Here is a 57671-nt window from a genome sequence, read left to right on the forward strand (position 1 = left end):
GCTTTTTGCTCGGATGTTCAAGTTATGAGGTCGAAATTTCGAGTTCAGAAGGGGAAGTTTCAAGCTTTTTGCTCGGATGTTCAAGTTATGAGGTCGAAGTTTCGAGTTCAGAAGGGGAAGTTTCGAGTTCTGAGGCTGAAACTTGAGGATTTTAGGTTGAATGATGGAAATTAGAACATGATCGCTCTCAAAATCTCAACTTTCAACCTCTGAACTCGGAACTTACACCTTTTTGCTCGACCATTGAGCCTCTGAACTCGGAAGCCCGACCTTTTTACTCGAACGTTGAGCCTCTGAACTCGGAAGTCCGACCTTTTTACTCGAACGTTGAGCCTCTGAACTAAAAAAATGAAGCTCAGAACTCGAAATGTCGTGCTTTTAACTCCAACATTTAAATTATGAGCTTCAATTTTGCACCTTTTAAGTGCAAGCACTGAGCTATTTTCTACAATGCTGCTTTTTGAGACTTGGATTTCCCAGATTTACGAGCAAATCGCTGTCCCATTTCCACAACCACTGCATCTAAACCCGCGCCTTGTCCACTGGCTTTAGCGTAGTTATACACCTGCAACGCGGCTGCATAAGCTTCACTACCGACTGCAAGAGATGTATCATCTACCAACTCTTGTAACTGCGTCAACGACAACAACACCGGATACAACGCCTCAAATAATTGCACATCCTTCCGCATTTCTTCCAAGTCGAACGATCGCGGTAAAAACTCTGGATTCTGCGCCGCCACCTCTAATGCTTTGCTTACAAACGCCCGACTCTTATCTCCCATCTTGGGTAAAGACTTGCGATCGTCGGAACTCAAATCAACTAAAAATGGTAGCTTTTCTTTAATGGTGCTAATGGCTTGCAACACAGCTTCTCTGTCTGTTTGTGCCAATGTTGCACTAATTGGGGTCGTAGACATAGAAATCACTCTCCAGGAAGTTTATTAAATCTAGAGTTCCCACATATACAACTCAAATTTCCATTCGCAGAGCATAGCTGGTCATCGTCAAATAATTTTGGATTTTGAATTTTGGATTTTAGATTCAGGGACGCGATAACAATCCAAAATCCAAAATCCAAAATCGGCGATCGCTCCTAACTATGTAATGCCAAGTGATTGCTTCAGGATGTCGATCCAAAATGAACACTACATCATCTCGGACTAAAATAGGTAAGTCTGTGTGGGGCTCGTTGACTGGCATACCTACATAACGAGCGATCGCCTCATCAGCCTTTGCATCTCTCCCAAGGGATGCTGACCAAGCTTGTGCAGCCGTCAACAGCTTTTCACCTGATTTACCTTGGGCAAATTGCTCTGGTGTATTGCCCCACCCTTGAATCCGGTGAGGAATAGCTGATGCGGGCGGTGTTGGGGTTGATTTACTTGTGACTCAATCAAACTGTCGAGAATCGGCAGTGCGAAATTGGGATGCTCCCGAAATAATTTAAAGTTCTGAACGCTGGCTTTCAGCGCTCAGACTTTTGTGCATCTTACAAGAATTATTCTTTTAATTAATTCCGAGCGATACCTTCTTGACGCGCTGCTTGTTGTACAGCAGCAGCAACAGCAGTAACGACGCGCTCATCAAAGACGGAAGGGATAATATGTTCCCGATCTAAGTCTGAAGGCTTAACTAAAGAAGCGATCGCATTTGCGGCTTCTAGGTACATTTTGATGGTAATTGTATGGGCCCGACAATCTAAAGCACCACGGAATACCCCAGGAAAAGCTAAAACGTTATTGATTTGATTCGGGTAATCACTGCGACCGGTAGCGATCACAGCTACATCTTTACTGATTAATTCTGGCTGAATCTCTGGAATCGGATTTGCCATTGCAAACACAATTGGATCTTTCGCCATCGATTGCACCATTTCTGGTGTCAAAACTCCTGGTGCGCTGACTCCAATAAACACATCTGCCCCTTGCATTGCACCCGCTAATGTACCCTGCGCTTTCACGGCAAATTCAAGTTTTTCTTCTGTTAAATCGCTGCGACTGGTAGAGATAATCCCTTTAGAGTCGCACATCCAGATTTTTTCTGCCCCAGCTTTACGGAGTAACCGAGCGATCGCTACTCCCGCCGCCCCAGCACCGTTAATCACAATCTTGATTTCTGCTAAGGATTTATGTACCAGTTTTAGGGAATTAAACAATGCTGCCAAGGTGACAATTGCTGTACCATGCTGGTCATCGTGAAAAACGGGGATATCTAACTCTTCGCGCAATCTTCTTTCAATTTCAAAGCAGCGAGGTGCAGCGATATCCTCTAAATTCACACCCCCAAAAACTGGCGCGATATTCTTGACTGTTTGGATAATTTCTTCTGTATCTTGGGTGGCCAGACAAATCGGAAAAGCATCAAGCCCCGCAAATTCCTTAAACAGCATTGCTTTACCTTCCATGACTGGTAAGGCTGCTGCTGGTCCGAGATTTCCCAACCCCAAAACGGCACTACCATCGGTAACAATGGCGACAGTGTTTTGTTTGATGGTTAATTTGTAAACTTCTTCTGGATCTTGAGCGATCGCTGTACAAATTCGACCGACTCCGGGTGTGTAAGCCATTGCTAAATCAGACACACTTCTTAAGGGAATTCTGCTGGTAATGCTGATTTTGCCACCACGATGCAAATTAAAGGTGCGATCGTAGACGCTGAGTAATTTGATGTCTGGCAATGCTTTGACTGCTTGCACAATGGTTTCAGCGTGTTCGGTACTAGCAGCATCCACAGTCAGATCGCGGGTAGATTCTTTGCGGGTTTGCTCGATTAAATCAATTTGACCGAGATTACCGCCACAGGTTGCGATCGCTTGGGTTACCGATGCTAACATTCCTACACGATTGGGAATTTGTAAACGCAGTGTCAAACTAAAACTAGAATTAGGAGTTAGGTCTGCCATGTTGATTTTGGATTTTAAGTTTTAGATTTTATATTGAATTGAGACAAAAACTAAAATCTCAGATTTGTAGTCAATGGAAACACAATGAATATAAACTCTTGGGATAACCGTCAGTAGTTAGTTTACTCACTGCTCACAATTTTAATAATTATTTTTATTTATACCAGTGCATTTAGTAATATAAATGAGTAACAATTTAGTAATTGTACCCAAATACACCACATATTTTTTTAATATATTTGTATTTTTAAGAGCTATTTGTATTAATTCTTACTCATATAAGCGTTCAATAAACTCCGTGTGTTTTTTGGAATTTAACCCTTGTTGCAGCACTGCTAAAACTGTCGTCATGTCCCCTGTAAGGAGTGAGGTTACAGCTAACCACAAACCTGGAAATATATTACTTTTTATCACACCATCTGCATCTGCCACAAGTGGTAAATATTCACCATCTTGCAAACAGAACCAGTCAAGTTTATTCTCTAAAGTCTGCCAGACAATGTATTCCTGCACTCCGTTGCGGCGGTAGGCGCATTTTTTGTCGTACAAATCAATCGATGCACTACTGGCTGCTACTTCTGCTACTAATTCCGGTGCGCCTTCTACGTAATCATCTTCGCTGATTTGCGCTTGTCCTCTGGCTGGTTTATCTATCAACAGCAAAACATCAGGCTGTGGTTCATTGTCTAAATCTAAGCGCACGGTAGCATTGTCAGCTAGCGCTAAACCTGGAGTGCAAACTTGATAAACTCCTAACCAGGTAATTAACTGTCCATGAGCTTGACCATGACTTCTAAAACGCAGTGGTGATGCCACGTAAACGACTCCTTCGATTAATTCGGCTTTTTTATTGGGCATTGCTGTATATCGACGCTCGAATTCGTGGCGGGTTAAGCGATCGCCACTTTCTAAAGGAGGAATAAAAGCGCTATTATTTAAGCCATGTTCCACAGAAGCAGCCATTACCTGATTTCTCATCCGTAGGAGTTGTAGCTTGAATCTAACAAAAAAAGCGCCCCCCATTTCTGGAGGGCGCTTTTTATTTAGTTAAATCTTCAGAATTAACCGTTGATAGCAGGAGCGCTCATTGCGACAGGAGTAACTTCACCAGCAGCTAAATCTAGGGGGAAGTTGTGAGCGTTACGCTCGTGCATTACTTCCATACCCAAGTTAGCGCGGTTGATTACGTCTGCCCAGGTGCTGATGACGCGACCTTGAGAATCAATTACTGATTGGTTGAAGTTGAAACCGTTCAGGTTGAATGCCATCGTGCTGATACCCAAAGCGGTGAACCAGATACCGACGACAGGCCAAGCTGCTAAGAAGAAGTGCAGTGAACGGCTGTTGTTGAAAGAAGCGTATTGGAAGATTAAACGACCGAAGTAGCCGTGGGCTGCAACGATGTTGTAGGTTTCTTCTTCTTGACCGAATTTGTAACCGTAGTTAAGGGACTCAGTTTCGGTGGTTTCACGCACCAAAGAAGAAGTTACTAGAGAACCGTGCATTGCAGAGAACAAGCTTCCGCCGAATACACCAGCCACACCTAACATGTGGAAGGGGTGCATCAAGATGTTATGTTCTGCTTGGAACACAATCATGAAGTTGAAGGTTCCGCTTATTCCCAAAGGCATACCATCAGAGAATGAACCTTGACCGATTGGGTAGATCAAGAATACTGCGGTAGCAGAAGCCAAAGGTGCGCTGTAAGCTACGCAAATCCAAGGACGCATACCTAAGCGGTAAGAAAGTTCCCACTGACGACCCAGGTAGCAAGCGCAACCGATCAAGAAGTGGAAAACTACCAATTGGTAAGGACCGCCGTTGTACAACCACTCATCTAAGGAAGCAGCTTCCCATATTGGGTAGAAGTGCAAGCCGATAGCGTTGGAAGAAGGAACAACTGCACCAGAGATGATGTTGTTTCCGTAAATCAAGGAACCTGCAACGGGTTCGCGGATACCGTCGATGTCTACTGGAGGTGCTGCGATGAAGGCGATTACGAAGCAAACAGTAGCTGCTAGCAGGGTTGGGATCATGAGTACACCAAACCAACCGATATATATACGGTTGTCGGTACTGGTGATCCACTCGCAAAAGCGATCCCATACGTTAGCGTCAGAGCGCCGTTGTAAGGTTGTGGTCATGGTTTTATGATTGCTATGAGTTGTTAAATATAGAACAAGCAAATTTTGTTTTCGCCTGTTGAAATATACTCTACATGAATTTACTTTGACGCGATCCCTGACTTAATATTCTGTAACAAAATACTTTAAAAAGCTCATCGAACTGTAAAGTTTTCCTACTATGAAATAATAATCATAAAAGTCATGATTTCAGGTTTTATTGATGAAAAAAATGACTTTGATAGCTCTCTTAACCACGATTCAGTCGGCTTTGGACTGGAATCAATTATCAACTCCAGCCCGAATGGGGGTTCTAGGTAGTGTTAAGGATCAGCCTGCTTTTTCAGCAAGTTGATGCTTGGCACTAGTAGCAGATTTTTTCTTTAGCAGCCAGATGCCGCCCAGAAGAACCACGCTCAAACCACCCACAGTAGAAGGTTCGGGTACAGGCTGAACATCAAATTTAGTCAATAATCTGTAATTAACTGGAGCACCATTCGGATCGTCAGTTTCTGCATACATCCCTGCATCCTGATAATAAAAGACGTTTTCAGGTTTAGCACCAACTAAGTAAGAAAAACCATTGAAGGTAAGGAATGGTTGTGTTGAGGAGAAGAGATTATCGTTAGGCACTCCGAACGGCGGAACATCATTTGGAAAACTACCAGGAGGTAGTAGTGCCGTAATTGTCGCACCATTTCGCTGTCCTGTGATACCCGTGATTGTTAAGTACCCATTTGCATCCCTGCTGTCAGTGGTTGTTAAGACTCCACTAGCTTCAACTCCGTTACCAGAGTAAGAATAGTTAAACTCGGCAGCCTGAACAGGGTTAGTGGAACCATCAACAGTTAGTCCGGTCGTTAAGACTACTCCAGTTACCGTAGCTAAAAGCTTAAGGGTACTTTTCTTGATGTTGCTTTTCATGTTGATAAAAAATATCCTTTGTGAGTAAAAGGTTAGACAGGGAAAGCTACTTTTAGAATTAGAACACGGAAAACTTGGCTTCAATTATAAATAAGTACTAACATTAAGAGGCTATTTATAAAGTAAATGTAAAGACGAGCAATCAGGTTGTATACCTAAAGATAGGATAATTCTGTTATCTGTAGGACTTACGCATCAAGTACGAAATGTAGGGGCAATTCATGAATTGCCCCTACGAGAAATCAAGGCTTTCAGTGCCTTGAAAGCGTAAGTCCTAATCTGGTTGAATTGATCACACTAATTATTTGCCTTTACATTCCTTTACAAATAGCCGATTGCAAAAGTTTTAAGTTTTGTTGATTTGTAAAGAAATAATAAGTTGTAAGTTGTCTTATGTTTTTAGGACTTACGCAAAATGACAAAAAAACGAACCGCAGAGGACGCAGAGAACACAGAGGAATAAGAGTTTGAGAGAGTTTTTGCGTAAGTCCTAGTTTTATCAAAAATCAAAGTAGATGTAGGGCAAACTGCCTTCAGGAGCTAATAACCAAACAGCGTAAAAACATAGGGGAACGAAGACAAGCTTAAGTGGCCAGTTCAACTCTAACTTCAGTATTCGGTTGAAGGTATAGACTACAGCCATAAGGGCAGCTATAGCTACAAGTACCCAAGCAAGTTGGTATTGACTGATATTTAAGGCTTCTACATAGACTTTTTGGGCAAACTGGGCATCAGCCGGATAACCCCAAAGATGACGAATTACTAAAGAAGAGTCTTGGAGGTTAGGTAAGCGAAACCAAATCCAAGAGGTAAAAACCATCAGTTGAGTTAATAACCAAGCGACAAAGATACCCAGAGGATTTTGCCAGAATTGTTCTAGTTTTTCAAAGCGATCGCTCATCACATGTGTAAGTCGATGAACCACCAAGGCTAACCCGTGGTATATCCCCCAAACGACATAACCCAAGGCAGCACCGTGCCAGATACCAGCAATTAGCATCACAATAAATAAATTCCCGCAGGTACGGACTAAACCCCGACGGGAACCGCCTAAAGGAAAGTAGATATAGTTACGTAGCCAATCTCCTAGAGTGATATGCCAGCGCCGCCAAAATTCGGCAATACTGGTGCTGAAGTAGGGAAAATCGAAATTCTCAGGTAGAACCAAGCCGAAAAGCATAGCACTACCACGGGCAATATCTACGTAACCGTTGAAATCTAGATATAATTGCAAACCGTAGGCAAATGTAGCCAACCAGAGATCGGTACTACCCGCCCGTTGTAGATTACCAAAACATAAATCGACGAAAATACCAAGGTGGTCTGCAAAAATACCTTTTTTGACTGCGCCTCTAGCAATCAACCACAGCGCCTGGGCGACTCTATCGCTATTGGGTAATTCTAGTGTATTGAATTGATTTGCTAAGTTGTGGTAGCGCGTAATCGGCCCTGAAATCAGTTTGACGAAGAATAATTTGTAGGTAGCAAAATTGAGAAACTGCTCAGTAGCAGGGGCACCACGATAGACATCTATTAAATAGGCAATACATTCAAAGGTAAAAAAGGAAATTCCCAAGGGTGCAATTAATTTAAAAGAACTATCTGGTGAGTTTGTTTGTACATGAAAAACAAATTTGAATAAAGGGGTAAAATACTTATAACCTAATAACAGTAAAACATTTAAAACTATCCCTATCCACAAAACTTTTAAACGACGACGATTCCAGTCACCTTGGGCAAATTGCCACTCTTCATTAGAAATTTGCCAGTCAAGAGAATGTTTTCCTGGCGAGGTATTTTTCCCAATCTCTAGCCCCACACGGAAATTAATATACGTCAATGCTAATAGTAATGGTATGTACTGCATCTGCAAAGATGCGTAGAAAACCAAGCTAGCAATTAGCAGCGTCCACAATCGCAATTTCTGTTGTGCTAAAGACCAATAAATTCCTAGCACACTCAACAAGAACAGCCCATAAAAAATTGATATAAAATTCATTTTTTAGTCATTTGTCATTTGTCATTGGTCATTGGGCATTAATCAATAATTCTTCCCCTGCTTCCCCACTCCCCACTCCCCATTCCCCTACTTCACTGGCCAGGGAATCATCGGATCGTTAGCCAGCTTTTTGGAAACTTCGTATGCTCCAAAGCGGTTGAGGTGGCTAGGATCAGAAAAGTAGTCATTTGATTTTGGCCACTGTTGACTCAAATCTCGATAAATAAAGTTGGGATTAGTAGCTAGATGCAGCATATATTGCTGAAATTGTTGCTCATGTTGTTTACGCACTGGATCTAAATAATCTTCTGTCAGAGGCATGTTGACAAACACTAAGGAAATTTTATGAGACTGGGTAAACTGAAGCACTTCTTGAATAGCAGCATCTTGCTCTCCTTCTATTTGGAAAGATTTATAGTCGTTGTCGTAATTCCCCGGAACTCTAGAATGTTTTTGATAGTATCTAGCAGGATTGAAGCGAATTGACAAAGGTAGAAAGCCATCAAAATCAACTGCTTGCTGGGAAGTACTTTCATCTGAAGTACCATCTGTTAGCTGTTTTTGCGATGCAACTGTCTGATTGTTACCAAGTATAAGCAGTTGTTTTTGCAGTAAACTTTTAATTTGGTCGCGGTTTGGATAGGTACTAGAAAGAGATGCTAGAACCTGATTTAATGACTGATTGACAGCTTGATAGGCGCTAACTTCCGGTTTTTCTTCTTTGATCTTTTCTTCTGGCGAATTTACCTTATTTTCAGGCAAATCGCTGCTATTGGCAGTTGTTGCGACTTTTTGGAATGCTTGTTTATAACCAGCCGATGCAGCGATGGATTTAAAAGTAATATCCTCACGTCCACCGTTGAAAGCACGGGCCCCATCTGCCCAGATAATTATTTTAGGCAGTTCTGATGGTTCTAGTACCTGGCGAATCACAAAGTCTACAACTTGTGCGGTGGCACCGTTGATTCCAAAGTTAAATACATCAAGATTTGGATAGCCTTGATTCGCTAAAGCTTTAGAAAGTGCTGCTGGATCTATTCCCCTGAGGGCGCGGGAGGAGCCAATAATCAACACATCTGGCGGATTACCAGTTCTAGCCAAACGCTGTTTATAGAGTGCTAGTTGCTCGTCTAATTGTCTGACATTGAAACTTGGCATTTGCGATCGCGCTGCTAAAAGAATAGCGGTAGCGGTTGCTTTTTCTTTCAGTGGTGCGGCTGCCAAATTATTTGTCGGGGTATTATCACTTTGGGTAAATTCCGAAGCATTAAATACAGAACTCTGATTTGGAGAAGATTTTGTTTGGGTAGTGCTGGTAAAAAATGTTGTTTTCTCACTCTGAGTTTTCCCAGATATCAAAGATGCTTTTTGATCAGAAGATGATGAAGGCAAGACACTGGCTAATTTTGGTGTTGACGTAGTACTTGCAATAATTCGACCCAACACCCAATCAGTTTGAAGGGTAAGTAATAATCCCAGTGTCCCCCACACTAAAGCAACCTTAAGTCCTTGAACATTAGGGCTTTGTTCTGCTGACTGATTGCTTTCGATAAATAGCTGGCTTTGTAACAGGAATTTTTTCGCGGTTGCACTTGCCGTTGTCAGCCAATTTCGCGCAACTTCTGTGACAAAAGTTTGAACTTCTTCTGTGGTTAAGTCGGGGCGCAAAATTGGCTCACTAGTCTCAGAAGTTACTAGATCGTTAACATATTTAGAAGTAGCAGCAAATTCTGGAGTTGCTTCTGGTACTAAACGTTGGCGATGCTCAAGATCAACGCCATAATTCCAAAAAGGTTCTTTATTCCCAGCGCGGCGACCGTAGACACGTACCCCCATAATACCGGGAATTTTTAACTGGCGGATAAACTGGGTAACTTTAGTTGCTACTTGTTGACGCCCTGGACAAACAGGTGCATCACACATGATGTGCAATAAATCATTTTTGTTCAGCAGAAGGACGCGAACTCCGCCTGTCAATAAACGCCAATCTAGGTCATGATTGAGTAAACGTTCCAGTAAAAATATGATCGCTGGTTCATCGCCAGTATTCGCCAAATCTAGGGGTGATGTGGCAAAGGCGGGATATTTTGTTGCAGGTAAAGCTACCCAATCAATCCAAGTTGGTTCATTGTCGCCTGCTTTTTGTCCGTATATGGTGGCGGCGAGAATGCCTTGAGGTGCGATCGCTTCTAGCTGCGGTAAAATCGCCTCTAAGCACACTTCCTTGGCGGGGATTGGCGCACTTCCTAAAGGATCAAAAGCTGGGCTACAAAAGATATGTAGCGTTGATTCTTTCAGAAAAGCTTGGACAGCAACTTTTAAGCCTGACAATACCTCAGTTAATAATCGCGCGATCGCTTGTATATCCCCCCAACGCGCCCACTCCTTCAGCATTACCTCTGGTGGAGTCAAATCCACCCGTAGCAGCCAATCAGGGGCAGTTTCGCCGCTCACCTGGGAAACAATTATTGCATCTTGGTAGCCGGTGAGCTTGAGATAACGCAACTTTTGTGCTATTGGTTCAGCAAGCAATGATGCATCGGGGCTATAGCTCGACTGGCAAAATATCCACAGGCGATCTTCTTCTGGCTGAGAGTTCTTTGGCTTATATGGCTTAATCTTTGCCTGTACTGATACACCTAACGTACTCAGAGTTTCGCTCAGATATCGAGCGATCGCTTCTGGGTTCCCTTGGCGTGCCAAACTTTCGTTAGAGACAATCAGCGCTCCAGGCGATTGTTTTGATTTTTCCGAATCCTCTAGCAGCGCTTGTACCTGCTCCAGATGCTTATCTATTTGATTTAAGTAAACCCGATGGCACCATTTGGGGCGCTGTTCCCCTTTTCTTCGGCCATAGACAAATACTTGATATATTGAGGGTTGTTCGTCGCTGGTGAGAATATCCAAGTCTGTCTGATGTAGTGCTTGCAGCAAGTCAGACAAAGTGCGCCAACGCTCTGGACATTCTGTACCTTCACAAAGAATATGAAGGTTATTTCCTCGTAACCGGACTTTCACCCCGAAAGTGTTGATCCCTGTTGCTTGGCTTACCCACTGCACTAAGGATTGCTGGCGATCTGGTAATACTGTTTTCATGCTCAGTTAACTTTACAGGAAGCGATTGTTGGGGGATAGTGCCTGCACTTGTAAACTAGAAGCATAGGTCTACCACACTCTGACGTTTTTTTTTAACAATTTTGTTACCTTCGTAGCTCATAAAATCGGCCAAGATAGTCTTGTATAGGTTGCAAGTCAGACTAATGTTGAGTTTTGCGTTTATTTTACTAATAGGGAGTCAGAATTAAGAAGTTAGGAGTTAAGAGTTAGTTAGGAGTTAGTTAGGAGTTAGGAGTTAGGAGTTAGGAGTTAGGAGTTAGGAGTCAGAATAATTCTATATGACTGGCTGATGACTTGTCCTTTAAAGCTAAACTTGCGTCCCACTGCCCTAACGCCCCTAATGGGCTAAACAAACAACAAGCTTATCTCATTTAAACTCCGTCTCTTGATGATCTTTGGAGTAATCATAACTCCTAACTCCTACCTCCTAACTCCTAACTAACTCCTAACTCCTAACTCCTAACTCCTAACTAACTCCTACCTCCTTTCAACTCATATTCCCATAACCAAGGATTAGCAATGCCTCCTGCCAATCAACAACCCTCAACTAACCCCGCATCCAATCTGGATTTCTTTAGCATTCCCCAATCTTTGCTTTTACAAATAGGTACAGCGTCTATATTACTGCTGCTCATTACCGGAAAAACTACAGTAAAAGCACTAGAAGCCATAGGGGAAGCCAGTGAAGAATTGTTGCGAGGCGATCGCTTACCCAATCTCGACTTCCCAGAGGATAGCGAAATTAATCAAACTTAGAAAATATACACCAAATAATTATTTGCTCAGGAACAACCTGGTGAGCATTAATTGCACAACCTAGCAGCGTAAACAGTAATTAGCTTTACAACAATAGAGAATATGGGTTCCCTTTTATACTCTTCGTCTCAAACTGCGGATATATACCCGGTGTCGGAATTATTTTTGCGTCATCGTCTCCAGGTAGTGGAAGAATTGTGGGAGTCAGTTCTCCGGCAAGAATGCGGTCAAAACATGGTAGACTTGCTGCGGGAGTTGCGCGATTTATGTTCACCAGAAGGACAAGCAACAAATGACCAAGCATCTTCTGCCGTCAAATTAATTGAACAACTAAATATTAACGAAGCAATTCGTGCGGCTCGTGCTTTCGCTCTGTATTTTCAGTTGATTAATATCATAGAGCAGGAATACGAACAACGGCAGCAATTGAGTCGCTATGAAGCAGAAACAGAGTTTACAGATGCACAAACACTAGCCAATGTCAACTATTCGTCGAATCAAAGAGAAGATGACGCGCCTGTTAGCAAGGGAATCGCAGCAGAGTTTTTGAGAAAGAATTATCAAGAAAAAGCGCCAGTCAAACCAAAAGGTACTTTCGCTGCCTTGTTTCCCTATTTATTCAAACTGAATGTACCACCTCAGCAAATTCAACGTCTAATTAATCATCTGGATGTACGCTTAGTTTTCACAGCGCACCCGACGGAAATTGTTCGTCATACCATCCGGGATAAGCAGCGACAGGTGGTACAACTTTTACAAAAACTGGATGCTTTGGAAAATCATACCGGGACTACACCGGGAGCATATCCTTGGGAAGCAGCAGATGTGCGCGAACAATTGCTTGAAGAAATTCGCCTGTGGTGGCGCACCGACGAACTTCACCAGTTCAAACCCACAGTGCTAGATGAAGTAGATTATGCCCTACACTATTTTCAAGAAGTTTTATTTGATGGCATTCCTCAACTTTATAAACGTTTCAAGCACACCCTATCTAGTACCTTTCCTTGGCTAGAACCACCGAGTAAAAACTTTTGCTCTTTCGGTTCCTGGGTAGGTTCAGACAGGGATGGGAACCCATCAGTCACACCCGAAATTACCTGGCAGACAGCTTGCTATCAGCGCAAAATGGTGCTAGGAAGATATATTCAGTCAGTGAAAAATCTGATTGAATTGTTGAGTGTGTCGATGCACTGGAGTGATGTTTTACCAGATTTACTGGAATCTCTAGAGTTGGATCAGTCCCAGTTGAGTGAGGTATATGACGCACTGGCGCTGCGTTATCGACAAGAACCATATCGGCTCAAACTGGCTTATGTGCTGAAACGTCTAGAAAATACTCGCGATCGCAATCTAGCTTTGTACAATCGGGAAACGCCAAAAAATCAAGATAGCCCCCTGTATCTTTCAGGAGACGATTTTTTAGCAGAACTGCGGATGATTCAGCGCAACTTGACAGAAACAGGTTTAAGCTGTCGAGAATTAGAAAATCTGATCTGTCAGGTAGAAATTTTTGGTTTTAACTTGACACAGCTAGATATTCGCCAAGAATCATCTCGCCATGCCGATGCGCTCAATGAGATCCTAGAATACCTGCAAATATTACCTCAACCTTACAACGAACTATCTGAGGAGCAAAGAGTCGCTTGGTTAACAGGAGAACTGCAAACCCGGAGGCCGTTAATTCCGGCAGAATTGCCATTTTCGGAAAAAACCAACGATGTAATTGAAACCTTTCGCATCGTGCGATCGCTGCAACAAGAATTTGGTCTAAATATCTGCCAAACTTACATTATCAGCATGTGCCGCGACGTAAGCGATGTGCTAGAAGTATTGCTTTTAGCCAAAGAAGCCAGACTTTTTGACCCCGCGATCGCTGTCGGAACAATTCAAGTTGTCCCCCTATTTGAGACAGTAGAGGACTTACAACGTTCTAGAAGCGTCATGCGGAACCTGTTTGAACTCCCGTTATATCGGGCTTTATTAGCCGGCGGCTACGAACAAACAAAAACAGAAACTGTTGTGGATGAAAATTCATCCCCCCCTGCCTCCCCTGCCCCTGCTGCCCCCCTCTCGCCGAACTTACAAGAAGTAATGCTGGGGTATTCTGATAGCAACAAAGACTCTGGTTTTTTAAGTAGCAACTGGGAAATTCATAAAGCCCAAAAATCACTGCAACAAATAGCAGAAAACTATGATATAAATTTGCGGATTTTCCACGGACGCGGCGGTTCTGTAGGACGGGGTGGTGGCCCTGCTTACGAGGCGATTTTGGCTCAACCGGGTCATAGTATCAATGGGCGAATCAAGATTACCGAACAAGGAGAAGTTTTGGCTTCTAAATACTCCTTGTTGGACTTGGCATTATACCACATGGAAACCATCACCACTGCTGTAATTCAAGCTAGCTTATTGAGGACAGGGTTTGATGATATTGAACCCTGGAATGAGATTATGGAAGAATTAGCAGCGCGATCGCGTCAACATTATCGGGCTTTAATCTACGAACAGCCTGATTTTGTTGACTTCTTCCACGAAGTAACCCCAATTGAAGAAATTAGCCAGCTACAAATTAGTTCCCGTCCAGCCCGCCGTCCATCTGGAAAGAAAGATTTAAGTAGTCTGCGAGCTATTCCTTGGGTATTTAGCTGGACACAAACCCGCTTTTTACTTCCTTCCTGGTATGGCGTTGGCACAGCTTTACAAGAATTCTTGAACGAAGAACCAGAAGAACATTTGAAATTGCTGCGTTACTTTTACGTTAAGTGGCCGTTCTTCAAGATGGTGATTTCTAAAGCTGAGATGACCTTGGCAAAAGTAGATATGCAAATGGCACATCACTATGTCCAGGAATTATCAAAACCAGAAGATAAAGTTCGTTTTGCCAAGGTTTTTGACCAAATTGCTAGCGAGTTCTATCTCACAAGGGATTTGGTATTAAAAATCACCGATCACAATCGATTGTTAGATGGCGATCCTGTCTTACAACGATCTGTACAATTACGCAATGGCACAATTGTACCCTTGGGATTTATCCAAGTTTCACTCCTCAAGCGCTTACGCCAGTCGCTAAATACTACTGCTACTTCTGGAGTCATTCATTCTCGTTACAGCAAAGGCGAGTTACTGCGAGGAGCATTGTTAACTATTAATGGAATTGCAGCTGGGATGAGAAATACAGGTTGATTGGGAATGGGAGACGAGGGAGTGAGGCAGTAAGTTTTTCCCCTCTACCCCAATAACAAATGACAAATATCGATTCAGTCATCGGGCGGCGAGCGTCCGTCCCGTTTTACTTGTTCAACCGTCCCGTCAGCCGACCGGTTCCGTAGAACGCGATGACGGGAACCAGGAAAGCAAGACCGGTGAACAAGGTGCTCCATGTCAGGCTCAACGCGTGGGCTAAGGCATCGCCGCCAGCAGTGCCAGCCGTGCGAATGAGTGCCACCGTGATCCAGTAGAGCGAAGGCGTGAGAATTTGCCCCCGTCGGCCTATTGTGAGCGTCATTGCCACCAGCGCCCCTACCACCACTGCGGCCCCTGGCGGCGTGAGATGCAACCGAAAGGAGGCGAAGTCGCCCGCGAGGGTACCAAGGACACCAGCCAACATCATACAGACCCAGTAGCTCGGTGTTACGCGGACTGTATCGCCCAAGGTAGTCACCGCATCAAAAAACCGGCGGTAGACCCAGACCGCGCAAACAAAGAGCGCAAGAACCACCGGTATTGAGACCGCGAAATCGATGTGCCAATCATGGAACATATCCCCGACGTTGGTAGCTGCCGTGCGAACTGTGATGATGGCAAACCAGAACCACAGTGGTGTGGGTCGGCGGACAATTCGATCGAGTAGGAGGATTAGAGCGAATAGCCCAGCCAGCCAGGGTAGTCCTGAGAGGTGTCCGAAGTGTAGTTCGTCCCCAACGAAGTCACCGGTGTTGGTGCCGAAAACGCTAGCGGCACAAAGGCAAAACCAGTATCTCGAATCGATACGGGGTAAAGAGCGCATACAGTTTTAGAAATTTTACATAATAAATTTTACATAAATATTTCTATTGGCTATGAGTGACAAAAGTAACTATTTAAACATGACTTTGTATACAACTGGTCGGGTGCAACGCCTTGTTGCCAACAGAAAGGAGAAGCGCGGCAAGGGGTGCGGTTATGCTCTTCATATTTCAAAGTCTGTCCCGACGAAACTATTGAATAGTTTCATCTTCCCCTATGTAGGTCAAGAAACCGCTTAGATACGTCTGGAAAACATAGGGACTAGCAGGATAATTTCTTTGAAGCTTGCAAAGAGAGCGAATTTCTTCAGAATAAAGAGGATGAGTAGACGAATGACAAATGACTAAAAATAGAATTTTAGTTTGCACTTTTTTAGCGCTATCAGCAGGTTTTTTTGGGGCTTACACCAGTGGGCAAATTACCATAATGCTGCATAGCCAAAAGTGTCAAAACCAACCTTGGGGTTTCAAGGAAATGTGCAACGCTTGGATGACACCAGGAGCAATATGGCAAGGTAGCACAACAGGACTCTGGACAGGCACTATCTTAGGGGCGTTTGTTGGTGGTTTAGTTACCCGACAAGCTCGTGATTAGTCTAGCGTGAGTTTGATGAACCTCTCCCTGCCTTGAACTAAAGTTCAAGTCTGCCCCTCTCCGACTCAGAGAAGGACGGTTTTGCCTAGTAAAACCTTCTTAGAGGTTTTTTGATTGCGATCATTAGACTTAGGGACTTCCAAATTTAAAAATCTCCAAAAATCTCATATAACAATCCTCTTTCCTCTTCCTATCTCTGTGTCCTCTGCGCCTCTGTGGTTCGTTTTATTGGATAATTTATTTCTTGAAAATCCCTTAATCAAGATAGATTTCTCGCGCAAAGAATTGCAAAAAAGCCAATAGCCAGGTTTGGTATCAGCAAGACTGGTAAAATCTACCCATAACGAAGAAGAGTAAATCACCATGCCTACCGAAACTAACCCAGGAAATCAAACTACCACAGGTGCTGATGCTATTGATGAAGCGATCGCACAGGGAATTGATTTTGATGGATCTCCGATTCCTCCTGCCAAGCTAGAACTTTATGGTAAAGTTATGGCGCTAGAAGGCAATAGACAGCGCAGTGGCGTATCTAATACTATGCGATCGCGCATTGTGCGAATTGGTGCAAAACACATTCCCCAACCAGAACTAGACCAATTACTCGCAGATGCTGGTTTCGCACCCTTAAAAGAAAAAGAAATTGCTTTTTTCTATAGTGGTAAATAATTGTTGATATTTTACAACAGTTTTCAATTATTTGAACCAAATATGTTGTAGGGTACAGCAATGCTGCGCCCTCAATTGTTTATCTCACACATCCCAAATTTGCATCGGTATTTTGGCTTCTTCAGTAATTTTCTGATTGGGTTGAAAAGTGTATCTTCAGCAAGATATTCTCAACTCTGCCTTGTGTTTGAATTAGCAGATGGCTATATGTACTTAAGTAATAGCTGATAGACTTGGAGAACACATGTCAGGAACAACATCAAATTCAGAAATGCAATACCGAGTCCTCGGCAGTACAGGAGAGAAAGTTTCCGCGATTGGATTAGGTGGTTGGCATATCGCCTTAAAGCATGTTGATGAGGAACTGGGTATCCGAATTGTTAGAACAGCCATCGATGGTGGCATCAGCTTTATGGATAACAGTTGGGATTACAACGGTGGAGTCAGCGAGATTCGCATGGGAAAAGCCCTACGCGATGGCTATCGAGATAAAGTGTTCCTGATGACGAAAATCGATGGTCGCTCTAAAAAAGCAGCAGCAAAACAGCTAGACGAATCGCTCCAACGCCTACAAGTTGATTGCATCGATCTCGTTCAGCACCACGAAATCCTTCGGCACGAAGACCCACATCGAGTTTTTGACGAAGAAGGAGCGAATGCTGCCTTTATTGAGGCGAAACAAGCTGGCAAACTTCGATATATCGGCTTCACTGGTCACAAAGACCCCTATGTTCATTTGCACATGCTGGAAGTTGCAGCCACTAACGGGTTTAAATTTGATACAGCGCAGATGCCGCTCAATGTGATGGATGCCCACTACCGGAGCTTTGAAAAGCTGGTTGTGCCAGAACTGGTTAAACAAAACATCGGCGTTCTGGGAATGAAAAGCTTGGCAAACGGTATTATTTTACGGTCAAAGACTGTAACGCCAATTGAATGTTTACACTATGCTTTGAATTTGCCCACATCGGTTGTGATTACCGGAATTGACAGCATGGAGATTTTAGAGCAAGCTTTTGAAGCAGTGCGGACATTCCAGCCAATGAATGACCAGCAAGTGCGATCGCTTTTAGCAAAAACCGCTTTATCGGCATCACGCGGCGAGTTTGAGCCTTTCAAAACCTCATCAATTTTCGATAGCACTGCCCAAAATCCAGATTGGCTAGGAGAGGAGCCACAGCGCATCCAGCAATTGATGTCAGCATGATGGTTTTTTAGTGTTGTGTCTAAAATAAGTTGACACTATGATACAACACTAAAAAATTTTGCAGTTAATTAACTCAACAGCGATCGCTCATGCTCAAAATTTGTGAATTGTTTAATTCGATCCTTAAATTAGCAACAAAAAAATTTTACTCAAAATTAAATCTATCAAAATAGTGAATTCCATAACTAATGACGCAAAAAATTCTATCTAGGGATCGATATGGCTGATCAGCTAAATGAAGTAGAAATAGTATACTAAGTTACATGAGATTGTATTCTATGAAATTGAATTATGTTACAAAACAGGTTTCTCCGGTAAAACGCTGGATTGCTACAACACTGTTTTGTATGTTAGCGATCGCTTTCGTTTGGCAAGGGGCATTTTTCTCGAACACTACAGCAATGGCTGCTCCTACTGTAACCTTGATCGCATCATCAGACGCAGGCGATAAAGTTCAAGAAAAAACCAGTAAAGATGCTGGACGAGCCAAAAATTTCATCGACGATACGGCAGATAAAGTTAAAGAAGCTGCAAAGAGCAATGCCAGTAAAGTCGATGAAGCAACAGACAATGGTAGTTTTGTTGAGCGCAAAGCAAAGAAAGATGCGGCTACAATTCAAAAAAGAGCAAACGAAGATTCGGCTCGGACTAAAGAAGCAGTAGACAACACAAAGAATGTTGTTGAACGGACTGTTGAGAATATCAAGGATGCTTTTGGTAAATAGTAATCCTATTTGATTTGGTTTAAATCGAAAGACTTAGATTCCCGACTTTTCTAAGAAGTCGGGAATCTTGCTGTTTACAAATAATTTAAGAAAGTCTAAATTTATCGCACAAATTAATTTATAAACTTTGTGCTGTGATTCTAATCTGCATGTTAAACCTTACTAAGGGACTGACAAATAAAAAAATACCCAAAAAACTGGCGAAAAAACTCTTTCCTCTTTATTCCTCTGTGTTCTCTGTGTCTCTGTGGTTCGTTTATTTGAGTAATTTATTTCTTGGAAGTCCCTAAGTTGAGAACCGTAGTTTTCGCCCTCTCCCTAAATCCCTCTCGCAAATGCTTGAGAGGGAGTTTGAAATTCTGGCTCCCCGAATCCCAAATCTGGGATTCGGGGTTGAGGGATGAGGGCAAATCCTTTTGATCATCAAAGAACTATAGGTTTCAAGATAGACGTGGTTTAGCTAAAGCGAGCGATCTAGTTAATAAATTTCCGCCAACTACTGCCCAATACTTCTTTTTATACGAATAATAGATTGTTTTTAAGTATCATCACTTATTGACAAAGGTGCTATGAGTTTAACTGATTTTAACCTTATTTGGACGAATTGTTAATAGATAACAAATTTTTCACTATTATCAATTACGAAGTTATACTTTCCGCTACAACTTAGTAACAATAATAAGAGTCTGATTATGTGAACAACCCGACCGTGGGAAAATCAAAATACCGAAACTCGAAGTTAGAGAGGAAAACCTTATAATATGCATTTGAGCGAAATCACCCATCCTAATCAGTTGCACGGTTTATCTGTTCGCCAACTGCAACAGATTGCCCGTCAGATTCGAGATAAGCATCTCCAAACCGTAGCAGTTAATGGTGGACACTTAGGCCCAGGGTTGGGTGTTGTAGAATTAACATTAGGACTTTACCAGACACTAGACTTAGATCGGGATAAAGTTATTTGGGACGTAGGACATCAAGCTTATCCCCACAAACTGCTTACAGGACGCTACGATCGCTTCCACACCCTCAGACAAAAAAACGGAATTGCAGGTTATCTCAAACTCTGTGAAAACAAGTTTGATCACTTTGGGGCTGGACATGCTTCTACAAGTATTTCAGCAGCATTGGGCATGGCTTTAGCACGAGATTTAAAAGGAGAAAAATTTAAAGCCGTTGCTGTGATTGGGGATGGGGCGCTGACTGGGGGTATGGCTTTAGAAGCCATCAACCATGCTGGACACATGCCGAAAACTAACCTGCTGGTTGTTCTAAACGACAACGACATGTCTATATCTCGCAACGTCGGCGCAATTCCCCGCTATCTGAACAAAATGCGCCTCAGCCAACCGGTGCAATTTATTAAAGATAATTTTGAAGAACAATTTAAGCAAATTCCCTTCGTGGGTGAATCCCTGTCTCCCGAACTCGGACGCATCAAAGAAAGTATGAAGCGCTTGGCTGTTCCCAAGGTGGGTGCAGTTTTTGAAGAACTCGGCTTTACCTACATTGGGCCAGTCGATGGGCATAATCTGGAAGAATTGATTGCGACTTTCCAACAAGCACATCAGATACCAGGCCCAGTTTTGGTACATGTAGCAACAGTCAAAGGCAAAGGTTATGAAATTGCCGAACTAGATCAAGTTGGCTACCACGCCCAAAGCCCCTTCAACGTCGCAACTGGCAAAGCCATTCCTTCCAGCAAACCTAAACCCCCGGCGTATGCCAAAGTCTTTTCTCACACTCTGGTGAAACTTGCCGAACAAAACCCCAAAATCGTTGGCATTACTGCGGCGATGGCAACGGGGACAGGCTTAGATAAACTTCAAGCCAAACTGCCGAATCAATATATTGATGTCGGTATTGCAGAACAACACGCTATCACCCTAGCAGCAGGACTTGCAACTCAAGGGATGCGCCCCGTAGCCGCCATTTATTCTACCTTTTTGCAACGCGCTTATGACCAGATAATTCACGATGTCTGCATCCAAAACTTGCCAGTATTCTTCTGTTTGGATAGGGCAGGAATTGTCGGATCTGATGGCCCCACCCACCAGGGTATGTATGACATCGCTTATCTGCGTTGCATTCCCAACATAGCAATAATGGCACCCAAAGACGAGGCAGAATTGCAAAGGATGGTAGTAACTGGTGTTAACCATACCAGTGGCCCGATCGCTATGCGCTATCCTCGTGGTAATGGCTACGGTGTCCCCCTGATGGAAGAAGGTTGGGAACCTTTGGAAATCGGCAAAGGCGAAATTCTGCGTACAGGCGATGACGTGTTAATTGTCGGTTATGGCACAATGGTTTATCCAGGAATGCAAGCTGCGGAAATTCTCAGCGAACATGGCATTGAAGCAACTGTAATTAATGCCCGTTTTGTTAAGCCTTTGGATACCGAGTTGATTTTACCTTTAGCGAAAAAAATCGGCCGCGTCATCACCTTAGAAGAAGGCTGTGTCATGGGTGGCTTTGGTAGTGCGATCGCTGAAGCTTTACTAGATGCAGATATTCTCGTTCCTGTCAAGCGATTTGGTGTGCCAGATGTATTAGTAGATCATGCTGAACCCAATGAATCTAAGACAGAACTAGGTTTAACCAGCCATCAAATAGCAGAGAGAGTGTTACAAGCTTTCTTTAAGCAGCAAGTATCTGCTGTGGTTTAGTTAATTTTGTTTAACTACATCCTCTACTTCCTAGAATAATATTATGAAAATAACCTCTAAAACAGGGGTTATTTTTTTGAGTATCAATTTCTCTAGCAACTAATGAAAATTAGCTATGAAAATACCAATAACATACCAAATTAAGACTGATCGCTGTATCCTGAGATGTGTCTCTTCCCAAGATATAGCATACGTGTTTTCGGCTACGCAGTTTCCAGGTTTTAACGACGGTATGCCTTGGGAACCTCCAGAACTCATCGAAGAACTTCACGAACACCTTAAACAAAGTTTGCAATCTTGGGAATCTGATTCAGCCTATACTTTCACAATTCAATGCGCTAGTACTAGTAGATTTATCGGGAGAATTTCTATTAGAAAAAATCATGAATTAGCTCGGATTTGGAATCTCGGTTTTTGGACACATCCAGAAGACCAAAGTCAAGGTTATATGACAGAAGCAGCTCAAGCTATTATCAAGTTTGGTTTCACGGTTTTGGCAGCAGATCGTATTGAAGCGTACCATGCTTTATGGAATAGGAGTAGTGAAAAAGTATTAAAAAAAATTGGGATGCAATTTCTTCGCTATATTCCAGAGGGTTTTCAGAAGCGTGACCAGTGGGTGGAGGTAAATTTCTTGGCAATTGAAAGAAAAGATTGGCAGACTTCATCCTTTAGCTGACACCAATGTAGCGTGTTAAACTACCAAAGTGCTAACAAGCACTCATTAGCGATTTGATGCTTATTAACTGACTCTCTCTATGACACCTTCTACAAACCAGGTTTATCCCGTTATTTGGCACAATGACTCAGTGTCACTAATTGACCAAACTCGCTTACCAAACGAATATACATTTGTAGAAATTCACCGCAGTGAAGATATGGCGCGGGCGATTAAAACTATGATTGTGCGAGGTGCGCCAGCAATTGGTGTTGCTGCGGCTTATGGAATGTATCTTGGCGCAAGGGAAATTAAGACAAGCGATCGCACCGAATTTTTGCAACACTTAGATAAAGTAGCCCAATTGTTGCGTTCTACTCGTCCAACAGCGGTAAATTTATTTTGGGCAATTAGCCGGATGCTCAAAGTCGCCTACGAAACGCTGGGAACGGTGGAAGAGATTAAGCAAACCCTTTTGCAAACAGCCCAAGCAATTAACGCTGAAGATTTGCAAACCTGTCAGGCGATCGGTGACAATGGTTTGACAGTTTTACCTACTACCCCAAAAAAACTAACATTGCTTACTCACTGTAATGCTGGGGCGCTAGCTACTGCTGGTTATGGTACAGCTTTGGGTGTTGTGCGTTCGGCTTGGAGGGAAGGACGTTTAGAACGTTTATTTGCCGACGAAACCCGTCCCCGCTTACAAGGCGCAAAACTCACCACTTGGGAATGTGTGCAAGAAGGTATTCCAGTGACATTAATTACTGATAATATGGCAGCCCATTGCATGAAACAGGGTTTAATTCATGCTGTAGTTGTGGGTGCCGATCGCATTGCTGCTAATGGTGACACTGCTAATAAAATTGGTACTTATGGTGTTGCGATCGCTGCTATTGCTCATAATATCCCCTTCTTTGTCGCTGCACCTTTTTCTACCATTGATTTTGAATTAGCCGATGGTAGTAAAATTCCGATTGAGGAACGCGAACCAACTGAAATTTATCAAGTTGGTGATACGATTCTCACACCTGCGGGTGTAGATTTTTATAACCCAGCTTTTGATGTGACTCCGGCTGAGTTGATTACAGCAATTATTACAGAAAATGGACCGATCGCACCCGGAGAATTGGTTAAATACCAGCCACAGTTAGTAGCTTAACATTAATCTGAAGATGCACATAACAAGATACCCTCTGTAGTCCCATTCCACTTACTAAGCTGATGCGCGTCTAAATTGTACATTTTGGTGTTAAGACTGTCCAAAGTCATTGGTCATCTGTCCTTTTAAATACAAATGACTAATGACAACCTTCTCCGGAAGGAGACGCTGCGCGTAGCAAGATCCTCAGAGGGGTACATAGGTAAATATATAACTTAAATGCGTAACAGATGACAACTCTGTTGACCAAAGCATCGCATGGGTATAGGTGCGATCGTTTTCCTTATGAATAAAGAAGTAGACCCACTGGAGTATGAGTATGATTTCCTGGCTAATTTTCTCACACTAGCACAATTCGATAACGAGCTTTATTTGCGGCAACTTTATCCATCGCTGCATTAATATCAGACAATGGCATTATTTCAATCATAGGTTTGATTTGATTTATTGCTGCAAAATCAAGCATTTCCCGCATAAATTTTCGTCCTCCTACTATACTACCGGTAATAACTTTTTGACCAAAAATTAAGGGAAGAAGGGGGATATTAAGGGTGGATACAGGAATACCTACTAAACAAAAAACTCCATTATTAACTAGTAAATTGAAAACTTTGTCCCAATCAATTGCTGATGAAGTAGTACTAATGACTAAATCCTGTGTTCCACTAGCTTGTTTTAAATCTTCAGGAGTATTCCAGTGTTGGAAGTGATGCGCTCCAAATTCTTTTGCTTGATCTTCTTTGTCAATAGAGGTAGAAAAAGCTGTGACTTCTGCTCCCATTGCTCTGGCAAACTTGATGGCTAGATGTCCTAGTCCACCAATACCAATAACTCCAACTTTCATGCCAGGATGTTTGAGATAAGTCCTCAGAGGAGTATAAACCGTAATTCCAGCACATAATAGGGGAGCAGCACTGGCAGAATCTAAAGCATCGGGAATTTTATAGGCAAAATCAGCTGGAGCGCGTAACTTATTGGCAAATCCTCCATGATGACCAACAATTAGTCCTGTATAACCTTGCCGACAAACGTTTTCTTCTCCTCGTAAACAAGCTTCACAAGTTCTACAGGAGTTACGAATCCAGCTAAAACCAACGCGATCGCCAATCTGAAATGAAGTAACATTTTCTCCTATCTGAGTTATTTTACCCACTACCTCATGACCTGCAACCAGGGGGAAACTACTCAAGTTCCAGTCATTATCCCGCATATGAATATCGGTATGACACAAACCATTATGAGTTACTTGGATTTCAATATCTTGGCGGCGTAATGTTGCAGGTTCATAGTCCCATTTCTGTAGTTTTTCTCCTGCTTCTAAAGCTGCATAGCCTTGGAATGTCTGAGTTTGTGACATAAAAAAATTGCTCCTAAATACAGCGTTGCTGATTAAAATATGAATGGGTTTTGCGCATACGGCTAAAATAGAACTCGCAGAGTAGGCGCAAAGAATCAAAGTTTTAGATAATTTAATTTCTGGAAGCCACTTAATCTTATCACGAATGACCTCTCCCTATTTTGAACTCAAGTTCAATTCTGTCCCTCTCCAATTCGGAGAGGGATAGGTCTTTTTATTCGACTAATTAGCTCTAATGCAATACGCTTGGGTTAAGCATTTTTTCCTTCTCTTTGCGTCCTACCCTGCGGGAAGCCACTTCGTGTCTATGCGTCCTTCTCTACGAGACGCTACGCGTTGGTGTCAGCCTCTGGTAGAGTTGGCGGTAGCCTGCGGCCAAGCCGTTCGCGTAGCGTCTCGTAGAGAAGCGTCTACGTTAAAAAAATTGACTTTAACAAAGAGTTTTAGCCTTAACCCAAGGTATTGAGCTCTAATGGACTTAACCAAAATGCTGAATAATTGCCTCAGCAAATTCAGAACATTTTAAGGGTTCAACTGGCGGTTCTAGCAACCTAGCTAAATCGTAGGTGACTTGACTACTCGCGATCGCCTCACTTAAACCTTTCTTAACTAAGTCTGCGGCTTCTTGCCAACCCATAAATTCCAGCATCATCACCCCAGACAAAATCACTGAACCCGGATTAATCCGATCTAAACCAGCGTGTTTGGGTGCTGTGCCGTGGGTAGCCTCAAATATAGCGCTAGCATCGCCAATATTTGCCCCTGGCCCCATTCCTAATCCCCCAACGATCGCAGCAGCGGCATCAGACAAGTAATCGCCGTTCAAGTTCATTGTCGCCAAAATCGAATATTCATCCGGTCTGGTTTGGATTTGTTGAAAAATACTGTCAGCAATCCGGTCATTCACCAAAATCTTATCTTTCCATTTACCCTCGCCGTGGGTTGCCCAAATTGTGTTAAGAACAGTTTCAACTTCCTTGACAACTTGCGCTTTCTTGTCTGGAGTCAGATTATCAAAGCCAGGCTCAATTTGACGGGCGTTTTCTTCCAAGGAAAGATTCGGATTTTTTTCCTTGTTACTTAAAATCCAAGATTCCTGTTCAGTAACAGTCTCTTGGCGAAATTCGCTGGTTGCTAGTTCATAACCCCAGTCGCGGAAAGCGCCTTCGGTGTACTTCATAATGTTACCCTTATGCACCAAAGTCACTTGTTGCTTGTCTTTGGGCAATAGCAAAGCGTGTTTGATCGCACGTCTAACTAGGCGCTGGGAACCAGTTTTGCTGATCGGTTTGATACCAATACCAGAATCAAGAGGGATGCGTTTTTTGCCATGTTCTGGGGTAGCGGGGATCAGTTCTTCATTGATAATTTTAATTAAGCGATCGCCAATTTCGCTGCCTTGTCGCCACTCAATCCCTAAATAAATATCTTCCGTATTCTCCCGATAAACGATTACATCCAGCTTTTCAGGATTTTTGTGGGGTGAGGGCGTACCCGCATAGTAACGGCAAGGACGCACACAGGCATACAAATCAAAAATTTGCCGTAGCGCCACATTTAAAGAACGAATTCCCCCCCCAATGGGAGTAGTCAAAGGCCCTTTAATTGCGACACCATATTCTTCAATTGCCGTGAGAGTGTCTTGAGGTAAATATTGATAAGTACCGTATAAATCACAGGCTTCATCGCCAGCGTAAACCTTAAACCAACTAATTTGACGCTGACCCTTATACGCTTTAGCTACCGCAGCATCTAGCACCTTTTGGGTAGCAGGCCAGATATCGATACCTGTACCATCGCCCCGAATAAAGGGGATAATTGGATTGTCTGGTACGATTGGTTCACCATTTTTGAAGGTGATTTTTGCTCCGGTTGCGGGGGGGGTAATCTTTTCGTACATCGTTCACACACTCCTAATCGATACGCTGCTATTGAAAAAAACCTTATGTGTCCAGGCTTGTATATTTTGCTGTGTTTTTTCTTTACCAAGCCATAAGGCGCAGATTTTCCCCCTATTTCCCTTGTACATTATTTGGGGATTAAGTGTGGGATTTCAGTGAAGCGATCGCAATTTTGTACGATCAAAAATAGTAAACTACTTTTCGCTATCAGTGCTTCACCTTGGAGGAGCCAGATAGCTTACCACTCTTTCACTGACCGCTAATACAAGAATGGCATGACAGACCCAATGATTTTATCAAGCCCTGCTAATGACATCGACTCCCTCCGACGACCGTTAATCGCTGGCTCTGAAAAAGTCCAACAGCAGATAATCCCACAGTTAGCTGAGTTGGGTAATGAGGGATTAGACGTGTTGATGGAATTTTTACTGAAACGACGTGAAAACCCAGCGACTTGGGTTGATGGCAAAGCTTACCAAGTCCTTTATAACTCTGATGCACCCCAAGCTCAAGAATTTCTGCGCTCTTGTTTTCCTGAGGGAATTGTACCTCTAAAATCAGAGTGTGGGATTAAGTACAATTCTTTGCAACAGTTACTATCTCTTCAAGACTTCCAAGCAGCCGATCGCGTCACCATAGAAAAAATGTGTGAACTATCAGGGACAACGGCTGTACAACGAAAATGGTTGTATTTTAGTGAGGTAGAAAATGTCTCGGCTATTGACTTGCAAACCATTAACAACCTCTGGTTAGTCCACTCAGAAGGTAAGTTTGGCTTTTCAGTCCAGCGAGAAATCTGGTTAAGCTTGGGTAAAAATTGGGAGAATTTCTGGCCGAAAATTGGCTGGAAGGCAGGTAATAGCTGGACGCGATACCCCCACGAGTTTACCTGGGATTTGAGTGCGCCTAGAGGTCACTTACCCCTCTCTAATCAACTTCGGGGGGTACGAGTCTTTGCTTCTTTACTCTCTCACCCTGCTTGGTCGAAGAATTCAGAACAATGATTTTGAGTGTAGGGACAAATAGATTATGATCAATCCCACCAATCGAGGATTCTACGTCATTATTGAACGAGATGAAGATGGCTACTATGTGGGAGAAGTCCCTCAGTTAAAAGCCTGTTACAGTCAGGGAGAAACAATTGATGAGTTGATGGCTAATATCAAAGAAGTAATTGAACTTTGTTTAGAAGCAAAAACTGAAGAAGAAATACCAGAATTTATAGGTATTCAAAAGGTAGTAATTTAATAATTCCATGAAGTTTGAGTGGGACGAAAACAAAGCGGCAAGAAATCTTTTAAAACATCAGGTTTCCTTTGAAGAAGCCAAAACTGTTTTCGATGATCCGCTCTATGTTGAGTTCTATGATCCAGACCACTCTGATGATGAGGAGCGTTACCTTATTATTGGAGAGTCAAGTCAGGGACGCTTACTAATCATGTCGTATACGGAGAGAGTAAATTCGACTCGTCTTATTAGTGCAAGAGAAGTAACGCGATCCGAGCGAAAAATATATGAAGAAGGGTAAGCCAGAAATGGAAGACGATTTGCGATCAGAATATGACTTAAAGAGTCTAAGGGTCAGAAAATTCGGCCCTGAGCGAAAGAGCTTTGGTAAGACAACAATTCTTTTAGAACCTGATGTTGCAGAGGTTTTTCCCAATGCTGATGCGGTGAATGAGGCTCTAAGATTTCTGATTAGAGTTGTGCAGGACAACCAACTTTCTGCACTTACAAAGCAGCCTCACAGTTCTTCTGAGGCGGCGGATAAAAGCCCCTAGTGCTGAGTTGAAAGTGCCACAGATCCCAAACTAAAAATATCAAATTGGATAATGGCAAACGTTCGTCTAGAAGATATTAAACGTAGATTCAATAACGTCACGGCTATTGAAGATATTACCTTTGAAATTCCTGATGGGGAGTTTTGGGTTTTAGTTGGGCCATCGGGTTGTGGGAAGTCTACAATTTTGCGAACGATCGCGGGTTTAGAAAGCGCCACATCTGGTAAACTGTTTATTGGCGATCGCTTGGTGAATAATATCCCAGCTAGACAACGGGATGTAGCGATGGTGTTTCAAAATTACGCTCTCTATCCTCACATGAGTGTGGCGCAAAACATCGGCTTTGGCTTGCAAATGCGGAAGGTTGACCGAAAAATCATTCAAGAACGGGTGATGAATGTGGCGCGATCGCTTTCTCTAGATCACTTACTGGATCGTAAACCCAAACAACTTTCTGGAGGACAGCAACAACGGGTAGCATTAGGGAGAGCGATCGCTCGTCAACCACAAGTGTTTTTACTTGATGAACCTTTATCTAATTTAGATGCTCAATTGCGCGATGATACCAGAGCAGAATTGAAACAGCTACATCAAAAATTAGGCATTACAACTATTTACGTCACCCACGATCAAGTTGAAGCCATGACTTTGGCTGATAAAATCGTTGTGTTAAATCGTGGGCGGATTCAACAAATCGGCGATCCCCAAACTATTTATAGAAGTCCTGCTAATCAAATGGTGGCAAGTTTTTTAGGCAGTCCACCAATGAATATTTTACCTGCAATCTATCAAAATAACGGTTTTGATGTCAGTGGACAGTTATTAGCAATTTCAGCAGTTTTGAGGGAAAAGTTACAGTTGCGTCAGGGACACAGTTTTAATTTAGGGATTCGTCCAGAGCATATTTTTATTAACGAACCGCCAAATAGCCAAGCAGTCCAAGAAGTAAATGAGAGTCAGCTGGTTGTAGAAGTTAAAGTAGTCGAACCTTTGGGGAGGGAAACTTTGATTCGTGCTGGTTTACCTCGTTCGGCGGTGGTATTGAATATTCAAGTGGGTGGGGATATGCGTTTTCGTCCAGGCGATCGCCTTTCTCTACAACTCGATTTAAATCAATTGTTTGTATTTGATCCCAAAACTGGGGACAGAATATTATAGAAACACTCGCCCCGTCCTTATAGGACGGCTTTTTATTTAATTTTCAGGTTACAGCAGTGAGAACTGTTTATATCCATAATCAGGATGAAATAATGATTCAATCACTACAAAAGCTATTTACATTTGATGAATATTTAGAATTTTTAGAAACACAACCGGAAAACATTCGTTATGAATTACACGATGGAGATATTATTCAAATGCCACCGCCATCAGGGAAACACGAGCAAATAGTAGCATTTTTAACAATGATGTTAGGGTATGAGTGTCTTCGTCTTAAACTTAATTACGGTATACCTAAAACCGCTACAGTCAAGCCAGAAAATAAAATGTCAGGGTACTATCCTGATGTTTTATTAATGAATTTTTCTAACTTGGGTAATGAACCATTATGAAAGAAACAATCTATTCTTAGTAAACCAGATTCAATTCCATTAGTAATTGAAGTCGTCAGTACTAACTGGAGAGATGATTATCATAAAAAGTTTGCTGACTATGAAGAAATGGGTATTCAAGAATATTGGATTGTGGATTATGCTGCTTTGCGTAGCAAAGAATTGATAGGCGACCCTAAACAACCAACAATCACAATTTACTCTTTAAGTGATGAGGGTGAATATCGTAGTAAACAGTTTAGAGGAGACGACCGTATAGAGTCGCCAACATTTCCAGATTTCAATCTAACTGAAGAACCAAATTTTTTCAGTGCGTTATTGATAAAAATCTATTTGCCGTGCTGATAATCCCCAAAAAGAATGCTGAGGATGATTAGTTGGGAAAAGAGAGTTTAAGTAAAAATACATAATATTTTGAATGCTAGTGCTTAATATTACAAACTTAAGAAAGTTTCTTAAACTGCCAGAAATAATCACAAATTCCCAATTTTTTGTAGCCATAATCTAAGAAAATAAAAACTGCAATAGATACTTAATGAATTCGCTGCAAAAACTTATATGACTATTAATCGACGCCATTTCTTGTTTTTACTTACATCAGGTGCGGGTGCTTTTGCATTAGATGCTTGTGCATTAGCAGAAAAATCTCCTGAAGGAAACGCTGCAATAGCAAATACAACACCAAATACACCACCAAAGACAACAGGGACTATCCAACTACCGCCTTTACCTTACGCCTACGAAGCACTGGAACCACACATCGATGCCAAAACGATGCAATTTCACCACGATAAACACCACGCAACTTATGTAAAAAACCTGAATGCAGCGTTAGCCAAACATCCAGAACTCAAAGGTAAAAGTGTTGAAGAACTGTTGCAAAAACTTGACAATGTACCACAAGATATTCGCAAAATAGTACGCAATAATGGCGGTGGTCATGTGAACCACTCAATGTTCTGGCAAATTATGAAGCCGAAAGGTGGGGGAGAGCCAACAGGAAATATAGCCTCCGCGATTAATCAAAATTTTGGCTCTTTTGCAGCTTTCAAAAAACAGTTTAACGAAGCTGGTGCTGGTCGTTTTGGTAGTGGTTGGGTTTGGCTAGTGCATAACAAAGGTGGCAAGTTGGAAGTGACAACTACAGCTAATCAAGATAGTCCGTTAAGTACAGATCAATATCCCATCTTGGGTAATGACGTATGGGAACATGCATATTACCTCAATTACCAGAATCGTCGCGCCGATTATTTAGATGCTTGGTGGAATGTAGTTAATTGGGATGAGATTAATAAGCGATTTGCAGCAGCAAGTAAATTTGCCTGAAACCAGATAACAATTTAGAGTTATAGGCACTTAAAAACTGGCAAGAAAAACAATATTCTGCTGCCAGTTTTTTGATATGATCAGCTAATTGTCATATCATGTCTGACAATTTACCAATAAGAAAATAACCCCAAAGAGCGAAAGCTACCCTTTGTCTCCCCTCCCCAAGCATCCGGGAGGGGTGCAATGATTGTGCGAATCATAACTAATTATGCGGACATCATATTATTTGCTTATAGTAACGGACTAACAAATAAAAAAATACTCAACAACTTATTGTGGGGTGGGTGTCTCACCCGCCCGTAGGCAAAAGCGGGCTTTTCGGACTACCTCATAAGATTGGATAATTTATTTATACTTACAAAATTTATATAAAATAACAATTAAGATTTGGTCTTAACAACGGGTAAAACTTAGAATCATTTCTTCAAATGTGCAATTTGACTAAAAACACTCTTGAGTCATTTTAATTATAAGGAGGATATTCTGATGAAAATTGGTTTTAAATTATTCACGGTTGCTTTAAGTGTTCCATTATTTCTGGGAATTTTAAATTTTAAAGCACAAGCTCAAGTTAGTAGACAATTGGGTGTAGCAGGTGATATTCCCGTTCCCGGCAATTATGATAAGGATGGTAGAATTGATTTTGCAGTATGGCGACCGAGTAATGGTACTTGGTATTTAATTAAGAGTTATACAGGTCAAACAGTTACTAAACAATTGGGTGTAGCTGGTGATATTCCCGTTACCGGCGATTATGATGGCGATCGCATAACTGATTTTGCAGTATGGCGACCGAGTAATAGCACTTGGTATATAATTAACAGTTCTACAGGTCAAACAGTTACTAGACAATTGGGCGTAGCTGGTGATATTCCCGTTCCCGGCAGTTATGATAATGATGGCAAAACTGATGTTGCAGTATGGCGACCAAGTAATGGTACTTGGTATGTAATTAACAGTTCTACAGGACAAACAGTTACTACAAAATGGGGTATCAATGGCGATATTCCCGTTTTCGGCGATTTTGATTATGATAGTAGAACTGATCTTGCAGTCTGGCGACCGAGTAATGGTACTTGGTATGTAATTAAGAGTTATACGCGTCAAGTAGTTATTAGACAATTGGGCGTAAATGGTGATGTTCCTGCCCCTGGTAAATACGATGATGATGGTAGAGCTGATTTTGCAGTATGGCGACCGAGTAATGGTACTTGGTATATAATTAACAGTTCTACAGGTCAAACAGTTACTAGAAAATTGGGCATAGCTGGTGATATTCCTGTGCCTGGAATTTATAATTTCTCCATTAAAAGTGACTTCGCAGTATGGCGACCGAGTAATGGCACTTGGTATATTTTGAGGAATTAGGGCTAATATTTTGTCTGGTTAATTTCCTCCAAACAATAGACTTCTTGCAAAAGTCGCTTAAGCAAATTTGGTTTGGGGGAGATGAAACTCGTAATTGTAGAGAGCAGCAATAAGATTAAACCTCAAACTAAATCTTTTAAGGACGATTTCTAAAGTTTGATTTTTGCTCACCTCTTCCCCCCTTGCTGGGAGAAGTCATTTTATGTGGCTGATCCATCCTTTCACTCAGCAACGCCCTTTTTCTCGCACTCCTTCTCAAAGCGGTTTTTGAGAAGGTATACCTACAGCACGGGGAAAATTAGCTGGTGTCTTTGCTACCTTACGCAGATAAAGGCAATGACGGATGCTATGACTTAGAGGTGTTGTAAATTGTTCGATCGCTTCAATTATGCCACCCAACTGATCAACAGCATTTTCCAAACCTCTCGTTTCCTCATCAGTCCAATTACCGCGATAAATTAACGCTAAACCACCAGGCTTAAGCAATGGTAGAGTATATTCTGCACAAACAGAGGCAGCCCCTACAGCACGGATTAATGCAATATCATAAGCTAGTCGATGCTGGGGGTGATGACCAATTTCTTCAGCCCTACCAACAATAGTTTTGGCATTGGTAAGGGCAAGTTCAGTTAATATATTGTCAATAAAAGTAATTTTTTTCCGGGTTGAATCCATCAGAGTCATTGTGCAATTAGGTGCAATAATTGTCACTGGAATACCTGGAAAACCTGCACCTGTACCAATATCGATGAGAGCGGGGGAAGCACTTGTGCCAGGGAGCAAAAGAGTAGGAGAGAAATTTGCTGATAACAGGGGTGCAATTGGTCGCAGAGAATCCCAGAGATGTTTTTCCCAAAACTCTTGGGGATCAGTGATCCGAGTTAAATTTAGTTGGCGATTACCTTCTAAGATTAACTCATAAAGCTTTTGAAATTGCGCTTGCTCTTGGACAGTTGGTTGCCAATTCAGAGTTTGCTGCCAGATTTCTGCCATCTCAGGCAATAGGTTTGTCATTTGTCATTGGGCATTAGTTATTCTTTCTTTCCTCAGTCCCTCATCTCCCTCATCTCCATTTACACCGATGGTAAAGGTTGTTTGACTTTCGCTTCCAGTGTCTTTGGGTCTACTGATTGTAGTTCACCGTGGTTGAGTGTCCAGCAACGGTCTGCGATCGCTAACAAATCCCCAGCATCGTGTGTCACTATTAACAGTGTCCAATCTTGTTTCAGTTTCGCTAATAAATTTACCAGCTGCCGACGCATTGACCAATCTAACCCAGCTGTGGGTTCATCCAATAACAGTAAATTTGGCTGACGAATCAATTGCACCGCCAAAGCTAAACGTCGTTGCTGACCACCACTCAAAGCATGTGGGGCAGCCGAAAGCGATAAATGCTCTAATCCCACCTCAGTTAGGGCTTGTCTGACTCGTTCTGACCCTAACTCAGGATGTCCTAAACGCAATTCTTCTAAAATTGAACCACCGCAAAAGTGCCGTTCTGGAAACTGAAATACCAACCCAGCCAATTGTTGTAGCTGTTCGGCTATAAGTTCTTGTTCCCGCCAAAAGAGTGCGCCGCTAGTGGGTTCGGCTAGTCCCGACAAAATTTCTAGTAAGGTACTTTTACCTGAACCACTCGCGCCAATAATCAGACCTAGCTGCTGGGGTGCTAATTCCAAGTTGATCGATTTGAGAATCGCTGTTGGGCAAGCTGTCGGGTGATAATTTAGATTTCGGAGATAGAGCATTTGTTAAGATTACCAAAAAGTCAGCAAATTACTGATTAGCTACACTGAGAGCATCTATAAAACTCAATGAAAGGATTAACACCTTAATCTAGCAGCAAGAATCATCCACATTTTTCTCCATTGTGGCAGACTCACCCTGAAAACTTTGGCTATAACCAGCCTGGGAACATGAAAAATTACCAAAGTCAACCTTTAATATAAGAAAATTTTGGTTTCAGCAGAGGCGACTTAACACTTCGATTTCGCGCAGTGTAAAAATTAACCATTTTTTGCATTCTAAATAACACATACAACTATTTCAACCGCAAATATTCTGAGGATTAAAATGACTAAAAGGTTTTCTTCGCCTCGATTAGTAGTGTCTGCTAGACTCACTAAGCTTGCTCAGACTGCTTTTGGTGCTGCGATCGCCTTTGGCGTTGCCCCTTGGGCAATCGCACTTAATTTATGGGTAAATCCGTCATTGGCTGGCGATCCGTTTCGCAATCGTGAACCTCATCAAATTGGCGACCAAACAGAAGCCGCTTTTAAAGCGATTTTCCAACAGGGCAATTATCCAGCAGCAGACCGTTATTTGCAACAAGCACTATCCAAAGAGCCAAATGAACCTCTAGCTTATGCCATGAGCGCATCTTTAGCATACGGAAATAAGGATTGGGCTAAACTAGACACCTACAGCCAAAAAACTCTAGAAACTGGACAAAAACTGATTTCTAGCGATCCCTTGCGTGGTAATTTATACACTGCTGTTGGTCATTTTTTAGAGGGAGCAGTAATTATCACCCGTGAGGGTACAGTCAACGGTGTACCGCAAGCCTTTAGTCAGTTGCGACAAGTTTATGAATATTTAGACAAAGCCGAAGCAATTTCTGCCAACGATCCAGAACTGAATTTAATCAAGGGTTATATGGATTTATTATTGGCGGTTAATTTACCTTTTGCTAGTCCAGATCAGGCAATTGGACGCTTAGAAGAAAATGCTGCTCCTGGGTATCTAGTAGATCGGGGTATTGCCCTTGCTTATCGGGATTTAAAGCGGTATCCACAGGCACTAGAGTATGTCAACCGGGCGATCAAAACTACATCAGATAATCCAGAAATTTATTATCTTAAAGCCCAAATACTGAAAAAACTGGGTCAAAAAGAACAAAGCCAGCAAATGATCCAGGAAGCGATCGCTAATTTTGACAAAGCATTGACTAAAAAATCCCAACTCCCAGGCGATTTAGTCAAGCAAATTGAACGTGAACGCAGCAGTGCTGTTAGCCTGAACAATTCTAGATAATAGGGCATAGAACAGGTGGGAAATAATAACTCCCAACTCCCAACTCCTAACTCCTAACTCCTAACTCCTAACTCCTAACTCCCAACTCCTAACTCCCAACTCCCAACTCCCAACTCCTAACTCCTAACTCCTAACTCCTAACTCCCAACTCCCAACTCCCAACTCCCAACTCCTAACTTTGATATGCTTATTTGCAGAACAGTAATTGAGATGCTAGACCAAAATGGAGATTCAGTTCCGCGAAATTAATCCTTTTGATATGTGGATTTGGCTGAAATTCAGCACAAATCCTTCTGCGCGTGAAAAGCAGTATGTAGAAGAAGTTTTCAATTCCTGGTTTTATCTGGGTAAATTGGGTGCATTTAATGCAGAAAATCTTCAGGTGCAGGACACTGGACTCGATATCAGCTACATGAATTATGATGAGCAAGGGTATGACAAAAGCTTACTAGCACTGATGCACAACATCGGTGAGTTTGAATATGAGGGACAGTGGGGGCGTTGTTGGTTTGATTTAGGAACTAGTGATGCGATCGCATTGGATATTTTAATCAACGCTCTCACACAGCTAAGTCAAGAATATGTCACCATTGAAGAATTGTACGTCGGCGGCGAAAATTCCGATTGGCCTATTGAGGATAGCGAAAGTCGTCCTCAGTCTATTTATGATAATTAGTTACAAAAATGAATAAAGCAGGTGAAATTAGGGTAATAGCGTTGGGGCTAATTCGGGATGGCGAACGCATATTTCTTTCTGAAGGCTACGATCCCGTAAAGCAAGAAACATTTTATCGAGCTTTGGGGGGTGGTGTTGAATTTGGCGAAACCAGCCACGCCGCTTTAGAACGCGAGTTTCAAGAGGAAATTCAGGCAAATTTAACAAATATTAAATATCTAGGTTGTATAGAGAACCTGTTTACATTTAATGGTAAACAAGGTCATGAAATTATTCAGCTTTATCAATGTGACTTTGTTGAGTCAAAATTTTATCAACTGGAAAATTTAGTTTTTTCAGAATCACCAAATCATAAACATAGAGCTTTATGGATAGATATCTCTCGCTTGAAATCAGGAGAATTCAGATTAGTACCTGAAGTGTTTTTTGAATATTTATGAATATTTATAAATTATCTAGAATTTCCCTAAGATTACTTTGCTGTTAATTATTTCACCGCACTCAGCAAAGATACAATATACTGGTTCAGACTAACGCCTTCTTGTTCAGAAGTCTCAGCTAAACGTCGATGTAAAGATTTCGGCATCCGTACTAGTAATTTACCGCTATAGCTATCATTACTAGTTGGTAAAGGAATATTATCGTCGGCTTCGTAAGCTGTTTCAATCCACAATTCCCGCGCCTCATTGAGATTTGTCATTGTCTCTTCAAGGGTTTCGCCTTGGGTAAAACATCCAGGTAAATCTTTAATTTTGGCTACATATCCACCCTCTGGATCGGGATAAAGTGTTACAGGGTACTGAAGATTTAAATAATATTCTAAGGACGGTTTCTCAATCTGCTGGTTCTTCTGGTTCAGTGTCTTCATCAATCCACTCTTCTAAATTTAATAGTTCAACTATTTGCTGTACATAAATTCCTTTAACTTTTTGTCCTCCTGTTTTGGGTACAGTGATGGTTTTACCTTGGGAGTCTCGGAAGCTATGATGGCTACCCTTAGACTTTTTTTCTTCAAAGCCAAAAGCTTCTAATAGATAGTAAACTTCCTGAAACCGCACTTATGGAGGTCGCTTTAGGAACTGCTCTACTAATTTTTTTAATTTGCTTATTGAGAAATGATACTATATATAGTATCAAAATTTTGAGAGATAAAAAAGCGATCGCTTGGGGTGAGAGCAAACAAAGTGCGATCGCTCTCAATCGCAGAACTGGTATTTAAGACAGTTCTACAATAAAAGCAAAGACATTGAGGTTCAACTAACCTAATGGGTGTACCTGAAACAAACCCAAAGATACCAATGCTTTCACCAAGCTTATACGAAACTGATTTTTACGCTTGGACACACGAACAAGTAACTTTACTTCGCAATCAGCAGTGGAGTCAGATTGATCTGCAAAATCTGATTGAGGAGATTCAATCTTTGGGTAAACAGCAACGTCAAGAATTGCGAAATCGTCTGAGTGTGTTGATTGGACATTTACTAAAATGGCAGCACCAGTCAGAGCGCCGTAGCCGTAGCTGGTTAGCAACACTTCGGATTCAACGCTTAGATATTGCTGAACTGCTTGAAGATAATCCTAGTCTCAAACCCTACCTTGAAGAAGCACTTCGCAAAGCCTACCTTAAAGGTGTCGAATTAGCTGTTGGAGAAACAGATTTGCCCAAGCGAACTTTTCCGGTGGAATGTCCTTACAGCTTGTCAGAGATTGTGGACTATGATTTTTATCCCGGTGAACCAAGCAAGTTACTAGATGAATCAGAGCAATAATTTGAAATTAAAGTAAATCTTCTTCAGATAGCTGGGCTATTTTCATCATGCTAATAACCATAACTGTTTGCTCTTAACTGTGGCTAATCAAATTAATTTTGGTTGCTACGGTTCAAACAATAGCTGCTTGTGCGATCGCTCACAACAACAGAAGTATTAAAGTTTGAGTAGAGGCAACTTTTGAGTTGTCGTTACAAATGCTTTCACCAAGCTTATACGAAACTGATTTTTACGCTTGGACACAGGAACAAGCCCGCCGCATCTTGTTCATTGGCAGACAAATTTTTTAGTTTGGTGCTTATTTTTTGCGCCAATATCCTTCAACATGGGTTCCATCCTTACGACGATAACCTTGAACATGGACTTTTCCACTTGAGTTACTTGATGAATTACTGCCCCAGAAGTTAGTCGTAGTCCGTTGCTGGTTGGATGTACTGTTATCCCGATAATTATTAGTAGTTCGGTGTTGATTTACTTGTTTGGGTTTTTCCTCTTGCTGCGTAAGTGATGCATTAAGTAATTTAATCACTGCACCAAATGGATTTACTTGTTTGAGTTTTTCTTCTTGATGCCTCTGTTTTTGTCTTAGTTTCTCTGCCTGTAGTTGCTGCTCTCTGTTGAGACGTTCTTCTTTCTGTTTCTCTAATCTCAAACGTTGCTCTCGCAGGCGAAGTCTCTCTTTTGCACGTTGCTCTTTCTTGCGCTCTTCTTCTTGGCGTTTCCAGTCTCTCAATAATCGCTCCCAATCCTCCAAACCTAACTGAGGATTCTTGACTGGAGGCTGAGATGTTTCCCAACAAAAGCTATAAGCCTCAGTTTCAAAGTTAGCACCAACAGAACTAAACATAGGCTCGTTTAACTTTTTACTATTTCGTTGAACTTGTTGAAGAATAAAATTTGGCAAAGATGGAACAAGTTCAGGTTCAGGCTGCTTTTTCCCAAAAAGTCCTTTAAAAAAACCGATTTTTGAAGGTTTAGGAATTGTGGTTTCGAGAACCCAAAGTTTGACTGTCTTATCCCAGCTACTACTTACAAGTACCTGATTATTAAAACAAAAAGCGACTGAGCTAACTCCTGCTGAGTGAGCACAAAAAGAGGAATCTAGAGTACCTGTCGTCAGATTCCAAATCTTGACGTAGCCATCATCGCCACCGCTTACGAGAAACTGACCATTAGAACTGAAACTTAGACTACGCACACTACTTGAATGCCCCTGAATAGCGCATTTAGATAATCCAGTTTGCATATCCCACAGAATGATGTCCCCATCATCATCACTGCTTGCAAGAATTTTCCCATCAGGGCTGAATACAACTACACGTACATCTTTTGAATGGGTTGAAAATGAGAAAATTTCATCGTGTATGTTGGTTCTCCAAATCTTAACTTTATGGTCACAACCACCACTCGCAATCAATGAACCATCAGGACTCACAGAAATAGACTGCACGTAACTTGAATGCCCTCGAAGGGTTTGAATCTCCTTCCTTTCTTTCAAACTAAAAATTTTAACTGTATAATCATCACTTCCACTTACAACAAAGTCATAAATTGGAACCACAGCGACTGCCGTGACTGCTTGAGAATGAGTGTTAAAAGTTAATAATTCCTGAGATGTTCTTAAATCCCAAACTCTAATGGTGGCATCATCGCCACCGCTAATCAAACCATTTCCTTTGGGAGTAAAGGTAATGGAGCGAACAGATTTTGTATGTTCAAACGCATAGGTCAAAAGTTGACCATTATTTAGATCCCATAATCTAATTGTATTATCATCGCTGCCACAAGCAATAATTTGGCGGCTTGGATTTATAGATAGGGAGCGCACACCACCGAACCAACTAGAGTCACCATTGAATGTGTGAGCTGGATACCATGATTGATTCATAAGCTTCTCCAAGCTTTCTGCGGTTTAGACAATTGAGTTCTTTGATCAGTATTCCCAAGATTCTCAAGCTATCTAAGGTACGTAAAATAAAATTTTGATCCAAATCGGGTATCTAATCTGCGGAAATAACGGTGTAGCTGCGATCACCTACCGTTGAAGAAAAGCACTCATTGAATATCAATCAAAACGTCGGTATCTAGCAAATACATCTACTTAACCTATTCTCGCTCACGAGTTTGGGTTTCATGGCGTAACTTACCAGCGTATGCTTGACTATCAGTAATATCAGGTCGTGAGTTTATCACACCTTCGCTCTGCCAATAAGCAACGAGTTCGGCTCCTGTCTTAGGAGGATTTGCTAAAACCTGCCTCACAGAAAGAATCCGAAGAATGTATTCAGAAAGAGGAAGATTTAACCGAGAAGCTTCAGTAAAAAGCTCGTTTTCTAGCTCTGGTGGCAAATTAAGATTAATACTCACTCTGCTTATCCCCTGTAGGTTTGGTTCTAAATTGATAGAAACTTAAGCAAAACTGATCAAACAACAGCTGCCTCTGGAATCGCACCTTGCATTCTCCCGAAAGCATCAATCAAATTTTGCAATTGTTGATCTGCTTTAAAAACTCCTAATCCGCGCACCGTCACTTTCCCAGGAGAATAGACAAAGCGCGTCTTCAGATTTTCGGGTAAATTCGCCGCTAATAAATTCCAAGCGGGTTCCTCCATCGGTGTTTCTAAAACGATGTGCTGCTTTTGTTCTGGTTTTATCCGACTAAATCCGAGTTTTTTCGCTAGCTGTTTGAGTTCCATAACTCGCAAAAGTTGATTTGCAGGTACTGGTAAACTACCATAGCGATCGCTCCACTCGGCTGCAATCTGCTTTAATTCTGATTTAGATTTAGCTGTAGCCACCGCCCGATAAGCACTCATCTTTTGATCCAAATCGGTAATATAATCTGCTGGAATAAATGCCGTCAGGTTGAGGTCAATCTGTGTATCCTCCACTTTCGGAATTTCTTGTCCTCGAATTTCCCGAATTGCTTCTTCCAACATTTCCATGTATAAATCAAACCCGATCGCGTCCATTTGACCAGATTGTTCTGCACCTAGCAAGTTACCTACACCCCTGATTTCCATGTCGCGCATCGCTAGTTGATATCCAGAACCTAACTGAGTAAATTCTTGAATTGCTCGTAATCGTTGCCGGGCTGCGTCAGATAAAGTTCGCTGTTTGGGATAAAATAACCAAGCATGAGCTTGAATCCCTGCACGTCCCACACGACCGCGTAATTGATACAGTTGAGCTAATCCAAAGCGGTGAGCATCTTCAATTAAAATGGTGTTGACTCGCGGAATATCTAAGCCAGATTCAATAATTGTCGTACAAACGAGGATGTCTGCGTCACCATTACTGAAGGTGAGCATGGTTGATTCTAACTCGCTTTCATCCATTTGACCGTGAGCGATCGCAAACCTAGCTCCCGGTAACACTTCTCGTAAATTGGCTGTTGTCTCTTCAATTCCATCCACCCGTGGGACTACATAAAATACCTGTCCACCTCTGTCTAATTCTTGACGAATTGCAGTGCGGATACTTTCAGAATTAATCGGTGACAGATGGGTTTTAATCGCGCGTCTAGTTGGCGGTGGTGTAGTAATCAAACTCATTTCCCGAATTCCTGACAAGGACATATACAAAGTCCGGGGAATGGGAGTCGCGGAGAGGGTAAGCACGTCAACCTGAGTTTTCAGGCTTTTAATTTTCTCCTTCTGGTTTACCCCAAATCGCTGTTCTTCATCTACTACCAACAATCCTAAATCCCGGAAGATCACACCTTTACCCAAAAGTTGCTGTGTACCAACAACTACATCTAATTCACCCGTTGCCAAGCGCTTTTGAATATCGCGGCGTTCTTCAGCCGAACGAAAACGGTTGAGTAAACCGACATTTACGGGGTACGGAGCAAAACGTTCTTTGAGTGTATGGTAATGCTGCTGTGTTAAAATAGTGGTTGGCGCAAGGAGTGCCACTTGTTTACCGGCGGTGACTGCTTTGAAAATAGCACGAATCGCCACTTCCGTCTTCCCGAAACCGACATCGCCACAAACTAAGCGATCCATTGGGCGATCGCTTTCCATGTCGCGTTTTACATCTTGAACAGCTTTGAGTTGATCCGTTGTCGGTTGGTAGGGGAAAGAATCTTCTAATTCCTCCTGCCAAGGCATATCACTTGGATAGCTAAAACCTTGTTGTTGCGATCGCGCTGCATACAGTTTCAACAAATCCACCGCCAATTTTCTGATCGCTTTGCGGACTTTATTCTTCGTATTTTCCCAAGCTTTACCGGTCATCCTGTTGAGTTCGGGTGCTTTATCACCTCCGGCGCGGAACCTCGATAAAGCACCTACTTGCTCGGCTGCAACTCTTAATAACCCATCAGCATACTGCACCACCAAATAATCACGGGTTTCGTTATTAATCGTTAAACTTTCCAGCTTGACAAATTTACCAACACCATGATTTCTGTGAACCACATAATCGCCAGGACGCAGTTTATTCGCATCAACTTGTTTAGAAGTAGCTTTGTGGCGCTTGCGGATATAGCCGGGAGTCGCCAAAGAATGCTGCCCAAAAAATTCCCGATCTGTAACAATTACTATTCGATATGTAGGCAGGATAAAACCTTCTAGTTCCGCAAGACCAGAATATTTTAGGGCTATGGGAGTATGGTTAATTTTGAGTTTATCAATCGCTTGATAGTCGCGGGGATTTGGGATAAACTGAGCCGGACAATCATGTTCTTGCAACAGCGAGACAGAACGCGAAGGTTGAGCAGAAAGTAACCAGATCGAGAAATGGCGATCGCGTTCTTGGCGGATGGTTTCAGCTAGTTTAGCAAACTGGTGCGGCGTAACTGGAACAGGTCGGCTGGCAAGATTAATCCCATCATTTTCCTCTGACAGTTCCGATAAATATAATGTTTTAAACCTGGCAACATCAGCCAAACAATCATCAAAAGAACGGTGAATCTTCGGCAATATTAGACGAGTGGGGATAGATTCTTCCCCATTCCCTATTCCCAACTCCCTATTCCCTATTCCCCATTGTTCCTCGGCATTTTCTACCCAGCGATCGCTATGAGCATGACACTGTTCTGGCTCATCAATAGCAATCAGCGTATTTTCTCCTAAGTAGTCTAGCAGAGATGCTGGTTGCTCGAAAGCCAACCCCAAAAAGCGACGACTACCCTCCAAGAGTGATGATTTCTCAGTACAAAGTTCTGACTCAGAATTTAACTCATAACTCCTAACTCCTAACTCATAACTATTCTTCAGGGCCGCCATGACGATGGGAGCAAAACTAGTAGGGGTAAGAATTAACTGATCAACTTTGTCGAGGGCGGAACGTTGGGTTGCTGGGTCAAATTCCCGCATTTGCTCAATTTCATCACCAAACCATTCCAGGCGGACTGGAAACTCAGATGAAACTGGATACACATCAACAATATCGCCCCGTCGGCTCCACTGTCCTTCTGTTTCCACCAGAGGTACTCGTTCGTACCCCAAAATAGTTATTTTCTCACTGAAGGCATTCAAGTCTAATTCCATCCCCCGCTTCAAAGTAAGACAAAATTGCCCAAAAGCTTGTGGTGGTGGTAAGTGGGGTTGCAGCGCCCCAAGAGTCGCTACAATTGCTAAATTTGTCATTTGTTCTTTGTCATTTGTCCTTTGTCCTTGGTTTGTTTCTAATGACTCTTGAACGGCAGTTGCTTCACTTGGGAAGACCCCAAGACCGCACTGCCTCTTTTTGAGCAAATCTGCCAATACCTGCATTTGCCCCCAACTCATCTCAGTTTCCGGGTCAAAAGGTTCGTAGGGAGAAGCCTCGGAGGTGGGGTAAAAATGTACTGTTTGCCATCCCATTGCCTCCAGTTGTGCATAAACGCGTCCAGCTTCTTCGAGAGTGGCGCAAACTACAAACAAATCCTTGCCAGTAGCCTGCGCCAATGCCGAAGCCACCAAACCCTTGGGTAGTCGAGCAACGCCATTTAACCGCAATTCTTGTTGTCGGTTTAGCTTAGAAATAAATTCAGTGGTGAGCGGCGATCGCGCTAAGGCACGCACAATAGAAGAAAATGACATAAGTACTACTAGCGGTGGGAGTCTTTGTGGATCAGAAAATTTTGAGGCAGTTTATCTCAACTATTTTAAAAGTGTTAACAGCCTTCTTATTCTTTCGGTGGAAGAATAATTTACGGCGACTAATAAACTTAAGAAGTATAACTATTACTTTGTGTACAGTAAAAGCATTTATAGAAGCACCTTTAATACTAGATACTAGGTACTGAGCTACGTTCGTGATAAGTGGCAATTTTAAACATGTCCTCCATAAATTTTGAAATTTTAATCATTTTGGTGCTAATTATTGCCAACGGCGTGTTTTCTATGTCTGAGATGGCGATTGTCTCAGCCCGGAAAGTTAGGCTACAACAGCTTGCTAATCAAGGAGATGCCAAGGCAAAGGCAGCATTGAAACTAGCTGAGTCTCCAAATCATTTTCTGTCAACCGTCCAAGTAGGTATTTCCCTGATTGGTATCCTGACTGGTGCTTTTGGAGGAGCAACAATTGCCAGCCGAGTGGCAGTCTATGTAAAACTTGTGCCTTTGTTAGCACCTTATAGTGAACCCCTATCTTTTGGAATAGTGGTTTTGATCATTACCTATTTGTCACTGATTGTTGGCGAATTGGTACCGAAGCGTTTGGCATTAAACAACCCAGAAAGGATTGCATCGATTGTAGCGATTCCTATGCAAGCCTTGGCGGCGATCGCTTCTCCAGTGGTCTTTCTCTTAAGCGCTTCTACAGATTTGATCCTGCGAGTGCTGGGAATTACAGCTTCTACCGAGCCGCAAGTCACCGAAGAAGAAATTAAAATCTTGATTGAGCAAGGCACTGAAGCGGGAACCTTTGAGGAAGCTGAACAGGACATGGTGGAGCGAGTTTTTCGTTTAGGCGATCGCGCTGTCAGCTACTTAATGACACCCCGTCCTGATATTGTCTGGCTAGACTTGGATGACAGTGCCGAAGAAAATCGCCAAAAAATGATTGATAGTGCCTATTCTCGGTATCCAGTTTGTCAAGGAGGACTTGACAATGTGCTGGGTGTTATGCCGGTTACCGACTTATTAGCCAGGAATTTTCGAGGAGAAGCACTAGACTTAACACTGGGATTGCGACAGCCCGTATTCGTGCCAGAAAGCACCCGTGGTTTGAAAGTTTTGGAATTATTCAAGCAAACGATCACTCACATGGCGCTAGTAGTCGATGAATATGGCGTGATTCAAGGATTAGTCACTCTCAACGACATTATGAGCGAAATCGTAGGTGATGTTCCTTCAACAGATGGACAGGATCAACCACAAGCCGTGCAACGCGAAGATGGTTCCTGGCTTTTGGATGGGATGTTGCCTGTAGAAGAGTTTTTGGAACTTTTCGGTATGGAAGAGTGGAAATCCGAAGAAAGCGGCAGTTATCAAACCTTAGGTGGTTTTGTCATCACCCATTTAGGTCGCATTCCTGCCGCAGCAGACCATTTTGAATGGCAAGGTATGCGAATTGAAGTGATGGATATGGATGGAAACCGCGTTGATAAGGTGCTAATCGTACCAAAGGCAAATAAATCAGCAGATCCGAAAAAATTTGATTAGCATTGGGCATTGGGGATAGGGCATTGGGAATTGATTGTTTATATTTTCCATGCACTATGCCCAATATCACTTGGTGTGTTAGCCTAAAGCCGTAATTTACCCTACCATGTTGTCGGTTGGGTATCTTATCTTGCCCGCCCTAACCAACATCAAACATTTGAATTATGGATGACTATCTTAAAGAAAGAATCAAGGAAAATCTTAAGATTTCAATTAGAAAATTTTTTAAGAATAAAGCAGTCAAAAATTACCAAATATTTAGATGATATTTTTCCTAAGGAAAGACGAATACGTTCTCTAATAGGTGGATTAGAAACAAGTCTAGGAAAAACTTTTTGGGAACCTATATCTAAAACATTAGCTGAAATTAATGGATTTAAAATTATCAGAGAGAAAATATTAGTTCCAACTCCCTTTCCTGAAGTTTTGCAGAATGAATTGGAGAAATTAGTTTCTGAACGTGAAAATAAGCCTAATAACAGGAGAGTTTCAACAGAGGAATGTATAGACAGGCTAACAAACGCTGCGGCAAAAACCAATCCCCAAGACATCGCCGGCTACATCTATAAATCTCCTCCACCGGGAACTGGAGTTGATATTCATTTGTCTAAGGACGGAATTGAATATCTTTTTGATATAAAAACTGCACAGCCAAATCTAGCTGATTTTCAAAAGTTTAACAAACAAATGCTACAGTGGTATGCTTATCGACTTGCTAAGTGGTATGCTTATCGACTTGCTAAAGATCCAAATGCTAAGTTAAAAGCTCGTATTGCTATTCCTTTTAATCCTTTTTCAAAATCTTGGTATGAAAAGCAAAAAGGTAAGTTATCTAGTTCTCCTCTAGATATCGCTCAAGATATATGGGTTGAAAATGAATTTTTGGATTTTTGTTCTGGAACTGAAAATACATTTGAGCAATTAAAGGCACTTTTTGTTGAGTTAGGACAAGAAAACTTTGCCGCAGAATTTAGTGATATTTTTTACCAAAATTAGTTTAAATATCAATAATACTTAGTAATTCTTTAGCTACATACTCAACAACAGGTACAGGAACAGCATTACCAAACTGTTTTCTAGCAACATCATCTTTTTGGTGATATTCAAAATTTTTCGGAAACCCTTGTAATTTACAAGCGTGTTTTGCCATGATTGGGATAAAATTTTTCTGTCTATAAATTTTTTCTAAAAAAATATTTTTATACTCATCTGGATTGCTAGCATGAATTGATACTGTTGCTATATAGTCTTTAGCACCAGTAGCGGTTAAAGTTGGCACAATATCAGCAGTAGGTAAAATAATTCTATAAATATCATTAATACCTGTCATGTTTTTAGAATTAACAAATTCATATTTATTATCAGCAGTTAATCGGAATATTCCTTTTTGAACTAGTTCATTTAATTCATTTATCTCTATATCACATATTATTTGTTTAAAATTATCAAAAGATAAAGGATTACCATCTTTCTCTCCATATTTTTTACTTCTTCTATGTTTTAGAAGAGTTAAGCAAATCATTTTTTCTCTATCAGTAGTTTCTATAATATCCCAAGAGTGAATTGTTGTATGTCCATTTCTTAAATCAGAAAAAATAAAGAAATCATTTAATTCATCATCTTTTTGAAATCTAGTTCTGGATGGTGGAATCATACCTTTAAATAAGGTATGCCGATCTAACTTCACTTTTTCAATAAGTTTTGCAGATTTAATATCATCCAATATGTCGTAAACTTTTGGATGAATATTCAAAGGAATAGGAAATTTATACTCTTGGCATTTTTCTAGATTATTTCTAATTCCAACAATAAAAACTCTATCTCTATTTTGAGGTAAACCAAAATCATAAGCATTGAGGACTTTCCATTTAACACAATATCCTATGCTTTCTAATTCATGTACAATTATTTCTAAATTATCTATATTTTTCGGGCTTGCTAATCCACTAACATTTTCAAATATAAAAGCTTTAGGTTTATTTTTATTGACTAGTCGAATTACATCAAACCATAATCTTCCTCGCTTGTCTTCAAATCCCTTTAAACGACCTGCGACAGACCAAGGTTGACACGGAACACCACCAACTACTATGTCAACATCAGAGGGAAGCTCACTTATTTTTGTTATATCTCCTAATTCAATTTCATCTTTATTTAAGTAGCTGATAAAATTTTGTTGATAAATTTTTATAGCTTGTTTATCTATTTCAGAATAGCCTAAGCATTGACCGCCTAGTTTTTGTAAAGCAATTCTAAACCCACCAATACCAGCAAATAGATCGATGAAAGCAAATTTATTTTGATAACTTACTAACTGTAGAGGTAATTCTATTTGTTTTGGATTTTGTGAAAATACAGATTTCATTTTTGTTAGCCAACTTGATTAACTAACTCTTGGAATGTAGCGACTTAGTATATCATCAAATATACTAAGTTTCTAACCCTCAACTCTGAGATAATCGTTTTACCTCTGCACCCGCCAACATCTGATGGGCTTGTGCCAAAATTTGGGGGATTTTATCGGCGTGGGGATTACGGGCGAGACATTGGCGCAAGTCTAATTCGTCTAGGCTCTGGGCTTTGTTGCCGGGAAACCAATGGCTGGCATTACCAAGCAGGTTATAACGCATTTTGGCATACTCTACCAGATCGTAGGCGATCGCTAGATTCCACAGCCACAAAATTACCCGAATATTTACCTCACCAGGGGTTTCCTCAAAGGTTGGTAGATTTGTTTCCCAAGATTTTACCCAATCTTCTCCCAAAGTAGCGATCGCTTCTGACTCTAACCTTGCTAAAATTGGTGGCAAAATTTCTGATGCCCCATCTATTAATTCTAAAGTCTTCAGGTGTTCATCAAAATCTTCTGGTTTTGCTGCTCCCAAACTTAGGGTATGCACCTCTTGATGACTCAAACAAAACAAATCATTAAACACCATTGGACTCAAAGGGGCGCAAAGATTTACTAATCTTTCTGGTGGTTTATACAATAAACCTCCTTTATCAGAAGGGCTAATAATAAACACCCCCATATCGTGGCGTTTAGCTGCTTCAATTGCTGCCCAATTCCATTGATTAATGTAGTACCAGTGCAGGTTTACGTAATCAAATTGATTGGTATTAATTGTCTGCACAATCATATCTGTTGAACCGTGTGTGGAAAAGCCAATAAATCTAACTTTTCCCTCTGCTTGCAACTGCTGCGCTACTGACAAACAGCCACCAGGACGGATGCTGTAGTCTAATAACTCAGCATTATTAATACCGTGCAACCCTAAAAGGTCAACATAATCTAGCTGGAGATTTTGCAATGATTGTTCAAAAGTGTTGCGGAATTCTTTCGCATCTGCCTTTAGGAGTATTTTGGTCTGAACAATCAACTTTTCACGGGGAAACTTAGGCAATATTCTCCCTAATTGCATTTCGGAAGTGCCATAACCACGAGCAGTTTCAATATGATTAATCCCAACCTCAACTGCCCTTCTAATAGTCGCTTCGAGATTCGCCTGGTTATCAACAGGAATTTCATTATTGGGAATATCTTCCCATTTGAACTGATATCTCATGCCACCGCAGGAAAACACTGGCATTTGTAATTCTGTGCGTCCAAATCGTCTATATAGCATCAGTAGATTGTGGATAGATTGTGGATTGCTTACCAACTTAAAATCTAACAACAACACCCATTAAAGTGTACATTGCCACAATAACAACATCTGTTTAATCTTGTGACACTAGCAAGATTCATTGCATATTAAGTAATTCTGTAAAATAACTTGAACACTTTTTAGGTGAAAACTAGAATCACAAGCGATTTCAGGTAAAACTTGTACAAGTTATTTTTAGATGATGCCTAAACTGTCCAGGCTTTGTGGTTATTGGATTGCAACCAGTATTCGAGTTCCATAACTTGATTTTATTCTGTAATATCAATTGAAGCCTTCATAGAAAGCTCTAATTTTTTAGCCATTAACCGGATGCTAGGCTCTGTAAAAATACTAAGGTGATCACCAGGAATTTCATGTATCTCCAATCCTCCACCCGCCAATTTAGTCCAACTTAGTTCAGGCTCATCCTGAAAACGCCTATCACTAGCCATAAAGAGGGTTATACGACCCAAATAAAGTTGTGGTATATACTTGGTTGCATATTCTTCTACAAGTTTGAAGTATGCCGCTCGGCTGACTAGATATTGGAGTTTTTTAATTCTGAGAAATTCATTTTTTAGAGCTATATTGGCATATTTTTGTGACACACGTTCTAGAAAATATTTTAAAAGATAGCTAGGTCCAATTTTTAAAAATTGATTCAAGTTGTATGATAGACTCTTGGACATCGACATTCTTTTCATTGTACCTGGTACATAAGAATCAAACAAAGCTAGTAAAGCTATGTCTTGACCTTGTGATGACAATTGTTGAGCCATTTCAAATGCTATAACTCCTCCAAAAGAATGACCTCCTAAAAAATAAGGGCCTTCAGGTTGGAGAGTTCTTATTTCATTGATGTAGCACGATGCTAATTCCTCTATTCCATTGAATCTAATTGGCATTCCCTGTCCATCCCGTGATATTAGGGCATAAACAGGTTGTTCTGAATCTAAATAAGGAACTAGAGACTGATATAAGTTAAATCCTTGACACAAAAATAAAGGTGGTTTAGAACCATTAGGTTTAATTGGTACTAAACACGACAAGGACGGCGAAAACTCTAATTTGCGAAGAATTATGGCTAGTTGCTCAATAGTCGGATTTTGATAAAGAATAGCCAAAGGCATATCTTTTTTAAAGGCTTTTTGGACTTGTGCAAATACCCGTATGGATAGCAACGAGTTGCCTCCTAAATCAAAAAAGTTATCTTTGATCCCAATAGGCTTGATACCTAGCACTTTTTCCCAAATCCTTGCCAGTTTGAGTTCCGTCTCATCGCTGGGAGCCGCAAAACTTTCTTCTGCTTGTTGTCTGGTTTGAGCAGGTTCTGGCAGAGAACGACGATCTATTTTGCCGTTAGGAGTCATTGGTAAAGCTTTCAATATCACAAAAGCTGAAGGCATCATGTAAATAGGTAGTTTCTCCTGTAAGAAACGACGCAGTTGCTCAACCTTAACTGTCTGTTCCTGGTTCAGAGTCAGATAAGCCACAAGACTTTTGTCACCGTGAACTTCTTCTCTAATGATGACAACAGCTTCTTTCACACAGGGGTGTTGTCTAAGAACAGCTTCAATTTCTCCTAATTCAATTCGGAAGCCACGTATTTTCACTTGGTGGTCAATCCGGCCAAGGAACTCGATATTACCATCGCTCAAGTAACGCGCCAAATCCCCAGTTTTGTAAAGACGTGCGCCAACTTTAGAACTAAAAGGGTGGAAAATGAACTTCTCTGTGGTTAATTCAGGACGGTTAAAATAGCCTCGCGCTAGACCAATCCCGCCAATGTATAGTTCACCTGATTTACCAACAGGCACAGGCTGCAAATTTTCATCAAGGATGTAAATATCTGCATTAGCAATAGGGCGACCAATTGGAGCAATGCTATAATTAGTGCTGCGCTGACAAGTCCACAGAGTGGCATCAATAGAAGCTTCTGTCGGACCATAGCAATTATGGAAAACATTGTCCAAATTCAGTTGGGCAAAGAATTTTTCTATGAGTTCGCTAGGTAAAGCTTCACCACCGCAGGTAACATGCCTAAGAAATCGGCAATTCTCAATTCCCTTCTCTTCCAGTAAAACACGCAGTATAGAAGGTACTAAGCCCAAGACAGTAATTTGCCGTTCAGTAATCACCTTGACAAGGTAAGCAGTGTCTTGATGTCCACCAGGGCGAGCTATGATTAATTGCCCCCCGAAGCACAAAGGCCAGAATATTTGCCACACTGAAGGGTCGAAGCTAAAAGAAATAGTCAGTAAAACTTTATCTGCTTGAGTTAATCTAAAAGTTGTTTGCCGCCAGTATAATTGATTGCAGATACCACGATGAGGGATCATTACACCCTTGGGTTGTCCTGTAGAACCAGATGTGTAAATTACGTAGATCAGGTTATCAGTCGTCGTTTGATTTACAGGATTTTCTTGACTTTTTTGGGTGTTACCTTGCCAGTTTGAGTCTAGACAAACCACTTGCGCCTGATGCGGTGGTAGGTTCTTGACCAATTTTTGTTGGGTCAACAACACTGGTGTCTGGGTATCTGATAAGATGAAGGCTAAACGCTCTGGGGGATATGCCGGATCTAAAGGCACATAAGCGCCTCCAGCTTTTAGAATACCCAGTACTCCTACGATCATCTCCAAGGAGCGCTCCAGGCAAATCCCTACAAGAACTTCAGGCCCAACGCCCAAAGTACGTAAGTGGTGTGCTAGTTGATTTGCTCGCTGGTTTAACTGCTGATAAGTAAGTTGTATATCTTCAAAGACTACAGCAATTGCTTGGGGCGATCGCTCTACTTGCATCTCAAACATCTCATGGATGCAAAAATCCCGATCAAGTACTTGGGTATCATTCCATCCCTCTAGAACTTGAGTACCAATGCTGTGAGTTAAGGTATTTAACGGAATATTTTGCTTATACTCTGGAGCCTGGCTATTTATCTGCATTTTCTATATATCAACTCCATCAAAAAATGCCATTGTTTTAATTTATTATTTATTCTAAATGTTTTTATTCAAAATTATTTGTGAAACTGCATATTAATGAATGAATGCGCTCAGGATATAGAGCTAGCTAGGCTTAAGGGCAGGCTGGTGCGCGAACCGTTTCTGATTTGCAATATTCAAGCTAATAATTATATACATCCTCAAATATAATTATACTAAAAACTCTAGCTAATGGATTTTTCTTCAACATAAATAATCACCAAATTTTTACTAAATAAATATTTTATTCTTAACTAAAATTTTAAAATACATTTAAATTTAAAACTTCCCTGACTGCATTGTTGAGTTCCAGTCAGGGAGAAGTTTAATTTCCGACTTAGGTTTATTTAACAAATAATTTTTTTGGCTTTTTCCTGGAAATATACGATTTAAATGCAATAACTAAAAATAATTTATCTTTTTTTACGAAAATTTGCTGAATAAAACAATAATTATTACCGAATCTTCATTATGTTTATTCAAATGTAAAAATAGTGTAAAGCTAAAAAAATGATTCTCTCTAACTAAGTAAAAATGTCTATAATGCAGATATCACAAGACTCACGCATATCAAACACTGCTGATATTACTCTATGACAAATTCTGAAGAGATGCCCATCAAACTTAGTCAAGCTCAACCACAACAGGAAGTAATTATGTAAAGTTTTGTAACGATAATCAAATTTTTGATGCTTTTTGTTATATCTTATGTGTGTAAGTTTTGTTAATCAGTAATTATGCGTAAACAAACAGAGAACTTCTAAGCAAAGCTGAATTATTCTAGCTAAACATGCTACAGTAATTTCCGAAAGGATATACTTGTCTAAATAGAAGTCGAAATCTGCAATGGAACTGTAGTAACTCAGTTCAAGTGTTACGCACCTTAAAAATCTTTCTTAATATTCGTACCTGACCGACTTGATTATTTATGTCAGGGATTTTATTCAATTATTAAGTTAACTCACCAAAAAATCCTTTTATTTGGTATCAAAGCTCAAAATTTCCAGGCTAGACTGGATTCTACCCTGCAACAAAAGCTAAGTATTTGGGTAGTAACCGCACTAAAACCGACCTCGGAAGATGCTTTTGATCAAAAATTTAAATTTCGTGAAAAGATAATGATTAATAGTAGGCTACAAAGTCCAGGTTTATTTAAAATAAAAATGTGAGATACTCTACTTGTCTTAATATAAGCCTCAATCAAATTTTAACTACACCAAGTATTTCTATATGAGTAATCAAAGCATTACAACAAGTAAATTCAATGAAGTGCCTTTAGATTTACGTGCATCTTCATTTGCCAGGGTACGCAAGGGTTCGTGGTGGTTGAGATTAACAACATTGTTTTTAGTAGACTACACTCTTTTATCCTTGGCTTGGGTTTTAGCTGGATATGAATCCTCTTATGGGCATTTGCCTTCGTATATACAAAGTCATTATTTGCCGATTTTAATAACTATTGCGATTCAAATAGGCTCATTAGCTATCGAGGGTATTTATCGAGAAGGTCAAAAACGCTATGACTATCTCAATATTATAAAATCGCTAACTTTTGCTCATGGGTTAATACTCCTAGTTTGCCTTTTATATAAGCCAGTTATCGATATTACACGCCCCAAATTAATATTATTATCTTGGGTACTAAGTATATTATTTGTTTGCACGGGAAGATATGCAATAAATATTACTCTTGAATACCTGCGTAAGCAGAAAAAAATAGTTCGTTCTTCTGTCTTTATTATTTGTGATCTTCAAGACCATGAGCAGATAGCTAGCTTTATAAAAAAAGAAAAACATTATATTGTATCTGGAACTGCTAAAGCTAATGCATTAGATAGATATCAACGTCAAAAAACATTGAATCAACTTAATGAATTAGGTGTAACAGAAGTTTTTATATCTTGGGATGCTCTAAAAAATAGAATGTTTTTATGCTGGTTATTTCAAGCATCTGGCATCCAAGTACATATTTTGCCGATGGAACTAAAACCAATTTATAAAAACATAGAATTTAATAAAATAGGGGGAATGCCTTGTCTGAGTTTGGATTGTCCGATAATTACAGGGAAAGATTTTTGGATAAAACGCAGTTGTGATTTTTGCTTTGCGACTTTATTTATAATGTTATCATTCCCTATTTATATAGCTATAGCTATAGCTATAAAACTGGACTCTCCGGGCACAGTATTTTACAGACAAACCCGTATAGGTTTACATGGGCAACAGTTTAAAGTATGGAAATTCAGAACTATGAGGTCTGATGCAGAAAAATTCCAGAAAGAATTAGAAGCATTAAATGAAACGAAAGATGGCATTATCTTTAAAATTAAAGACGATCCTCGTATTACCCGTGTTGGAAAATTCCTTCGACGTTACAGTTTAGACGAATTACCTCAACTTTTTAACGTTATCCTTGGAGAAATGAGCATAGTAGGACCTCGGCCTTTACCTATTAGAGATGTAGATAAGTTTTCGGAACATCATTTTATACGGCATGAAGTTTTACCTGGGATTACAGGTCTTTGGCAAGTCTCAGGTCGGTCTGATATTTTAGATTTTGAACAAGTAATAAATCTTGATCTTAACTACATCGAAAATTGGTCGCTTGGGTTAGACTTTGAAATTCTCCTCAAAACAGTTATGGTAGTTTTGAAAAAAGAAGGTGCCTACTAAGGTCAGAAAAAGAAAATTATAGCGGACAGCAATTAATTATAAGGATTGAGACAATTATTGCTGTCTCCATTAAAGCTTCTGTATTTTAGCCATTAAATAAACTCAATTTGTGAAATATATAGGTATTGGCAATTCAATATAAGCGAATTAAGGTTAATTATTTAATTTAGGAATGGTAGAAACATGTAAATTTATAAGTAATGCTTATTACCAATACATTAAAAATCTTGGGAGGTGTGCCAGTTCTTTCGCAATATTGAGTGAGTTAATAGATGCAGCTTTAATGGCATTATTAATGAATATTCTAGGTTTTGGTTTTAGGCAGTTTATTTATTTCACTTATATTCGCTTATTTTCATCAGATTTATGCTCAATCATGGGGCGACGGTTAATAATAAGTATTGTAATTTTACCTAGATTCGTAATTAGGGCAAAACAAAAGTTATTTTGTACTTTATATTGACTACCATTTATTGCTGTTTTATCTAAGAATTTGTGCGTTTGGCAGGTTTGGTTTTTTGTGGATAAAAGTTTTAATAGAGCAAAAAAAATTTTAAAATAAAATCCTAGCAGGAAGGCATCCAAATTTGTTGAATAAATAATTGTAGGTGATAATATAATCTTGATTATGATTAAAATTGCGTTATTACATTTTGGTTTTGAAGACTATACCATCGAATTAGCAAACAGTCTGGCTAAATATGTTGATTTAACACTGATTCATCCGCAAAAAGTCTCAGATGTTTGTATCAATGTTATTGATCCTAGTATCCGCGTCATTAGCTTTAAAAAACCACGGATTCGCGACCTGCGTAACATATTGTCTATGGGCGCTATGATGCATATAATCAAAGACATACAGCCAGATGTTTTACATGTGCAAGAAACTAACGATCCTTGGTACGATTGGACATTGTTACTCAACAAGATGCCACCCTTGGTGACAACTATCCACGATATATTCCGTCACCCAGGTGATAGTATGGCTGTATTCGGTTCAGAGTATACTAGGCGTATTGCTTTCTACCGTTCTCAACAATTGATTGTCCATACTCATCCACTAAAAAATATTTTAATTGAACAATTTAATTTACCTCAAGAGCGAGTCAATATTATACCGCATGGCGAACTTGGTAGTTTGTATCAGCGTCGGAGTAATCACAAGAGTCAGCCTCGTGAGCCAAATACATTGCTATTTTTTGGACGCATCTGGCCTTATAAAGGATTAAAATATTTGCTTGAAGCTATGCCTTTAATTGCTGAACGTGTGCCTGAAGTGAAACTGATTATTGCGGGACAAGGAGAAAACATTAAACAATATTTCCCTGATGGCTATGATGAAAAACGCTACGAGATTATCAATGACTTTATACCCCTTGAAGAAGTAAGTAATCTATTTCAACGCAGCACAGTAACACTTTTACCATACATAGAAGCTTCTCAAAGTGGTGTGGCAGCCCTATCTTATGGAATGGGAACACCGGTTATAGCCTCTGAGGTAGGGGGATTAAGTGAAATAGTTCAGGATAAAAAAGATGGGTTGTTAGTTCCTGCCTGTGATAGTCGATCCTTAGCTGATGCCATAATTTGTTTACTAAGCGATCGCGACTTGCAACAACGTATGCAAACTGCGGCACTAACTCGTTGTCAGGAAGATTTAAATTGGTCAAATATTGCCGCTCAAACTGTGGAAGTCTATCAAAAAACCATAAAAACGAGGCATTAAAAGCACTATACTTATTACTTTGGCATTTAAGGAACATAATAATTAGAAATTTAAAAAACAAAGTATTTGCCAAAATCCACTGATACTAGCAACGACTAATGACTGGCTCGCTTAATATATTTTATATATGTATACATGATGATAGATATAATAAAAAATGAGAAAATTTTTAATTTCTGGTGAACAAATACTTACATTCGCTTGCTTGATGCTCTACTCAGGAACTCCGCTAGATGCTTTTCTAACAGATGGCTATACTGTACAAGAGGGTGATAGAACTATATTTCGACTCCTTTATACTTTTACATATATAGTTAGCCTTTCCTTGATTGCTCTACGCTGGAAGAAGGTTACTTACGTTTTTAGCAGAGATAAGTTTATTTGGATATTGATTGGAGTTTGTGCACTTTCTAGTTTTTGGTCTTTAGATGCAGGCATTACTTTACGTCGCGCTATTGGTTTGGCAGGAACAAGTATCTTTGGACTTTATTTAGCTTCACGATACACCATAAACCAGCAACTGAAGTTATGTGCATACATGCTTGGCATTTCAGCAGTAATGTGTTTTGTATTTGTTATATTGATACCCAAATATGGTTTGTCAGGCGGTATTGATGGAAATACTTGGCGAGGAATATTCCAAACGAAGAATGTTCTTGGCAAGAGATTTGTACTTAGTGGAGCAGTATTTTTCTTCCTTGCCATGACTACTCAAAAAAATCGCTTGGTTTTATGGGTTGGCTATATTACTTCTGGATTACTTGTAA

At 40.9% G+C, this 57671-nt stretch carries 47 protein-coding genes and 1 pseudogene (1 of these 48 running past the window's edge); 27 read left to right on the forward strand and 21 right to left on the reverse strand.

The features are described 5' to 3' along the window. Positions 1 to 445: 445 nt before the first annotated feature. From V7K73_RS13330 to V7K73_RS13365, 8 genes are all read right to left on the reverse strand, one after another. Complete coding sequence (locus V7K73_RS13330) at positions 446 to 919, reverse strand: hypothetical protein (protein ID WP_334880641.1); 474 nt, start codon at positions 917 to 919, stop codon at positions 446 to 448. A gap of 124 nt (positions 920 to 1043) precedes the next feature. Continuing rightward, complete coding sequence (locus V7K73_RS13335; RefSeq protein WP_334880643.1) at positions 1044 to 1280, reverse strand: hypothetical protein; 237 nt, start codon at positions 1278 to 1280, stop codon at positions 1044 to 1046. A gap of 232 nt (positions 1281 to 1512) precedes the next feature. Then, positions 1513 to 2904, reverse strand: coding sequence for a malic enzyme-like NAD(P)-binding protein (locus tag V7K73_RS13340; protein WP_334880645.1), 1392 nt, complete (start codon positions 2902 to 2904; stop codon positions 1513 to 1515). Positions 2905 to 3174: 270 nt separating this feature from the next. Next, positions 3175 to 3867: a Uma2 family endonuclease gene (locus V7K73_RS13345; protein WP_334880647.1), complete on the reverse strand. Its 693-nt coding sequence runs from the start codon at positions 3865 to 3867 to the stop codon at positions 3175 to 3177. A gap of 98 nt (positions 3868 to 3965) precedes the next feature. After that, positions 3966 to 5048 carry a photosystem II q(b) protein gene (gene psbA / locus V7K73_RS13350; protein WP_334880648.1) on the reverse strand — a complete coding sequence of 361 codons (1083 nt, stop codon included), beginning with the start codon at positions 5046 to 5048 and terminating at the stop codon, positions 3966 to 3968. Between the two features lie 309 nt (positions 5049 to 5357). After that, the gene (locus tag V7K73_RS13355) at positions 5358 to 5951 is read right to left on the reverse strand and encodes a PEP-CTERM sorting domain-containing protein (RefSeq protein WP_334880650.1); all 594 of its coding nucleotides are present in this window, start codon (positions 5949 to 5951) and stop codon (positions 5358 to 5360) included. Positions 5952 to 6450: 499 nt separating this feature from the next. Further along, complete coding sequence (locus V7K73_RS13360) at positions 6451 to 7950, reverse strand: MBOAT family O-acyltransferase (protein WP_334880652.1); 1500 nt, start codon at positions 7948 to 7950, stop codon at positions 6451 to 6453. An 87-nt stretch (positions 7951 to 8037) separates the two neighbouring features. Continuing rightward, positions 8038 to 11046, reverse strand: a complete 3009-nt coding sequence (locus V7K73_RS13365) for a DUF1574 family protein (protein WP_334880653.1) — start codon at positions 11044 to 11046, stop codon at positions 8038 to 8040. A gap of 540 nt (positions 11047 to 11586) precedes the next feature. Between V7K73_RS13365 and V7K73_RS13370 the strand changes: the two genes are divergently transcribed. Together V7K73_RS13370 and ppc are read left to right on the forward strand one after the other, a co-directional pair. Beyond that, positions 11587 to 11823: a hypothetical protein gene (locus V7K73_RS13370; RefSeq protein ID WP_334880654.1), complete on the forward strand. Its 237-nt coding sequence runs from the start codon at positions 11587 to 11589 to the stop codon at positions 11821 to 11823. A gap of 102 nt (positions 11824 to 11925) precedes the next feature. Then, positions 11926 to 15006 (forward strand): phosphoenolpyruvate carboxylase, encoded by a 3081-nt coding sequence (gene ppc / locus V7K73_RS13375; RefSeq protein WP_334880656.1) that lies wholly within the window; start codon positions 11926 to 11928, stop codon positions 15004 to 15006. Between the two features lie 106 nt (positions 15007 to 15112). On the opposite strand, the gene V7K73_RS13380 is transcribed toward ppc, so the two are convergent. Then, positions 15113 to 15583 (reverse strand): hypothetical protein, encoded by a 471-nt coding sequence (locus V7K73_RS13380; RefSeq protein WP_334880658.1) that lies wholly within the window; start codon positions 15581 to 15583, stop codon positions 15113 to 15115. Positions 15584 to 16167: 584 nt separating this feature from the next. Between V7K73_RS13380 and V7K73_RS13385 the strand changes: the two genes are divergently transcribed. The 7 genes from V7K73_RS13385 (at position 16168) to mtnA (ending at position 23512) form a co-directional block, all read left to right on the forward strand. Next, positions 16168 to 16422 (forward strand): hypothetical protein, encoded by a 255-nt coding sequence (locus tag V7K73_RS13385; RefSeq protein WP_334880660.1) that lies wholly within the window; start codon positions 16168 to 16170, stop codon positions 16420 to 16422. 363 nt (positions 16423 to 16785) lie between these two features. Beyond that, on the forward strand, positions 16786 to 17091 hold the full coding sequence (locus V7K73_RS13390; RefSeq protein ID WP_334880662.1) for a small RNA NsiR4-regulated ssr1528 family protein: 306 nt from the start codon (positions 16786 to 16788) through the stop codon (positions 17089 to 17091). A 244-nt stretch (positions 17092 to 17335) separates the two neighbouring features. Next, a complete protein-coding gene (locus V7K73_RS13395; RefSeq protein ID WP_334880664.1) occupies positions 17336 to 18298 on the forward strand; it encodes an aldo/keto reductase in 963 nt (320 codons plus the stop codon). A gap of 278 nt (positions 18299 to 18576) precedes the next feature. After that, the gene (locus V7K73_RS13400) at positions 18577 to 19023 is read left to right on the forward strand and encodes a hypothetical protein (protein ID WP_334880666.1); all 447 of its coding nucleotides are present in this window, start codon (positions 18577 to 18579) and stop codon (positions 19021 to 19023) included. A gap of 761 nt (positions 19024 to 19784) precedes the next feature. After that, positions 19785 to 21692, forward strand: a complete 1908-nt coding sequence (dxs, locus tag V7K73_RS13405) for a 1-deoxy-D-xylulose-5-phosphate synthase (RefSeq protein WP_334880667.1) — start codon at positions 19785 to 19787, stop codon at positions 21690 to 21692. A gap of 115 nt (positions 21693 to 21807) precedes the next feature. Further along, the gene (locus V7K73_RS13410) at positions 21808 to 22371 is read left to right on the forward strand and encodes a GNAT family N-acetyltransferase (RefSeq protein ID WP_334880669.1); all 564 of its coding nucleotides are present in this window, start codon (positions 21808 to 21810) and stop codon (positions 22369 to 22371) included. Between the two features lie 79 nt (positions 22372 to 22450). Beyond that, the gene (mtnA, locus tag V7K73_RS13415; RefSeq protein ID WP_334880671.1) at positions 22451 to 23512 is read left to right on the forward strand and encodes an S-methyl-5-thioribose-1-phosphate isomerase; all 1062 of its coding nucleotides are present in this window, start codon (positions 22451 to 22453) and stop codon (positions 23510 to 23512) included. A gap of 340 nt (positions 23513 to 23852) precedes the next feature. Here the strand turns inward: mtnA and V7K73_RS13420 are convergent, their stop codons facing one another. After that, entirely contained in the window at positions 23853 to 24869 is a 1017-nt protein-coding gene (locus V7K73_RS13420) for an NAD(P)-dependent alcohol dehydrogenase (RefSeq protein ID WP_334880673.1), read from the reverse strand. 478 nt (positions 24870 to 25347) lie between these two features. Continuing rightward, entirely contained in the window at positions 25348 to 26769 is a 1422-nt protein-coding gene (locus V7K73_RS13425; RefSeq protein WP_334880675.1) for an NADP-dependent isocitrate dehydrogenase, read from the reverse strand. Positions 26770 to 27045: 276 nt separating this feature from the next. On the opposite strand from V7K73_RS13425, the gene V7K73_RS13430 reads away from it, so the two are divergent. The 8 genes and pseudogenes from V7K73_RS13430 to V7K73_RS13465 all read left to right on the forward strand — a co-directional run bounded on the left by V7K73_RS13430 (position 27046) and on the right by V7K73_RS13465 (position 32801). Next, the gene (locus tag V7K73_RS13430) at positions 27046 to 27774 is read left to right on the forward strand and encodes a GUN4 domain-containing protein (RefSeq protein WP_334880677.1); all 729 of its coding nucleotides are present in this window, start codon (positions 27046 to 27048) and stop codon (positions 27772 to 27774) included. Between the two features lie 25 nt (positions 27775 to 27799). After that, positions 27800 to 28018, forward strand: coding sequence for a type II toxin-antitoxin system HicB family antitoxin (locus V7K73_RS13435; RefSeq protein ID WP_334880679.1), 219 nt, complete (start codon positions 27800 to 27802; stop codon positions 28016 to 28018). Between the two features lie 7 nt (positions 28019 to 28025). Beyond that, positions 28026 to 28298: a BrnT family toxin gene (locus V7K73_RS13440; protein ID WP_334880680.1), complete on the forward strand. Its 273-nt coding sequence runs from the start codon at positions 28026 to 28028 to the stop codon at positions 28296 to 28298. Then, positions 28285 to 28551 carry a hypothetical protein gene (locus V7K73_RS13445; RefSeq protein ID WP_442936763.1) on the forward strand — a complete coding sequence of 89 codons (267 nt, stop codon included), beginning with the start codon at positions 28285 to 28287 and terminating at the stop codon, positions 28549 to 28551. The genes V7K73_RS13440 and V7K73_RS13445 overlap by 14 nt, the downstream gene beginning before the upstream one ends. A 51-nt stretch (positions 28552 to 28602) precedes the next feature. Next, positions 28603 to 29709: an ABC transporter ATP-binding protein gene (locus V7K73_RS13450; RefSeq protein WP_334880682.1), complete on the forward strand. Its 1107-nt coding sequence runs from the start codon at positions 28603 to 28605 to the stop codon at positions 29707 to 29709. 92 nt (positions 29710 to 29801) lie between these two features. After that, a pseudogene (locus V7K73_RS13455) lies at positions 29802 to 30449 on the forward strand (Uma2 family endonuclease). Positions 30450 to 30662: 213 nt separating this feature from the next. Further along, positions 30663 to 31430, forward strand: coding sequence for a superoxide dismutase (locus tag V7K73_RS13460; RefSeq protein WP_334880684.1), 768 nt, complete (start codon positions 30663 to 30665; stop codon positions 31428 to 31430). A gap of 489 nt (positions 31431 to 31919) precedes the next feature. Then, positions 31920 to 32801: an FG-GAP-like repeat-containing protein gene (locus tag V7K73_RS13465; RefSeq protein WP_334880686.1), complete on the forward strand. Its 882-nt coding sequence runs from the start codon at positions 31920 to 31922 to the stop codon at positions 32799 to 32801. A gap of 255 nt (positions 32802 to 33056) precedes the next feature. Here the strand turns inward: V7K73_RS13465 and rsmG are convergent, their stop codons facing one another. After that, positions 33057 to 33815: a 16S rRNA (guanine(527)-N(7))-methyltransferase RsmG gene (gene rsmG / locus V7K73_RS13470; RefSeq protein WP_334880688.1), complete on the reverse strand. Its 759-nt coding sequence runs from the start codon at positions 33813 to 33815 to the stop codon at positions 33057 to 33059. A 59-nt stretch (positions 33816 to 33874) separates the two neighbouring features. After that, positions 33875 to 34549 (reverse strand): ABC transporter ATP-binding protein, encoded by a 675-nt coding sequence (locus V7K73_RS13475; protein WP_334880690.1) that lies wholly within the window; start codon positions 34547 to 34549, stop codon positions 33875 to 33877. A 325-nt stretch (positions 34550 to 34874) separates the two neighbouring features. Here V7K73_RS13475 and V7K73_RS13480 point away from each other — a divergent pair, with 325 nt between their 5' ends. The 3 genes from V7K73_RS13480 (at position 34875) to V7K73_RS13490 (ending at position 36950) form a co-directional block, all read left to right on the forward strand. Beyond that, positions 34875 to 35834 carry a Sll0314/Alr1548 family TPR repeat-containing protein gene (locus tag V7K73_RS13480; RefSeq protein WP_334880692.1) on the forward strand — a complete coding sequence of 320 codons (960 nt, stop codon included), beginning with the start codon at positions 34875 to 34877 and terminating at the stop codon, positions 35832 to 35834. A 223-nt stretch (positions 35835 to 36057) separates the two neighbouring features. Beyond that, on the forward strand, positions 36058 to 36510 hold the full coding sequence (locus V7K73_RS13485; protein ID WP_334880694.1) for a DUF3531 family protein: 453 nt from the start codon (positions 36058 to 36060) through the stop codon (positions 36508 to 36510). A gap of 8 nt (positions 36511 to 36518) precedes the next feature. Then, positions 36519 to 36950, forward strand: a complete 432-nt coding sequence (locus tag V7K73_RS13490; RefSeq protein ID WP_334880696.1) for an NUDIX hydrolase — start codon at positions 36519 to 36521, stop codon at positions 36948 to 36950. A gap of 47 nt (positions 36951 to 36997) precedes the next feature. Here V7K73_RS13490 and V7K73_RS13495 read toward each other — a convergent pair whose 3' ends face one another. Both V7K73_RS13495 and V7K73_RS13500 read right to left on the reverse strand, forming a co-directional pair. After that, positions 36998 to 37378, reverse strand: a complete 381-nt coding sequence (locus V7K73_RS13495) for a type II toxin-antitoxin system HicB family antitoxin (protein ID WP_334880697.1) — start codon at positions 37376 to 37378, stop codon at positions 36998 to 37000. Beyond that, positions 37344 to 37568 (reverse strand): type II toxin-antitoxin system HicA family toxin, encoded by a 225-nt coding sequence (locus tag V7K73_RS13500; RefSeq protein ID WP_334880698.1) that lies wholly within the window; start codon positions 37566 to 37568, stop codon positions 37344 to 37346. The genes V7K73_RS13495 and V7K73_RS13500 overlap by 35 nt, the downstream gene beginning before the upstream one ends. Before the next feature lie 2 nt (positions 37569 to 37570). Between V7K73_RS13500 and V7K73_RS13505 the strand changes: the two genes are divergently transcribed. Both V7K73_RS13505 and V7K73_RS13510 read left to right on the forward strand, forming a co-directional pair. Continuing rightward, entirely contained in the window at positions 37571 to 37729 is a 159-nt protein-coding gene (locus V7K73_RS13505) for a hypothetical protein (protein ID WP_334880700.1), read from the forward strand. 79 nt (positions 37730 to 37808) lie between these two features. Next, on the forward strand, positions 37809 to 38279 hold the full coding sequence (locus V7K73_RS13510; protein WP_334880702.1) for a DUF29 domain-containing protein: 471 nt from the start codon (positions 37809 to 37811) through the stop codon (positions 38277 to 38279). Between the two features lie 298 nt (positions 38280 to 38577). Here the strand turns inward: V7K73_RS13510 and V7K73_RS13515 are convergent, their stop codons facing one another. The 3 genes from V7K73_RS13515 to mfd form a co-directional block, all read right to left on the reverse strand. Beyond that, positions 38578 to 40167, reverse strand: a complete 1590-nt coding sequence (locus V7K73_RS13515) for a WD40 repeat domain-containing protein (protein ID WP_334880704.1) — start codon at positions 40165 to 40167, stop codon at positions 38578 to 38580. A gap of 218 nt (positions 40168 to 40385) precedes the next feature. Then, positions 40386 to 40646 carry a hypothetical protein gene (locus V7K73_RS13520; RefSeq protein WP_334880706.1) on the reverse strand — a complete coding sequence of 87 codons (261 nt, stop codon included), beginning with the start codon at positions 40644 to 40646 and terminating at the stop codon, positions 40386 to 40388. Positions 40647 to 40702: 56 nt separating this feature from the next. Further along, positions 40703 to 44308 carry a transcription-repair coupling factor gene (gene mfd, locus V7K73_RS13525; protein WP_334880708.1) on the reverse strand — a complete coding sequence of 1202 codons (3606 nt, stop codon included), beginning with the start codon at positions 44306 to 44308 and terminating at the stop codon, positions 40703 to 40705. 237 nt (positions 44309 to 44545) lie between these two features. On the opposite strand from mfd, the gene V7K73_RS13530 reads away from it, so the two are divergent. Continuing rightward, entirely contained in the window at positions 44546 to 45874 is a 1329-nt protein-coding gene (locus V7K73_RS13530) for a hemolysin family protein (RefSeq protein WP_334880710.1), read from the forward strand. A 168-nt stretch (positions 45875 to 46042) separates the two neighbouring features. Further along, the gene (locus V7K73_RS13535) at positions 46043 to 46870 is read left to right on the forward strand and encodes a TdeIII family type II restriction endonuclease (protein ID WP_334880712.1); all 828 of its coding nucleotides are present in this window, start codon (positions 46043 to 46045) and stop codon (positions 46868 to 46870) included. 1 nt (position 46871) lies between these two features. Here V7K73_RS13535 and V7K73_RS13540 read toward each other — a convergent pair whose 3' ends face one another. The 3 genes from V7K73_RS13540 to V7K73_RS13550 all read right to left on the reverse strand — a co-directional run bounded on the left by V7K73_RS13540 (position 46872) and on the right by V7K73_RS13550 (position 52466). Further along, entirely contained in the window at positions 46872 to 48239 is a 1368-nt protein-coding gene (locus tag V7K73_RS13540; RefSeq protein ID WP_334880714.1) for a DNA cytosine methyltransferase, read from the reverse strand. Positions 48240 to 48318: 79 nt separating this feature from the next. Further along, positions 48319 to 49500 carry an aldo/keto reductase gene (locus tag V7K73_RS13545; RefSeq protein ID WP_334880716.1) on the reverse strand — a complete coding sequence of 394 codons (1182 nt, stop codon included), beginning with the start codon at positions 49498 to 49500 and terminating at the stop codon, positions 48319 to 48321. Positions 49501 to 49790: 290 nt separating this feature from the next. Beyond that, complete coding sequence (locus V7K73_RS13550) at positions 49791 to 52466, reverse strand: non-ribosomal peptide synthetase (protein WP_334880718.1); 2676 nt, start codon at positions 52464 to 52466, stop codon at positions 49791 to 49793. Between the two features lie 1269 nt (positions 52467 to 53735). On the opposite strand from V7K73_RS13550, the gene V7K73_RS13555 reads away from it, so the two are divergent. The 3 genes from V7K73_RS13555 to V7K73_RS13565 form a co-directional block, all read left to right on the forward strand. Then, entirely contained in the window at positions 53736 to 55178 is a 1443-nt protein-coding gene (locus tag V7K73_RS13555; protein WP_334880720.1) for a sugar transferase, read from the forward strand. A gap of 628 nt (positions 55179 to 55806) precedes the next feature. Then, positions 55807 to 56904 (forward strand): glycosyltransferase family 4 protein, encoded by a 1098-nt coding sequence (locus V7K73_RS13560; protein WP_334880721.1) that lies wholly within the window; start codon positions 55807 to 55809, stop codon positions 56902 to 56904. A gap of 157 nt (positions 56905 to 57061) precedes the next feature. After that, positions 57062 to 57671, forward strand: partial view of an O-antigen ligase family protein gene (locus V7K73_RS13565; RefSeq protein WP_334880723.1) — the 5' end (the start) only. The gene runs 620 nt beyond the window's last position; 610 of the gene's 1230 nt are visible here — the first part of the coding sequence; the start codon lies at positions 57062 to 57064; its stop codon lies beyond the right edge, outside the window.

The sequence above is a fragment of the Nostoc sp. genome (genome assembly GCF_036916975.1).
Classification (GTDB): Bacteria; Cyanobacteriota; Cyanobacteriia; order Cyanobacteriales; family Nostocaceae; genus Nostoc.

Excerpts from the sequence above, each read along its gene's own strand:
- rsmG (WP_334880688.1), bottom strand. The coding sequence starts at position 33,815 with ATGACAAACCTATTGCCTGAGATGGCAGAAATCTGGCAGCAAACTCTG.
- psbA (WP_334880648.1), bottom strand. The coding sequence starts at position 5,048 with ATGACCACAACCTTACAACGGCGCTCTGACGCTAACGTATGGGATCGC.
- V7K73_RS13385 (WP_334880660.1), top strand. The coding sequence starts at position 16,168 with ATGACTAAAAATAGAATTTTAGTTTGCACTTTTTTAGCGCTATCAGCA.
- V7K73_RS13360 (WP_334880652.1), bottom strand. The coding sequence starts at position 7,950 with ATGAATTTTATATCAATTTTTTATGGGCTGTTCTTGTTGAGTGTGCTA.
- V7K73_RS13515 (WP_334880704.1), bottom strand. The coding sequence starts at position 40,167 with ATGAATCAATCATGGTATCCAGCTCACACATTCAATGGTGACTCTAGT.
- V7K73_RS13430 (WP_334880677.1), top strand. The coding sequence starts at position 27,046 with ATGACAGACCCAATGATTTTATCAAGCCCTGCTAATGACATCGACTCC.
- V7K73_RS13480 (WP_334880692.1), top strand. The coding sequence starts at position 34,875 with ATGACTAAAAGGTTTTCTTCGCCTCGATTAGTAGTGTCTGCTAGACTC.
- V7K73_RS13530 (WP_334880710.1), top strand. The coding sequence starts at position 44,546 with ATGTCCTCCATAAATTTTGAAATTTTAATCATTTTGGTGCTAATTATT.
- V7K73_RS13505 (WP_334880700.1), top strand. The coding sequence starts at position 37,571 with ATGGAGGTCGCTTTAGGAACTGCTCTACTAATTTTTTTAATTTGCTTA.
- V7K73_RS13475 (WP_334880690.1), bottom strand. The coding sequence starts at position 34,549 with ATGCTCTATCTCCGAAATCTAAATTATCACCCGACAGCTTGCCCAACA.
- mfd (WP_334880708.1), bottom strand. The coding sequence starts at position 44,308 with ATGTCATTTTCTTCTATTGTGCGTGCCTTAGCGCGATCGCCGCTCACC.
- V7K73_RS13445 (WP_442936763.1), top strand. The coding sequence starts at position 28,285 with ATGAAGAAGGGTAAGCCAGAAATGGAAGACGATTTGCGATCAGAATAT.
- V7K73_RS13510 (WP_334880702.1), top strand. The coding sequence starts at position 37,809 with ATGCTTTCACCAAGCTTATACGAAACTGATTTTTACGCTTGGACACAC.
- V7K73_RS13550 (WP_334880718.1), bottom strand. The coding sequence starts at position 52,466 with ATGCAGATAAATAGCCAGGCTCCAGAGTATAAGCAAAATATTCCGTTA.
- V7K73_RS13495 (WP_334880697.1), bottom strand. The coding sequence starts at position 37,378 with ATGAAGACACTGAACCAGAAGAACCAGCAGATTGAGAAACCGTCCTTA.
- V7K73_RS13420 (WP_334880673.1), bottom strand. The coding sequence starts at position 24,869 with ATGTCACAAACTCAGACATTCCAAGGCTATGCAGCTTTAGAAGCAGGA.
- V7K73_RS13425 (WP_334880675.1), bottom strand. The coding sequence starts at position 26,769 with ATGTACGAAAAGATTACCCCCCCCGCAACCGGAGCAAAAATCACCTTC.
- V7K73_RS13410 (WP_334880669.1), top strand. The coding sequence starts at position 21,808 with ATGAAAATACCAATAACATACCAAATTAAGACTGATCGCTGTATCCTG.
- V7K73_RS13380 (WP_334880658.1), bottom strand. The coding sequence starts at position 15,583 with ATGTTCCATGATTGGCACATCGATTTCGCGGTCTCAATACCGGTGGTT.
- V7K73_RS13485 (WP_334880694.1), top strand. The coding sequence starts at position 36,058 with ATGGAGATTCAGTTCCGCGAAATTAATCCTTTTGATATGTGGATTTGG.
- mtnA (WP_334880671.1), top strand. The coding sequence starts at position 22,451 with ATGACACCTTCTACAAACCAGGTTTATCCCGTTATTTGGCACAATGAC.
- V7K73_RS13465 (WP_334880686.1), top strand. The coding sequence starts at position 31,920 with ATGAAAATTGGTTTTAAATTATTCACGGTTGCTTTAAGTGTTCCATTA.
- V7K73_RS13345 (WP_334880647.1), bottom strand. The coding sequence starts at position 3,867 with ATGGCTGCTTCTGTGGAACATGGCTTAAATAATAGCGCTTTTATTCCT.
- V7K73_RS13490 (WP_334880696.1), top strand. The coding sequence starts at position 36,519 with ATGAATAAAGCAGGTGAAATTAGGGTAATAGCGTTGGGGCTAATTCGG.
- V7K73_RS13535 (WP_334880712.1), top strand. The coding sequence starts at position 46,043 with ATGACTATCTTAAAGAAAGAATCAAGGAAAATCTTAAGATTTCAATTA.
- V7K73_RS13340 (WP_334880645.1), bottom strand. The coding sequence starts at position 2,904 with ATGGCAGACCTAACTCCTAATTCTAGTTTTAGTTTGACACTGCGTTTA.
- V7K73_RS13330 (WP_334880641.1), bottom strand. The coding sequence starts at position 919 with ATGTCTACGACCCCAATTAGTGCAACATTGGCACAAACAGACAGAGAA.
- V7K73_RS13440 (WP_334880680.1), top strand. The coding sequence starts at position 28,026 with ATGAAGTTTGAGTGGGACGAAAACAAAGCGGCAAGAAATCTTTTAAAA.
- V7K73_RS13545 (WP_334880716.1), bottom strand. The coding sequence starts at position 49,500 with ATGCTATATAGACGATTTGGACGCACAGAATTACAAATGCCAGTGTTT.
- dxs (WP_334880667.1), top strand. The coding sequence starts at position 19,785 with ATGCATTTGAGCGAAATCACCCATCCTAATCAGTTGCACGGTTTATCT.
- V7K73_RS13370 (WP_334880654.1), top strand. The coding sequence starts at position 11,587 with ATGCCTCCTGCCAATCAACAACCCTCAACTAACCCCGCATCCAATCTG.
- V7K73_RS13560 (WP_334880721.1), top strand. The coding sequence starts at position 55,807 with ATGATTAAAATTGCGTTATTACATTTTGGTTTTGAAGACTATACCATC.
- V7K73_RS13355 (WP_334880650.1), bottom strand. The coding sequence starts at position 5,951 with ATGAAAAGCAACATCAAGAAAAGTACCCTTAAGCTTTTAGCTACGGTA.
- V7K73_RS13540 (WP_334880714.1), bottom strand. The coding sequence starts at position 48,239 with ATGAAATCTGTATTTTCACAAAATCCAAAACAAATAGAATTACCTCTA.
- V7K73_RS13390 (WP_334880662.1), top strand. The coding sequence starts at position 16,786 with ATGCCTACCGAAACTAACCCAGGAAATCAAACTACCACAGGTGCTGAT.
- V7K73_RS13400 (WP_334880666.1), top strand. The coding sequence starts at position 18,577 with ATGAAATTGAATTATGTTACAAAACAGGTTTCTCCGGTAAAACGCTGG.
- V7K73_RS13450 (WP_334880682.1), top strand. The coding sequence starts at position 28,603 with ATGGCAAACGTTCGTCTAGAAGATATTAAACGTAGATTCAATAACGTC.
- ppc (WP_334880656.1), top strand. The coding sequence starts at position 11,926 with ATGGGTTCCCTTTTATACTCTTCGTCTCAAACTGCGGATATATACCCG.
- V7K73_RS13555 (WP_334880720.1), top strand. The coding sequence starts at position 53,736 with ATGAGTAATCAAAGCATTACAACAAGTAAATTCAATGAAGTGCCTTTA.
- V7K73_RS13395 (WP_334880664.1), top strand. The coding sequence starts at position 17,336 with ATGTCAGGAACAACATCAAATTCAGAAATGCAATACCGAGTCCTCGGC.
- V7K73_RS13460 (WP_334880684.1), top strand. The coding sequence starts at position 30,663 with ATGACTATTAATCGACGCCATTTCTTGTTTTTACTTACATCAGGTGCG.
- V7K73_RS13435 (WP_334880679.1), top strand. The coding sequence starts at position 27,800 with ATGATCAATCCCACCAATCGAGGATTCTACGTCATTATTGAACGAGAT.
- V7K73_RS13365 (WP_334880653.1), bottom strand. The coding sequence starts at position 11,046 with ATGAAAACAGTATTACCAGATCGCCAGCAATCCTTAGTGCAGTGGGTA.